General features: G+C 60.3%; 53 protein-coding genes and 1 pseudogene (2 of these 54 only partly in view). 23 read left to right on the top strand and 31 right to left on the bottom strand.

Annotation, left to right across the window (positions count from 1 at the left end; genetic code table 11):
- Positions 1-155, bottom strand: the start of a protein-coding gene (locus tag HJB82_RS31690; protein WP_246762705.1) for an ImuA family protein. It extends 790 nt beyond the left edge of the window; 155 of the gene's 945 nt are visible here — the first part of the coding sequence; it begins with the start codon at positions 153-155; its stop codon lies off the left edge, out of view.
- 161 nt (positions 156-316) lie between these two features.
- Here HJB82_RS31690 and HJB82_RS21895 point away from each other — a divergent pair, with 161 nt between their 5' ends.
- A complete protein-coding gene (locus tag HJB82_RS21895) occupies positions 317-754 on the top strand; it encodes a metallopeptidase family protein (RefSeq protein WP_164007305.1) in 438 nt (145 codons plus the stop codon).
- Between the two features lie 23 nt (positions 755-777).
- Here the strand turns inward: HJB82_RS21895 and HJB82_RS21890 are convergent, their stop codons facing one another.
- Entirely contained in the window at positions 778-984 is a 207-nt protein-coding gene (locus HJB82_RS21890; RefSeq protein ID WP_207582280.1) for a DUF1737 domain-containing protein, read from the bottom strand.
- Positions 984-1889: a CoA ester lyase gene (locus tag HJB82_RS21885; protein WP_221115401.1), complete on the bottom strand. Its 906-nt coding sequence runs from the start codon at positions 1887-1889 to the stop codon at positions 984-986. Before HJB82_RS21885 ends, HJB82_RS21890 begins: the two co-directional genes overlap by 1 nt.
- 140 nt (positions 1890-2029) lie before the next feature.
- Here HJB82_RS21885 and HJB82_RS21880 point away from each other — a divergent pair, with 140 nt between their 5' ends.
- From HJB82_RS21880 to leuD, 3 genes are all read left to right on the top strand, one after another.
- The gene (locus HJB82_RS21880) at positions 2030-2263 is read left to right on the top strand and encodes a hypothetical protein (protein WP_164007301.1); all 234 of its coding nucleotides are present in this window, start codon (positions 2030-2032) and stop codon (positions 2261-2263) included.
- Positions 2264-2372: 109 nt separating this feature from the next.
- The gene (locus HJB82_RS21875; RefSeq protein ID WP_207582282.1) at positions 2373-2795 is read left to right on the top strand and encodes a glyoxalase/bleomycin resistance/extradiol dioxygenase family protein; all 423 of its coding nucleotides are present in this window, start codon (positions 2373-2375) and stop codon (positions 2793-2795) included.
- A 236-nt stretch (positions 2796-3031) separates the two neighbouring features.
- Positions 3032-3640 carry a 3-isopropylmalate dehydratase small subunit gene (leuD, locus tag HJB82_RS21870; RefSeq protein ID WP_164007297.1) on the top strand — a complete coding sequence of 203 codons (609 nt, stop codon included), beginning with the start codon at positions 3032-3034 and terminating at the stop codon, positions 3638-3640.
- Between the two features lie 61 nt (positions 3641-3701).
- Here leuD and HJB82_RS21865 read toward each other — a convergent pair whose 3' ends face one another.
- Positions 3702-4634, bottom strand: coding sequence for a pyridoxal-phosphate dependent enzyme (locus tag HJB82_RS21865; RefSeq protein WP_207582283.1), 933 nt, complete (start codon positions 4632-4634; stop codon positions 3702-3704).
- Between the two features lie 168 nt (positions 4635-4802).
- On the opposite strand from HJB82_RS21865, the gene leuB reads away from it, so the two are divergent.
- On the top strand, positions 4803-5915 hold the full coding sequence (leuB, locus tag HJB82_RS21860; protein WP_207582284.1) for a 3-isopropylmalate dehydrogenase: 1113 nt from the start codon (positions 4803-4805) through the stop codon (positions 5913-5915).
- A gap of 278 nt (positions 5916-6193) precedes the next feature.
- Positions 6194-6946, top strand: coding sequence for a phosphatase PAP2 family protein (lpxE, locus tag HJB82_RS21855; protein WP_207582285.1), 753 nt, complete (start codon positions 6194-6196; stop codon positions 6944-6946).
- 34 nt (positions 6947-6980) lie between these two features.
- Here lpxE and HJB82_RS21850 read toward each other — a convergent pair whose 3' ends face one another.
- The 5 genes from HJB82_RS21850 to HJB82_RS21830 form a co-directional block, all read right to left on the bottom strand.
- On the bottom strand, positions 6981-8867 hold the full coding sequence (locus tag HJB82_RS21850; RefSeq protein WP_207582286.1) for an MFS transporter: 1887 nt from the start codon (positions 8865-8867) through the stop codon (positions 6981-6983).
- A gap of 187 nt (positions 8868-9054) precedes the next feature.
- A complete protein-coding gene (locus HJB82_RS21845; protein ID WP_221115398.1) occupies positions 9055-10323 on the bottom strand; it encodes an ABC transporter permease in 1269 nt (422 codons plus the stop codon).
- Complete coding sequence (locus tag HJB82_RS21840; protein ID WP_207582288.1) at positions 10320-11012, bottom strand: ABC transporter ATP-binding protein; 693 nt, start codon at positions 11010-11012, stop codon at positions 10320-10322. The genes HJB82_RS21845 and HJB82_RS21840 overlap by 4 nt, the downstream gene beginning before the upstream one ends.
- Positions 11013-11018: 6 nt before the next feature.
- Complete coding sequence (locus HJB82_RS21835; RefSeq protein ID WP_221131599.1) at positions 11019-11480, bottom strand: hypothetical protein; 462 nt, start codon at positions 11478-11480, stop codon at positions 11019-11021.
- 201 nt (positions 11481-11681) lie between these two features.
- A complete protein-coding gene (locus HJB82_RS21830; RefSeq protein WP_221141402.1) occupies positions 11682-13436 on the bottom strand; it encodes an alkaline phosphatase in 1755 nt (584 codons plus the stop codon).
- Between the two features lie 87 nt (positions 13437-13523).
- Here HJB82_RS21830 and HJB82_RS31930 point away from each other — a divergent pair, with 87 nt between their 5' ends.
- From HJB82_RS31930 to HJB82_RS21815, 3 genes are all read left to right on the top strand, one after another.
- On the top strand, positions 13524-13736 hold the full coding sequence (locus HJB82_RS31930; protein WP_207582291.1) for a hypothetical protein: 213 nt from the start codon (positions 13524-13526) through the stop codon (positions 13734-13736).
- A 109-nt stretch (positions 13737-13845) separates the two neighbouring features.
- Positions 13846-14880 (top strand): aspartate-semialdehyde dehydrogenase, encoded by a 1035-nt coding sequence (locus HJB82_RS21820; protein WP_207582292.1) that lies wholly within the window; start codon positions 13846-13848, stop codon positions 14878-14880.
- 271 nt (positions 14881-15151) lie between these two features.
- Positions 15152-15973 (top strand): lytic transglycosylase domain-containing protein, encoded by an 822-nt coding sequence (locus HJB82_RS21815; protein WP_207582293.1) that lies wholly within the window; start codon positions 15152-15154, stop codon positions 15971-15973.
- 51 nt (positions 15974-16024) lie between these two features.
- Here the strand turns inward: HJB82_RS21815 and HJB82_RS21810 are convergent, their stop codons facing one another.
- The 3 genes from HJB82_RS21810 to pdxY all read right to left on the bottom strand — a co-directional run bounded on the left by HJB82_RS21810 (position 16025) and on the right by pdxY (position 19342).
- Positions 16025-17644, bottom strand: coding sequence for a GGDEF domain-containing protein (locus tag HJB82_RS21810; RefSeq protein ID WP_221141400.1), 1620 nt, complete (start codon positions 17642-17644; stop codon positions 16025-16027).
- A 109-nt stretch (positions 17645-17753) separates the two neighbouring features.
- On the bottom strand, positions 17754-18395 hold the full coding sequence (locus tag HJB82_RS21805; protein ID WP_207582295.1) for a carbonic anhydrase: 642 nt from the start codon (positions 18393-18395) through the stop codon (positions 17754-17756).
- 71 nt (positions 18396-18466) lie between these two features.
- Entirely contained in the window at positions 18467-19342 is an 876-nt protein-coding gene (pdxY, locus tag HJB82_RS21800) for a pyridoxal kinase PdxY (protein ID WP_221141398.1), read from the bottom strand.
- Positions 19343-19617: 275 nt separating this feature from the next.
- On the opposite strand from pdxY, the gene HJB82_RS21795 reads away from it, so the two are divergent.
- Together HJB82_RS21795 and HJB82_RS21790 are read left to right on the top strand one after the other, a co-directional pair.
- The gene (locus HJB82_RS21795; protein ID WP_221141396.1) at positions 19618-24393 is read left to right on the top strand and encodes an NAD-glutamate dehydrogenase; all 4776 of its coding nucleotides are present in this window, start codon (positions 19618-19620) and stop codon (positions 24391-24393) included.
- A gap of 24 nt (positions 24394-24417) precedes the next feature.
- Positions 24418-25806: an MFS transporter gene (locus tag HJB82_RS21790; RefSeq protein WP_221131594.1), complete on the top strand. Its 1389-nt coding sequence runs from the start codon at positions 24418-24420 to the stop codon at positions 25804-25806.
- Positions 25807-25880: 74 nt separating this feature from the next.
- On the opposite strand, the gene purH is transcribed toward HJB82_RS21790, so the two are convergent.
- The 4 genes from purH to htpX all read right to left on the bottom strand — a co-directional run bounded on the left by purH (position 25881) and on the right by htpX (position 31833).
- Complete coding sequence (purH, locus tag HJB82_RS21785; RefSeq protein ID WP_221141393.1) at positions 25881-27494, bottom strand: bifunctional phosphoribosylaminoimidazolecarboxamide formyltransferase/IMP cyclohydrolase; 1614 nt, start codon at positions 27492-27494, stop codon at positions 25881-25883.
- A 151-nt stretch (positions 27495-27645) separates the two neighbouring features.
- Positions 27646-29319: a heparinase II/III family protein gene (locus HJB82_RS21780; RefSeq protein WP_221141391.1), complete on the bottom strand. Its 1674-nt coding sequence runs from the start codon at positions 29317-29319 to the stop codon at positions 27646-27648.
- Between the two features lie 172 nt (positions 29320-29491).
- Positions 29492-30880, bottom strand: coding sequence for an RsmB/NOP family class I SAM-dependent RNA methyltransferase (locus HJB82_RS21775; RefSeq protein ID WP_221141389.1), 1389 nt, complete (start codon positions 30878-30880; stop codon positions 29492-29494).
- Entirely contained in the window at positions 30871-31833 is a 963-nt protein-coding gene (gene htpX / locus HJB82_RS21770) for a zinc metalloprotease HtpX (RefSeq protein ID WP_221141387.1), read from the bottom strand. Before htpX ends, HJB82_RS21775 begins: the two co-directional genes overlap by 10 nt.
- Before the next feature lie 110 nt (positions 31834-31943).
- Here htpX and HJB82_RS21765 point away from each other — a divergent pair, with 110 nt between their 5' ends.
- A complete protein-coding gene (locus tag HJB82_RS21765; protein WP_207582303.1) occupies positions 31944-32168 on the top strand; it encodes a DUF1674 domain-containing protein in 225 nt (74 codons plus the stop codon).
- A gap of 188 nt (positions 32169-32356) precedes the next feature.
- Here the strand turns inward: HJB82_RS21765 and acs are convergent, their stop codons facing one another.
- Complete coding sequence (acs, locus tag HJB82_RS21760) at positions 32357-34312, bottom strand: acetate--CoA ligase (RefSeq protein ID WP_221141384.1); 1956 nt, start codon at positions 34310-34312, stop codon at positions 32357-32359.
- A 229-nt stretch (positions 34313-34541) separates the two neighbouring features.
- On the opposite strand from acs, the gene HJB82_RS21755 reads away from it, so the two are divergent.
- Positions 34542-35246 carry a DUF1013 domain-containing protein gene (locus HJB82_RS21755; protein ID WP_007632151.1) on the top strand — a complete coding sequence of 235 codons (705 nt, stop codon included), beginning with the start codon at positions 34542-34544 and terminating at the stop codon, positions 35244-35246.
- Between the two features lie 80 nt (positions 35247-35326).
- On the opposite strand, the pseudogene HJB82_RS21750 reads toward HJB82_RS21755, so the two are convergent.
- The 3 genes and pseudogenes from HJB82_RS21750 to HJB82_RS21740 all read right to left on the bottom strand — a co-directional run.
- A pseudogene (locus HJB82_RS21750) lies at positions 35327-35425 on the bottom strand (flagellin); the annotation flags it as partial.
- The gene (locus tag HJB82_RS21745) at positions 35418-37328 is read right to left on the bottom strand and encodes a propionyl-CoA synthetase (RefSeq protein ID WP_221141382.1); all 1911 of its coding nucleotides are present in this window, start codon (positions 37326-37328) and stop codon (positions 35418-35420) included. The gene HJB82_RS21745 and the pseudogene HJB82_RS21750, both read right to left, overlap by 8 nt.
- A 112-nt stretch (positions 37329-37440) precedes the next feature.
- The gene (locus HJB82_RS21740) at positions 37441-38100 is read right to left on the bottom strand and encodes a YggS family pyridoxal phosphate-dependent enzyme (protein WP_221141381.1); all 660 of its coding nucleotides are present in this window, start codon (positions 38098-38100) and stop codon (positions 37441-37443) included.
- Positions 38101-38301: 201 nt separating this feature from the next.
- Between HJB82_RS21740 and leuS the strand changes: the two genes are divergently transcribed.
- The 3 genes from leuS to holA are packed head-to-tail and all read left to right on the top strand — an operon-like array spanning position 38302 to position 42494.
- Positions 38302-40932, top strand: coding sequence for a leucine--tRNA ligase (gene leuS, locus HJB82_RS21735; protein WP_221141379.1), 2631 nt, complete (start codon positions 38302-38304; stop codon positions 40930-40932).
- Positions 40922-41443 carry an LPS assembly lipoprotein LptE gene (gene lptE / locus HJB82_RS21730; protein WP_207582307.1) on the top strand — a complete coding sequence of 174 codons (522 nt, stop codon included), beginning with the start codon at positions 40922-40924 and terminating at the stop codon, positions 41441-41443. Before leuS ends, lptE begins: the two co-directional genes overlap by 11 nt.
- 10 nt (positions 41444-41453) lie before the next feature.
- A complete protein-coding gene (gene holA, locus HJB82_RS21725; RefSeq protein ID WP_221141377.1) occupies positions 41454-42494 on the top strand; it encodes a DNA polymerase III subunit delta in 1041 nt (346 codons plus the stop codon).
- Positions 42495-42525: 31 nt separating this feature from the next.
- Here holA and HJB82_RS21720 read toward each other — a convergent pair whose 3' ends face one another.
- From HJB82_RS21720 to HJB82_RS21680, 9 genes are all read right to left on the bottom strand, one after another.
- Positions 42526-43407 carry a ParB/RepB/Spo0J family partition protein gene (locus HJB82_RS21720; RefSeq protein ID WP_207582309.1) on the bottom strand — a complete coding sequence of 294 codons (882 nt, stop codon included), beginning with the start codon at positions 43405-43407 and terminating at the stop codon, positions 42526-42528.
- Positions 43408-43433: 26 nt separating this feature from the next.
- Positions 43434-44228, bottom strand: a complete 795-nt coding sequence (locus HJB82_RS21715) for a ParA family protein (protein WP_207584403.1) — start codon at positions 44226-44228, stop codon at positions 43434-43436.
- Between the two features lie 19 nt (positions 44229-44247).
- Complete coding sequence (locus HJB82_RS21710) at positions 44248-44865, bottom strand: 16S rRNA (guanine(527)-N(7))-methyltransferase RsmG (protein ID WP_221141375.1); 618 nt, start codon at positions 44863-44865, stop codon at positions 44248-44250.
- Positions 44866-44888: 23 nt separating this feature from the next.
- Positions 44889-46766, bottom strand: coding sequence for a tRNA uridine-5-carboxymethylaminomethyl(34) synthesis enzyme MnmG (gene mnmG, locus HJB82_RS21705; RefSeq protein ID WP_221141373.1), 1878 nt, complete (start codon positions 46764-46766; stop codon positions 44889-44891).
- 69 nt (positions 46767-46835) lie between these two features.
- Positions 46836-48146: a tRNA uridine-5-carboxymethylaminomethyl(34) synthesis GTPase MnmE gene (mnmE, locus tag HJB82_RS21700; protein ID WP_207582312.1), complete on the bottom strand. Its 1311-nt coding sequence runs from the start codon at positions 48144-48146 to the stop codon at positions 46836-46838.
- Between the two features lie 188 nt (positions 48147-48334).
- Complete coding sequence (gene rho / locus HJB82_RS21695) at positions 48335-49600, bottom strand: transcription termination factor Rho (protein WP_207582313.1); 1266 nt, start codon at positions 49598-49600, stop codon at positions 48335-48337.
- Between the two features lie 197 nt (positions 49601-49797).
- Positions 49798-50334, bottom strand: coding sequence for a protoporphyrinogen oxidase HemJ (gene hemJ / locus HJB82_RS21690; RefSeq protein ID WP_207582314.1), 537 nt, complete (start codon positions 50332-50334; stop codon positions 49798-49800).
- A gap of 2 nt (positions 50335-50336) precedes the next feature.
- A complete protein-coding gene (gene hemE / locus HJB82_RS21685) occupies positions 50337-51383 on the bottom strand; it encodes a uroporphyrinogen decarboxylase (RefSeq protein ID WP_207582315.1) in 1047 nt (348 codons plus the stop codon).
- Positions 51384-51456: 73 nt separating this feature from the next.
- Complete coding sequence (locus HJB82_RS21680) at positions 51457-51816, bottom strand: hypothetical protein (RefSeq protein ID WP_259671328.1); 360 nt, start codon at positions 51814-51816, stop codon at positions 51457-51459.
- On the opposite strand from HJB82_RS21680, the gene HJB82_RS21675 reads away from it, so the two are divergent.
- The 5 genes from HJB82_RS21675 to dnaQ are packed head-to-tail and all read left to right on the top strand — an operon-like array spanning position 51784 to position 55414.
- Positions 51784-52605 (top strand): pyruvate, water dikinase regulatory protein, encoded by an 822-nt coding sequence (locus HJB82_RS21675; RefSeq protein ID WP_207582316.1) that lies wholly within the window; start codon positions 51784-51786, stop codon positions 52603-52605. The genes HJB82_RS21680 and HJB82_RS21675 overlap by 33 nt on opposite strands.
- A gap of 33 nt (positions 52606-52638) precedes the next feature.
- A complete protein-coding gene (locus HJB82_RS21670) occupies positions 52639-53238 on the top strand; it encodes a Maf-like protein (RefSeq protein ID WP_207582317.1) in 600 nt (199 codons plus the stop codon).
- Entirely contained in the window at positions 53231-54088 is an 858-nt protein-coding gene (locus HJB82_RS21665) for a shikimate dehydrogenase (protein WP_221141371.1), read from the top strand. Before HJB82_RS21670 ends, HJB82_RS21665 begins: the two co-directional genes overlap by 8 nt.
- Positions 54088-54699 (top strand): dephospho-CoA kinase, encoded by a 612-nt coding sequence (gene coaE / locus HJB82_RS21660; protein ID WP_207582319.1) that lies wholly within the window; start codon positions 54088-54090, stop codon positions 54697-54699. Before HJB82_RS21665 ends, coaE begins: the two co-directional genes overlap by 1 nt.
- Positions 54692-55414, top strand: a complete 723-nt coding sequence (gene dnaQ, locus HJB82_RS21655; protein ID WP_221131586.1) for a DNA polymerase III subunit epsilon — start codon at positions 54692-54694, stop codon at positions 55412-55414. Before coaE ends, dnaQ begins: the two co-directional genes overlap by 8 nt.
- Positions 55415-55510: 96 nt before the next feature.
- Here dnaQ and secB read toward each other — a convergent pair whose 3' ends face one another.
- A complete protein-coding gene (gene secB, locus HJB82_RS21650; RefSeq protein WP_054185477.1) occupies positions 55511-55993 on the bottom strand; it encodes a protein-export chaperone SecB in 483 nt (160 codons plus the stop codon).
- A 101-nt stretch (positions 55994-56094) separates the two neighbouring features.
- Positions 56095-56601 (bottom strand): FxsA family protein, encoded by a 507-nt coding sequence (locus HJB82_RS21645; RefSeq protein WP_311044114.1) that lies wholly within the window; start codon positions 56599-56601, stop codon positions 56095-56097.
- Between the two features lie 131 nt (positions 56602-56732).
- Between HJB82_RS21645 and HJB82_RS21640 the strand changes: the two genes are divergently transcribed.
- Together HJB82_RS21640 and HJB82_RS21635 are read left to right on the top strand one after the other, a co-directional pair.
- Complete coding sequence (locus HJB82_RS21640; protein ID WP_207582322.1) at positions 56733-57437, top strand: Tim44/TimA family putative adaptor protein; 705 nt, start codon at positions 56733-56735, stop codon at positions 57435-57437.
- On the top strand, positions 57430-57671 hold the 5' portion of the coding sequence (locus tag HJB82_RS21635) for a murein transglycosylase A (RefSeq protein ID WP_207582323.1). It continues 910 nt past the right edge of the window; only the first 242 of its 1152 coding nucleotides appear in the window; the start codon lies at positions 57430-57432; its stop codon lies off the right edge, out of view. The genes HJB82_RS21640 and HJB82_RS21635 overlap by 8 nt, the downstream gene beginning before the upstream one ends.

The following is a 57671-nucleotide window of genomic DNA, read 5'->3' as shown; positions in this document are numbered from 1 at the left end:
AGCGGCGGCAGAATGCATCTCCGGGGCGCCTTGCCGCCTTCCGCCAGGGTTTCCCGCTCGGCCGCCGCAAGCGCCGGCGCCGGCTTCCCCTCTAGTCTGGCGATGGTTTCGCGGAGCGCAAAAAGCCGCTCGCGCGCCAGGGCGTGCTGCGCCATGGCGTTTCTCCAATCCGTCTTGTTCCTGTTATGTTCTTATAGATTCCAGAGAGCTAATGAAGAGTCAACGGCCATTTTATATGAATTTATTCCTGCCTTTGATTCCGCACTCGAAAATCGGCGATAAAGGTTCTATATGGCCCGCAAAGGAAGGATTATTCATGGCCCGCATAGACCAGAGCGATGATTGGCGGGACCGCCATGCGCCGACGATAAGCGCCTTCGAGTCGCTGGCCATGGAGGCCTACAGCCATCTGCCGGAAGAATTCCGCCAGCTGACCACCAACCTGACGATCGAGATCGAAGATTTCCCCGATGACGACGTGTTCGAGGACATGGCGCTGGAAACCCCTTTCGATCTGCTTGGTCTTTTCGAGGGCAGGGGCATTTCCGAACGTTTCACAGTGGAAACCGGCGAGATGCCCAACCGCATCCGCCTCTATCGGCGGCCTATTCTCGATTACTGGGCTGAGAATGACGAGACGCTCGGCGACATCATCACCCACGTCCTGATCCACGAAATCGGCCACCATTTCGGGCTGAGCGACGATGATATGGAGCGGATCGAGGAAAGCGCCGAGGAAGCCGCCGATCGCTGAAGCCGGGTGTCCGGCAGAACGAGCTATTGCTCGGAGAGCTTCACCTCGGGATGGTAATCCTTGCCTTCGACAGTCTTGACGACGGCCTGGCCGCACTGCATCGCGCCGGTCGCGGCATTGAAGGCATATGTCGGCGAGCCCTCCAGTGACCAGCCCTTGTTGAGGGCGGCGGTGACCTTGTGGCAGAAGGAAGCATCGTCGGGACCGGTCAGGAAGCGGTAGAGTTTCATCAGGCGGGCTTTCTTGCAGAAATCAGGCGAGCTTTATGAACCAGAGCTTCGGCTTGGACAAGATGCAGCCGCTCGATCATCCGCCCACCTGAATTGATGACGTTCAAACCATCGGAAGCGGGGTCGGCAAAGGCTGATATGATCGCCTCTGCTTCCGCAATGGCCGCCGGATCCGGGCCGAAATGGCGGTTGGCAGGCTCGATCTGGGTGGGGTGGATCAGCATCTTGCCGGCAAAACCCATGGCCCGGCCCTGCAGGCATTCGGCATCGAAACCCTGTTCGTCCCTGAAATCGTTGAAGACGCTGTCGATTGCATCGAGCCCGTAAGCGCTGACCGCCAGGACGACCTGCATCAGCCATGGCACGAGATAGGTCCGCCCCGGCTGGGCCAGCACGCCCGTTTCCTTGCGCAGGTCGTTGAGCCCGACGACGAGGCAATCGAGCCGCGAGCCCGTCGTGCGTCCCGCTTCCGCGATTGCCGCTGCATTCAGGATGCCGCGCGGCGTCTCGATCATCGCCCAGATGCGCAGATCTTCCGCTGCATCCGCTTCGAAGAGAAAGTCGCTGATATCAGTGATATCCTGCGGCTCGTCGACCTTCGGCAGCAGCACAGCATCGGGACCAAGCGCCGTCACCAGCTCCATGTCCGCCGGCCCGAAATCCGATGACAGGCTGTTGATGCGGATAATCCGCTCCTTGTTTTCGAGCGGCCGATCCGAAAAGAAGCGCCTCAGGTTTTCCCGCGCTTGCCCCTTCTTTTCCGGCGCCACGGAATCTTCGAGATCGAAGATCACCGCATCGCAATCGACCGCATGGGTCTTTTCGAGGGCACGCAGATTGATGGCGGGCACACTCAGCACCGAACGGCGCAGGCGGACGGAGCGGGTCGCTGGGTTTCGGCTCATGGCTGAATTAGTGCCAAGCTTTGAAGGCCGAAGCAAGCAGCCCGCCCCGGAACGACGCGCAGAACAACAAAAAGCCATGCTTGCCTTGCAGAGAGGAAAAAGAAGGACCACATTCCTTTCCGAAGAAAGGTCTCAAACCCATGCAGAACATTCGCTCCATCTTCTTCATGCTTGCCGGCGCCACCGTTTTCGTGGCCATGCTGCTTTTCACCTTCTCGGTGACGCTTGCCGTCGGCGGCATCCTGACCGTGCTCATGGTCGGACGCGCGCTTTCGATGAAGATGAAGCCCGCTCCAGTCCGCGCCAAGGCAAACAACGGTAAGCCGGAGATGCGCATCTGGAACGACGGCCGCGGCACGATTATCGATCTCTGAGCAGCTCTCGCTAAAAAAGCCGACCGACATTGTCGCATCATGCTTCCATCATACGTCTTTGAAGCAGCCGGGCATTCTGCCGGCGCTTCACAACGAATGGAGGACGAGCATGGATGCGACGACGGAAAACAATCCGGTCAAGATGCCGCCGGTCAAGAATGGCCTACTTCCCTATCTGACGGTCGGTGGCGCGGTCAAAGCCGCGGAATTCTACAAAAAAGCCTTCGGCGCCGAAGAAGCCTATATCGTGCCGGTCGACGAGAGCGGCCGGACGATGCATGTGCATCTCTACATCAACGGCAGTTCCCTCATGCTGTCGGATGCCTATCCCGAATACGGCCATCCCTTCAAAGGCCATGAAGGCTTCGCCATCCAGCTGGTTATCGACGATATCGATTTCTGGTGGGAGCGCGCTGTCGCCGCCGGTGCCGAGGTCGTCATGCCGGTCGAACTGATGTTCTGGGGCGACCGCTACGGCCAGCTTCGCGACCCGTTCGGCGTCCTCTGGGGCCTGAACGCACCGACCAAGTAACGGCACGTACGCAGAGGGCAGGCCGCGCGAAACGTCGCGTGGCCGCCATCTAAAGCATGTCGCGCAAAAGTGTGCAGCGGTTTTTGCGATGACGACATGCGGGAAGCAAAGACCTAAAGCGTGACAAGCCATCTGAAAGATCGTGACACGCTTTAGAAAGATTCTCCTTCATTTCGGCGGAAAACTGGACTAGATGCAAAATCAGGAAGTAGATTTGCTGAAATGGAGCATGGGTCATGGATAAATTCGTGAAGCTCACGGGCGTTGCAGCGCCCCTGCCGGTCGTCAACGTCGACACCGACATGATCATTCCGAAGGATTATCTGAAGACGATCAAGCGCACCGGCCTCGGCACCGGCCTTTTCGCCGAAGCCCGCTACAACGAGGACGGCTCCGAAAACCCCGATTTCGTGCTGAACAAGCCGGCCTACCGTGATGCCAAGATCCTGGTTGCCGGCGACAATTTCGGCTGCGGCTCCTCGCGCGAGCACGCGCCCTGGGCGCTCCTCGATTTCGGCATCCGCTGCGTCATCTCGACCAGCTTCGCCGACATTTTCTACAACAATTGCTTCAAGAACGGCATCCTGCCGATCATGGTCAGCCAGGAAAATCTCGACAAGCTGATGGACGACGCCTCGCGCGGCTCCAATGCCATCCTGTCCATCGACCTTGAGAACCTGGAGATCACCGGCCCCGATGGTGGCTTGATCAAGTTCGATCTCGACGAATTCAAGCGCCACTGCCTGCTGAACGGCCTCGACGATATCGGCCTGACCCTGGAAAAGGGCAGGGCGATCGACAGCTTCGAAAAGAAGAACGCCGCTTCGCACCCTTGGGCGGCCTAAGTGCTCTCCAATAAATTATCGATCAAGCCGGGCTTCGCCCGGCTTTTTCTTTGATCTCAGATCAGAGAAACTTCTCTTTCCAGCCCTTAAGCTTTTCGAGCGACACGCCGATGCCGCCGCAGACTTCGATGAGCGGATTGTTAAAGCGCGCGAGCAGCCCGGCATGCACATCGGCAACGGCCAGTGCCGCACCGCAGGCCGGCTCGACCAGAATGCGCTGCGCATCGGCAAATTTCAGGCAGGCGGCAACGGCATCGGCGTCGCTGACGACAATGCTTTCGATCGGATGCTGCTTCGGCAGGTCAAAGACATGCTGCGCCACCTGCCGCGCGCCGAGCGAAGTGGCAATCGAGGTTATGGCGGCAAGAGTGATACGCTCATTCGCTTCGAGGCTGGCATTCAGCGAGGCCGCCCCTTCGGTTTCGACGGCGATCACCGGCACATCGGAAAGCCCGTTGCGCTTCAACCCCTCGACAATGCCGGCAAGCAGCCCACCACCGCCGACGCTGGTGACGACGCAATCGAATTTCGCACCCTTCGCCACCACCTCGTCGATCAGCGTCGCATGGCCATCCCACAGAAGCGGATGGTCGAAGGGGTGAACATAGGTCGCCTTGCGGCTGCGGGCGAGTTCGACCGCATGGGCATTGGCCTCGTCGAAAACCGAACCATGAACGAGCACTTTCGCGCCCGTTGCGGCAATCGTCTGTTGCACATCGGCGGCCGTCGTCTCCGGCACGACGATGGTGACCGGCACACCGAGCGCCCGGCCGGCATAGGCGGCGGCAATGCCGGCATTACCGCCGGACGCACAGAAGATCTCGCGCGCACCATTTTCCACCTCGTACTGGCAAAGCCGGCCGACGCCGCGCAGCTTGAAGCTGCCGGAAGGCTGCAGCGCATCGAGCTTCAGCCAGAGCGGTTTGCCGCTGGCGCTGTAGCCTGGTGCTGTCTGAACCAAGGGCGTATCGAGATGGAGGGGTGCTGAAGGCATGGGAACATCCGGGGACATAAAGGTGGCTGACCGGTTCTAATCCTTTTGCGGGCACAGGAGCAACCGTCGCAGCTCAAAGCGAAGCGTACCGATTCATCCCTTCTCTCGCTTGAAATGCCCATTTCCGGGGTCTAAGAAACCGCAACTTGTTTTTCCCAGGAGGGTTTCATGACTGTGCGCAATCTTTTCCTGCTGCCGGGTGACGGCATCGGTCCCGAGGCCATGGGCGAGGTCCGCAAGATCATCGCCTATATGAACGAGGCGATGGATGGCGGTTTCGTCACCGACGAAGGCCTTGTCGGCGGCTCTGCCTATGATGCCCACGGCGCGGCGATCTCGGAAGCCGACATGCAGAAAGCGCTTGCCGCCGATGCCGTTCTCTTCGGTGCCGTCGGCGGCCCGAAATGGGATAGCGTGCCTTACGAAGTGCGCCCGGAAGCCGGCCTGTTGCGGCTGCGCAAGGATCTGCAGCTGTTTGCGAACCTGCGCCCCGCCATCTGCTATCCGGCTCTTGCCTCGGCCTCGTCGCTGAAGCCGGAACTGGTCGAAGGCCTCGATATTCTGATCATCCGCGAGCTGACGGGCGGCGTCTATTTCGGCGAGCCGAAGGAGATCATCGATCTCGGCAACGGCCAGAAGCGCGGCATCGACACGCAGGTCTACGACACTTACGAGATCGAGCGCATCTCCGGCGTCGCCTTCGAAATGGCACGCACGCGGCAGAACCGCGTCTGCTCGATGGAAAAGCGCAACGTCATGAAGTCTGGCGTGCTCTGGAACCAGGTGGTGACCGAGACGCACAAGGCGAAATATTCCGACGTCCAGCTCGAACACATGCTGGCCGATGCCGGCGGCATGCAGCTGGTACGCCAGCCCAAGCAGTTCGACGTCATCGTCACCGACAATCTCTTCGGCGACATGCTCTCCGACGTCGCCGCCATGCTGACCGGCTCGCTCGGGATGCTGCCGTCGGCCTCGCTCGGTGCGCCTGATGGCAAGACCGGCAAGCGCAAGGCGCTCTACGAGCCGGTGCACGGCTCGGCCCCCGACATTGCCGGCAAGGGCATCGCCAATCCGATCGCGATGATCGCCTCCTTCGCCATGTGCCTGCGTTACTCTTTCAACCTGGTGAAGGAAGCCGACGACCTGGAAAAGGCGATCGCCAACGTGCTCGACAAGGGCATCCGCACCGGCGACATCATGGCCGATGGCGCAAGGCAGGTCGGCACCGTCGAGATGGGCGATGCGATTCTCGGCGAGTTCAAGACGCTTTCCGCCTGATATTTCACGTGAAACAGTTCCAGCCCTTCGCATCCCGGATGCGAAGGGCTTTTTAATCCACGGCCGAGGAGTCGCAAGCCGCTCGGTCGAATTCTCCGAAACGGACTATTCTCGGCCACAATCTCGTGTATTTTTGCGCCGGATTTCAGCGAGCGCTAACCCCAAATCGGAAGCGATTTTCGCAATGGATTATGCGCCAATTCAAAGTTCGACAGGGTCCTTTGCATGTCTGAAGAGACGGGCGGCGCTGTAGGGCAAAATTCGAACGGACGACGGCAATGCGGGCATTTTGGGCTTCCCTGGACAGGCGCTGGCGCCGGAGCGGCGTCGGCATGCCGCCTCTGCGTTGGCAGGCCTGCCTCTTTATCACGCTCAATGCCGTGATCCTCTCCATGCTGCTCTTCGATGCGCCGATCGGCGCCAGCGAAGTGCCCGCGCCAGTGAAGCATCTCGGCGAGTTGATGACCGGTTTCGGCGATTCCGCCTGGCTGATCTACACCAGCATCCTGCTGTTCTTTCAGGGCCGGGCGGGCTACAAGCTTGTGAAGACGGCGCGCTCCAAGGCACAGGCGCTATATGTCAGCTGGATCGGCGCCTACCTCTTTGCCACAGTCGTCTTCTCCGGGCTTCTCGCCAATCTGCTGAAGCGGGCAATCGGCAGGGCGCGTCCCGATCATTTTCACGACTACGGCATGTTTTCCTTCACGCCTTTTTCAGGCCACGCCGCTTTCGAAAGTTTCCCGTCCGGCCATTCCACCACGGTCGGTGCCTTCTTCGCCGCATTTGCCCTGCTGTTTCCGCGCTACCGCATTGTCTTCATCGCCGGCGCCATCTGGCTTGGCATGACGCGTGTCATGGTCGGCGCCCATTATCCGAGCGACGTCATCGCCGGCCTTGCCTTCGGCGCCTGGTTCTCGCTGCTGACGGCGATCGTCTTTGCTCGCTGCGGCCTGCTCTTCAAACTGGCGCCGGATGGATGGCCGCTGTCGAAGCAACTGTTCCCTGACATAGGAAAGCCCGGCGCCTTGTGAGGGCCGGGCCTTTTTCGTCAAGTTTGAACGCAGATCAATCCATTGCGTGGATATCTCTGTTCTTCGTTTCCGGCAGGAAGAGCAGGCCGATCACCAGCGTGATCGACGCAAAGACGATCGGGTACCAGAGACCGTAATAGATATCGCCCGCAGCTGCGCTCATCGCGAAGGCCGTCGCCGGCAGCAAGCCGCCGAACCAGCCGTTGCCGATGTGATAGGGCAGCGACATGCCGGTATAACGGATGCGGGTCGGGAAGAGCTCGACCAACAGAGCGGCGATCGGTCCGTAGACCATCGTCACATAGAGGACGAGCACGAACAATATGGCGATCGTACCGGTCCAATTGACCCGGGCAGGGTCGGCGGTCATGGCGAAGCTGCCGCCATTGGCGACGTTGTAGACCGCCATGTCGGTGACGCCATTGGCCTCATCCGCCGTCAGCAGCTTGGTCTCGACCAGCTTCGCCGCCGGTACAGTTTCCTTCTCGCCGGCGCGCACGGTATCGGCGTTGAGCGACAGTTCCGGATTGGCCGCGATGAAGGCATCGAGCTTGGCATCCGGCACCTTGACGGCGCCGCGCTTCAGCGGATAGCCGGCATCGTGGAGCGCGATGTTGACGCCCTTCTCGAAGGCGGCGGTCATGCCCTTGGCCTTGTCGCCGGCGGCGACGACGTCGAAGCTCGTAATCGTCCCGTTGCCGACCTTCACCGTTGCCGGCTGACCGGCGGGGCCGGGAACGACATCATAAGGCACCGAGTTTTTCGTCAGGAATGCCGTCGCCACGTCGCAGGAATTGGTGAACTTCGACGTGCCGGTCGGATTGAACTGGAATTTACAATCCGTCGGATCGGCCGTAACCGTTGCCCGGATCGAGGCCTGTGCTTCGGCAAGCGCCGGGTTCGCCGTCCAGGTCATCGCCTTGAACAGCGGATTATAGGTCACCGCCGCGATGAGAAGGCCCGCCATTATGATCGGCTTGCGGCCGATCTTGTCGGAGAGGCCACCGAAGATGACGAAGAATGGCGTCGCGAGGAAGAGCGCGATGGCGACCATGATATTGGCCGACTGCAGGTCTACCTTCAGGACGTTCTGCAGGAAGAACAGTGCATAGAACTGGCCGCCGTACCAGACGACCGCCTGGCCCATGGTGGCGCCGAGAAGCGCGATGATCGCGATCTTGGCATTTTTCCATGTCCCGAAGGCTTCGGTTAGCGGCGCCTTGGAGCCCTTGCCTTCCGCCTTCATCTTCTGAAACGCCGGCGATTCGTTCATCTTCAAGCGGATCCAGACCGAAACGCCGAGCAGAACGACCGATACCAGGAACGGAATGCGCCAGCCCCAGGCAGCGAATTGAACCGCGCCCATCAGATATTGCACCAGGACGATGATGATCAGCGACAGGAACAGGCCGAGCGTCGCCGTCGTCTGGATCCATGACGTGAAATAACCGCGGCGCCCGTTCGGCGCATGTTCGGCGACATAGGTGGCAGCACCGCCATATTCACCGCCAAGCGCCAGACCCTGGAGCAGGCGCAGCCCGATCAGGATGATCGGCGCCGCGATGCCGATGGTGGCGGCACCCGGCAGGATACCGACGAGGAAGGTCGACAGACCCATGATCAGGATCGTCACCAGGAAGGTATATTTGCGGCCGACCAGATCGCCGAGACGGCCGAACACCAGCGCGCCGAAGGGACGCACCAGGAAGCCGGCGGCAAAGGCGAGCAGCGTGAAGATGTTGCGCGTCGCCTCGGGATATTGGGTGAAATAGGTCGCGCCGATATAGGTGGCGAGGGAACCATAGAGATAGAAATCATACCATTCGAAAACGGTGCCGAGCGAAGAAGCGAAGATGACCTTCTTCTCCTCCCTCGTCATCGGACCGGCCTTCGCGCCGTCGATGCTTGCGACATTTGCCATTGTCTGTCCTCCACAGAGTGATGAAAACGCGCGCGACCTACTCTCCTCAAAGCAGACCCCTGGCCGCGACACGCCTGACGAGAGTGTGCCAGAAACGACAGATCAAAAAGAGAGAGGCTTTGGGATTATGACTTTAGTCTAACGGGGGCGAGCTTTGGCAGCCAGCGACGCGATCCTCCGGCCCAGGTTACGCCCTCAGCGCTTGCGCCGGCGATTGCCGGTAGGCGAGCACTGCCGGCAGCGCGGCAAGAATTGTGGCAAAGACGAGCAGCACCGCCGCAAGCCCGGCGTCGTCACGGACGAAGCCGACCGGCATGGCCATCCCGCTCGTCTGCGAGACCATGGCGGACAAGGTCAGCGCCGCGGCAAACCCAAGTGCAAATCCGAGCCCGATGCCGACTGCCACCACGAAGAAGAACTCCAACCAGACGATGCCGAAAATCGCGCCGCGCGGAGCGCCGAAGGCCCTCAGCGCGCCGATCTGGCGGCGGCGCTGGCCGATATGGATGACCGTGACCAGCACCAGCGAGGCTGCGACGAGAGCTTGGGCGCCGGCAGCGACCGCGACGAGGATCTGCTTGGCGTCGCCGAGCGTGGCGTAGAGATTGGTCAGCACCTCGCCGGGGAAGACGGCGACGGTATTGCCGCTGCGATAGTCCTGCCGCAGCTTGTAGGCATCGGCGATCGTCTTCGGTTTTACCATAATGGCGGGAAGGCCCGGAGCATCTGCAGCCCATTTCTCGTCAAGTACGGCATCCGGGTCGATCTCGCCGTGATGCTCATGCTGGTGGGGATCGGCGCCGGCATGCTCATGATCGTGTCCGGTCGCCCCGGCGCTTTCATGCTCGCTCGCCCCCAGACCATGGATATGCCAGACAGCCTGGATCGGAACCAGAATGGCCCGGTCCCAGGCGGTGCCTGTCGGCCGCAAGCGGCCGACGATATGATAAACGAGTTCGGTATGGGTCTCGCCGCCCTCTTCCACCGAACCGTGCATCGGCTTGATCTCAGCCCCGAGCGAAAGCTTGACGGCGGAGCCGATCACTGCCTCCCCCTCGCGCGCGAAAACCGTACCCTCGGCAAAGCCGCCGGACAGCTTGTCCGCCAGCGTCACCGTCGTGCCGACGATCGGATAGCCGGAGAAGGAATCACCGAAGCCGATCGGGACTGCCCAGTCGACACGGGGATCGGCGGCGAGCCTGACCAGCACGTCACCCGGCATCAGCGGCAAAGGCGAGGGCTGCAGGAAGACGGAGGACAGCACCAGCTGCGTCTCGCTGCCGCCTGCGCCGATGACGAGATCGAACTTGTCGGCGGCGCGCGCGCTGCCGAGACGAAGCGCCCGCTCCTGCAGCACGACGCAAACGCCGAGCGCCGTCGCCAGCGCCACCAGCAGCACGACCACCAGCGACCCCGCCCAGAGGCGGCGAAGATCGGCAAGGATGAAGCGGATCATACAGCCTCTCCCGCCGCTGCAGCGGAATCGTCGCTGATCCGGCCGGAGCCGAAGGTGATGCGCCGGTCGAGGCGGCTGGCCAGGCGCAGATCATGCGAAACGATGATCAGCGTGCTGCCTTCGGCCGCGGCAAGATCGAGGATGAGATCGCCGACCGTCTCGCCGCTTTCGGCATCAAGGCTCGCTGTCGGCTCGTCAGCGATGATGACGCCGGGCTTGCGCAGCAGCGCCCGGGCGATCGCCACGCGCTGCATCTCGCCGCGCGACATGGTTTCGATCTTCTGGCCTGGGCGGGAAAGATCGACCGAACTCAAAAGCGCATGCGCCCGCTCGATGACGGCGGGGGTGGCGGCCCAAGCAAGCCGCGCCGGCAAAAGCACGTTTTCCACCGCCGACAGGCCGGGGAAGAGATAGAACTCCTGCATGACCAGGCCGATATTGGCGGCGCGGAACCGATCGCGCCGGCTCTCGGAAAAACTGGCGATATCCTCGCCGTTCCAGCGGATGCGGCCCCGGCGTGTTCGCTCCAGCCCGGCAACGATATTGACGAAGGTGCTCTTGCCGGAGCCGGACGCACCTGTGATGGCGACCCTGCTGCCGGCATCGATCGAAAGACGACCGATTGCCAGCGCCGGCGAGGACAGGCCCGAGAAGGTGACGTCAAGGTTTTCGATATCAAGAGCGAGCATATCGGATCAGACAGAAAAATATTCGGCCTGGCGGATACGCAACAGGCTGACGAAGCCGGTGTCCGGATCCGTCCAGGAGCCGTATTCCAGCGTGCCGCGCACCTCGATCGTCTGGCGCGGCTGCACGAAGGTCTGTTTCTCCAAGAGATAGACGACGACGATATTATCCGGCCAGTCCGCATCCGAGGAGCAGAAGGGGCAGAGCGACATCGGCACTTCGGTCAACACGAAGAACTGCGCCTCGGCCTTCAGCGGCGGCGCCATGAAGCCCTTCATGCTGATTTCCTGCCCGGCGAGGCGCTTCACCTTGTCGGAGAATTCAAGGCCGAGTACCCCGAACTTGCCATAGAGCTCGTCGAAGGAGAGCGAGGGATCGGCAGCGCGAACGACGGAAGCGGTAAAAGGAAGCGCAACGGCGGCGCCGATCAGCCGGCGGCGGCTGAGATGCAGCGAAGAGAATATATCCATAGCGACCTCCAGGAAGCAAATCCCGGCCGTTAGCGCATCGGCCTGAAAATCGGAATCGATTTTCAGAAAGCACGATGCGTAGATTCAAAGTGTTACAGCGTCCTTTGCGCATCTGAAAAGACGCGCGGCGCTGTAGCCGGCCGGATAATAATCGACAAGAAAGGCAAGGCCGCCAAGCGGCCTTGCCGGATCGGCTTGCGATCAGTTCGTCTGCTTGGCGCCGAGAGCGAAGGTGTCGGCGAGCACGCGATAGACGTCGCTCTGTTCGAGGTAGCCATGGAACTCTTCCGAGCCCGGGCCGGCCGACTGCAGGACGACGTCGTCGACCGCATGGACGCCGCTCTCGCTGCTCTTCGGAAGATTGCCCTGAACGAAGACCGCGCCGGGAACATCCTTGTACTGTTCGTTGGCGACATATTCCTTCTTTTCGTTCTGGACGGCCGGAACGAAGGGACCGTCGAGCTTCGGACGGAAGGTTTCGTAGTGGTCAGGGCCGTTATTGGCACTTAGAAACAAGCGGCGGCTGACGTCGATCTTATCAGGGTATCCGTCGCCGTTTTCGTCCTTGTAGTTCGGGAAACCAGCCTCGGCATAGGTCCCGACCCTTTCGCGCATTTCGGTGCCGGGCTTCTCATCATCGACGGTGCCGATGATCGAGACACCATGCGTATGGTCACCGGTGACGACAATCAGCGTATCGGGATGAGCCTTCTGGAATTCGCGGGCGACGCCGATCGCCTGGTCGAATTCGATGGTTTCGACGACGGCGCGATCCCAATCGAGCGGATGCGACATCTTGTCGATCGAGGAACCTTCGACCATCAGGAAGAAACCATCGGGATTCTTGGAGAGGCGGTCGATCGCAACCTTGGTCATGGCGACGAGACCCGGCTGGTTCGGGAACTTGTCGACGGTGCCCTTCTTCAGGAACTCGCGGTCGAGCGTCACGTCCATATTGCCGGTGTGGAAGAGCCCGAGGAGATTGCCTTCGGCCGACGCATTGGCTGCGAGCTCGTTCTTGTCGGTCGCAAGCTTGTAACCGGCATCCTGAAACAGCTTGATGTAGTCCTGGTTGTCCTTGCGCTTGGAACCGGCGACCTCCTTGCCGAGGAAATAGGCCGAGCCGCCGCCGAGCAGGACTTCAGGCTTGACGTCGAGCAGCATGCCGACGACGTCGGCCTTGTCATTGCGGTTACGGGTATGGGAAACAACAGCAGCCGGCGTGGCGTCTTCGACTTCGGCGGTTGCGACGATGCCGATCGACTTCTTGGTCATGCGGCGAACGGCTTCCGCGAAGGTTTCGACACGCGGGTCGTCCAGCGAGGCCGGCGTACGGTCCGCGTAAACGCCGATCGCGTTGACGGCCGTCTTGTGGCCCGTCATGTAGGCCGACATGGTGTTGGCGGAGTCGGTGGCAACGGCATTCGTCGCCGAGGTGCCGACAAAGGCCATGCGATCAAGATCGTCCATGTTCAGACGGCCATTCGCCTTACCTTCGGTCATGCCCTTGGACATGATGCGGGCGGCGGTGCGATGCGCGACGGAAAGACCATCGCCGAGCAGGAAGATGATGTTCTTAGCCTTTGGCTGACCAGCGGTTTCGTAAACGTTCCAGGTGACGGATTTCGTTTCGTCGCCGGCAGCGACCTCGACCTTGTAGGCGCCTGGAGCGGAAATCTTCAGGCCGCGCAGCAGGAGAGCGGAGCCGAGAGCCTTGTCATCCTTGCCCTTTTCCAGCTCGACGAACCGTGCCTCGCCCCCGAGGACGGTTTTGTAGTCCTGACCGTTGACCGTGATCTTCACGTCTTCGGGCTTGACCTGCTTGTTGAGTTCGACCTTGAAATCGAATGGCGAACCGGCAAGAATCGTCGCGCGATCAAGCGGATAGACCGTCGTCGCCTGAGCGGCGCCCGCAAGGATGGTGGTGGCCGCAAAAGCGGCAGGAAGCGTACGCATGGAAAACCCCCGTTTTCGTTGCAGACAGTAACAACCGGGCCGGGATATCTCTCGAGGATGACAGCGGCATGACAAAATGTCGCAGCATTGTGGCCGCCGCTTTCGCCGTCCGGCTCTGACCGCAAAAACCTTGACTCCTGTGGAAAACCTTCTAAGAGCAACAACGGAAAAGGAATCTCCATGGTTCACGACGAACATGCCATTGCCGACCGCAATGACCGGGCACAGTTTGCCGGGGTGGACATTGCCGTTCCGGTTTCTGCCAAAACCAAGGCCAAAACGACGACGAAAACCGTCTGATGTCTCTGGCCTGCCGCTCTCTCCCCGGCTCGGCTGGGGACAGGAAGACGCGATCCGTCGCCTTTCCCCTCACCGGAAAAGAGGAGAGAAGAGAAAGAGAGCTTGAGAAATGGGTTTCAAAGTAGCAGTTGCGGGAGCGACCGGAAACGTCGGCCGGGAGATTCTCAACATCCTCTCCGAGCGGGGCTTCCCCGCCGATGAGGTCGTGGCGCTTGCCTCCTCGCGTTCGCAGGGTACCGAAGTTTCCTACGGTGACCGGACGCTGAAGGTATCCAATATGGAGAATTACGATTTCTCCGATACCGACATCTGCCTGATGTCGGCCGGCGGTGAGATCTCCAAGAAGTTCTCGCCGAAGATCGGCCAGCAGGGCTGCGTTGTCATCGACAATTCCTCGGCCTGGCGTTACGACGCCGACGTGCCGCTGATCGTGCCGGAAGTGAACCCGGATGCCATCAGCCTGTTCACCAAGCGCAACATCATCGCCAATCCGAATTGCTCGACTGCCCAGCTGGTGGTGGCGTTGAAGCCGCTGCATGACTTCGCCAAGATCAAGCGTGTCGTTATCTCGACCTACCAGTCGGTCTCCGGCGCCGGCAAGGACGGCATGGACGAGCTCTTCAATCAGACACGCGCCGTTTTTGTCGCCGATCCGATCGAAAATAAGAAGTTCACCAAGCGTATCGCCTTCAACGTCATTCCGCACATCGATAGCTTCATGGAAGACGGCTACACCAAGGAAGAGTGGAAGGTGCTGGCCGAGACGAAGAAGATGCTCGACCCGAAGATCAAGGTGACCTGCACGGCAGTGCGCGTGCCGGTTTTCATCGGCCATTCGGAATCGGTCAATATCGAGTTCGAAAACGAGATCACCGCCGACCAGGCCCGTGACATCCTGCGCGATGCGCCGGGCTGCCTCGTCATCGACAAGCGCGAGGACGGCGGCTACATCACGCCTTATGAATCCGCCGGCGAGGACGCGACCTACATCTCGCGCATCCGCGAAGATGCGACGGTCGAAAACGGCCTCAACATCTGGGTGGTCTCCGACAATCTGCGCAAGGGTGCGGCATTGAACGCCATCCAGATCGCTGAGCTGCTCGTCAATCGTGGCCTTGTCAAACCGCGCAAGCAGGCCGCCTGATACCATTTGTAAACCATAATATGCTAAAGCCCTGCTGATGAAGGCAGGGCTTTTTGCCGAACAGTAAGCGCCCTTATCCATAAGCGCTTACTGAAAGGTGATCGTGACAAGATCGCCGTCGGCTGGCATTCTGCCTGGCGTCAAGCCAAGCTATGCCGCCCGAAACCGATAGCGGTTTTGGGACAAAGGCATGAACAGAACAAAGATTTAAGGCGCGTCGCATGGTTCTGATGGCCGCGGCGCGCTTCAGCAGACCGGAGCGGGGTTTCTCATGCGCATGACAACATTCCTTCTGGCCGCATCTATGGCAGCCGGCGTCCTCCACGCGCTGCCGGCAGCGGCCCAGGGCGCCCAATGCGGCAACAATAGCAGCGGTTTCAGTGCATGGGTCGCCGACTTCAAGCAGGAAGCGGCGGCAAACGGCGTCAGCCGCTCGGTCCTCGACCGCGCCTTCGCCAACGTCAATTACAACAAACCGACGATCGCCGCCGACCGCGGCCAGAAGAGCTTCAAACTCTCCTTCGACGCGTTCATGCAGAAGCGCGGCGGTGCCACCGTCATTTCCCGCGGCCGCAGCATGAAGGCCGCCAACCAGGCACTTTTTGCCTCGATTGAACGCCGTTTCGGCGTTCCGTCCGGCCCGCTGATCGCGATCTGGGGCATGGAGACCGGTTTTGGCAGCTATATGGGCAACCAGCATACGCTGTCGGCTGTTTCGACCCTTGCCTATGACTGCCGTCGTTCGGACTATTTCACCGACCAGCTCTATGCCGCGCTCCAGCTCGTCTCCGAGGGCTATCTGAGCCCGCAGGCCAAGGGTGCTGCCCACGGTGAAATCGGCCAGACGCAGTTTCTGCCGCGCAATGTCGTACGCTTCGGCGCCGATGGCGACGGCGACGGCCGCGTCGACATGGTCGGTTCCCGCGCCGATGCCCTGGCCTCGACTGCGAATTTCCTCAAAGGCCATGGCTGGAGCGCCGGCGCCGGCTATCAGCCCGGAGAGCCGAATTTCGTCGCCATCCAGGGCTGGAACGCCGCCAGCGTCTACCAGCAGGCGATCGCCTATATCGGCCAGCAGATCGACGGCAAATAGGCCCTCATCGACAACGATACCCGAAAACGCCGCTGCGACATGCGGCGTTTTTCATGTTCGGGTATCAAAACCGCCGCCCGACGCCTTCTTGCGTCGCTCCTCCTTCGCCGGCGCCTGCACGATCGGTCCCGAAACGACGCAGTTGCGGCCGGAGGCCTTGGCGGCATAGAGCGCCAGATCAGCGCGTTTGACCAGATCCTCGAAGTTCCGGTTGGCGGCTTCATTTGCCCGGCCGGCGCATCCGAAACTCGCCGTCACCTTGAGAACATCGCCGCTCTCCAAAGATATTTCCGCCGCTTCGATCGCCAGCCGCACGCGCTCGGCAATGATTGCAGCATCGTCAGGCGTCGAATCCGGCAGAAGCGCCAAAAACTCCTCGCCGCCATGGCGCACCAGCAGATCGAAGGAGCGAAAATTTTGACGCGCGACGCCCGCGACCTGCCGGAGCACGGCATCGCCGGCATCATGCCCGTTGATATCGTTGACCTTCTTGAAATGATCGAGGTCGAAGAGGACGACGGAGATCCAGCGCGACCCGTGCTCGGCCTGCGTCAGAAGCGCCGATGCGGCGACCTCGAAGCCGCGCCTGTTGTACAAGCCAGTCAGAAGATCGGTCTGGGCGGCGTTGCGCAACTCGCTGACCAGTGTCTCGCGATCCCGCGTCAGCCGGTCGATCAGGCGCAGGCCCCTTGCCGCCAGCGTCATCACCAATGTGGCGAGAAGCAACAGGCCGGCACACAGCCCCAGGATCAGCGTCAGATGTATATGCGCGCGCGTCGACAAGTTTTCGCCGGTCTCATGAATATCTTTTGCGGCCTCGACCATCTTCTGCTGCAGGAAGATCATGCGTTCGCTCTGCGCAGTAGCCCAGACGTCGCGCACTACGCGCGTCGGCTGCGATCCGGCAAGGATCGCATCGGTGATCGCATTCGCCTTCACCTGGTCGCTACGGGCAAGATAGGCAACGATGTCGCGCACGATCGGCGCCGTGGAATGAAAGACCATGTGGTCCATGCCCTCACCGAGCATGACCTTGCCCTGTACGAACAGCTCCACCGGAAACCGCGCGGAAACACGGTGATCGAGGTAGCGGGTGCCGACGCCGGTAATCAGTCTTTCGCCGTAATAGGTCAGCAGAATACCCATCAGCTGGTTGGATTTCTCAAGCAGCACCGGATCGCTGATCAGTGGTGAAAGCGTGTCGACGACGGCAAGCTGCTTGAGAGCTGCATACCAGTAGATAGAACCGGGATCGCTGCCGGCGTAAAGGCCCTGGTCGACGGCGTTGCGGGCGGCAACGATGCGGCTATAGGCAAGGCTGAGAATCGATAATTCGCCGGCCAGCCCTGGGTCGAGCGCATCGCGGGAGGGCAGCGTGGCATAGAAGGCCAAGCGCTCGCGATCGAGCGTCACCCGGCTTCTCTGCATGTCGGCGGCAGTCGCGTTGTTGGGACGTGCGAGGTAGAGGCGGGTGGCGCCAATTTCACTCAGGATCTCCGTGGCGGCGATCGACCCGCCGCGGGCAAGCACGTCGGCGAACTGCCTGTCCTTTTCGAGATTCCTGTATTGTCTGAGCGAAGACCTTATGACGACGACGCCTTCAATGAGCATGAAGACGAAGGGCAGCATGATGGCGGCCAGGATAACCCTTTTGATGGTTTCGAACTTCATCGCCAATCGCCACGGTGATCAAAACGTCGGTCGTGCGCGACCAATTGACGGCATCTTAGCAGCAATTCTTAATAAACTGATAAAGCGGCGGATCCCTAGATTTCTGGCCCTAGATTTCTGGACGAATGAAGTCACGAGTCTCAGCATCCATCACCCAGAGTTCGCCTGTGGAGATATCGAACCATGCGCCATGGAGGTGCATTTTTCCTGCTTCCTCGAGCGCCTTGATGTCGGGAAAGCTTCTGAGATTGTCGATCGAATTGCGGATCGAGACACGCTCCAGCGCCGTCTGCCGCTCGGCCGCCGTCATCACATCGTTGCTCTGGATCTGCTCGGCGGCGGGCTTGACCAGCGACATCCAGCGGCCGATGAAATCGCCGGGCGACAGCGGCTCGGCGTTCGGATCGAGCGCTGCACGGATTCCGCCGCAGCGGCCATGGCCCATCACGACGATATCCGAGACCTTCAGCGCCTGCACGGCAAATTCGAGCGCGGCCGACGTCGAATGGAAGTGACCGTCCGGCTCGTAAGGCGGCACCATGTTGGCAACGTTGCGAATGACGAAGAGCTCGCCCGGGCCGGCATCGAAGATCAGCTCCGGTGCCGCACGTGAATCCGAACAGGCAATGACCAGCGTATGGGGACTCTGACCGTTTTCGGCAAGCTGCCGATACCTGTCGCGGGCGTCGGCATAACGTCCGCTCATAAAGTTGCGATAGCCGTCCAGAAGAGGATTTGGAAAACGCTGCATGCTTCTGGATTAGCGCGCGCGGAAGACAAGATCAACTGCTGCACTGCAAAATGAACGCATTGGCCGATGTGTCATTTTTTCCGCCGCTGCGCCGGATGCACGAGCCGGCGCATCTGCACCATGGCCATCGGCGTCGAAAGGCTGGAAGCATCGCTTGCCAACATCAATTCGTTGCTGCCGCGCTTGACGGCGCGCGCAAGCACCTCGAAGACGCTGGCGGTGGCAAGCTGAAGCGCTTTTTCGTCCTTGAGGCCGGAAAGCAGGCGCGACAGGAAGACGGCAGCAAGCAGGTCGCCGAGCCCATTCGGCGGATTTTCGACGACGCGGTGCTCGGCAAGAAGCGCGTGACGGCCGGAAAGATAGAGATTGCCGGTACCGCCCGCCATCATCGGCACGGCCGAGGTGACGAGCATGCGCGATGGTCCGAGCGCCAGCGCCGCCTCCATGATCGCGCTGTTGTCTTCAAGCGCTGCCCCCGAAAGCCATGCGAGTTCGTAGCGGTTCGGCGTCGCCAGCGAGGCGAGCGGGATGAGATGATCGCGAATAGCCTCTGCGGTCGCTTCCGGCACGTAGAGGCCGCCGAGATCGCCCATGACGGGATCGCAGACATAAAGCAGTTCCTGATTATCTTGCCGGAGCGCAGCGATCAGCCGGGCGACGGAACGCGCCTGGGCGGCATTGCCGAAATAGCCCGAAAGCACCGCCCTGACTTCGCCGATCCAGGGCGCGCGGATTAGATCGTCGATCGCCGCGTCGAAATCCGCTTCCGCAAATGTCAGCCGCGTCGAGCGGCCGTGGCCGGGATGCCAGGGAAGCACGATGGTCGGCAGCGCCCAGACAGGATGACCGAGCGTCTCCAGTGCAAAGACCGCCGCCCGGTTGCCGACCGAGCCGCGCACCACATGACTGGAGATGACAATGACTGCGCCCGCTGCATTTTCCGACATGATACCGAGGTCCGAATGATGATCGCGTTTTGATGATCTTTTTGACGGCGCGCTGTCAACCATTCTTCACGTGGGCATGGAAATGTAGGCGAAACGAAAACTAAAAAGAGGCTTCCCCGTTCGTTTTGGCCAGGAAAGCGAAAAAATCCCTCTTCATTTCCTATTTTGAGGGTCAAAAAAGCATCAAGACAATCGTTCGGGCCTCCATTTTAGAGATTTTTTCGAAGAATCTTCTGTTAGCTTGCAGAAAATCAGTCCATTGCGGGAGGCGATCCATGGCTGCCAGAAACAATCCGAAACGGGAAAAGCAGATCGAAAGCGCACGCAAGATCGCCAAGGCGACGGGCGAGGCGCATCTCGATCCGGAAATACTCTTCGGCCGGGCCAGCAATGACGATCTCGAACTCTATACGCCTGAGATGCTGGCGCTCTCCGCCGTGCATTCGGCAAAGGAACTTGCCGCCTGGAATGGCAAGGCGCCTCGTGTCGGCATCGACACCATTGCCGATGTGACGCCAGATGGCATTGCCGTTTCGGTGCTATCGGTCACCGACCGGAACATGCCTTTTCTGTTTGAATCGGTCATGGGTGAAGTGACGAGCACCTATCGCGACCTGTTCATGGCCGTGCATCCCATCCTGATCATGGAAAAGGGTAAGGCGCCGGCGATTTATTCCGCCGATCATCCGAGCGACCCGGCCAACCGCGTCAGCCATATCCAGCTCCACATTGCGCCGCTCAACTTCGCCCAGGCCGCAGATCTCGTCAAACGTGTCGAAACCGTGCTCGAGCAGGTCCGCCTGTCGGTGTCCGACTGGAAGCCGATGCTTTCCAAGATCGACGGGGTGATCGCCGAGCTCTCAGCCAACGGCACCACCCGGAAGAAGGCTGATCGCGATGAGGCAATCGCCTTCCTGACATGGCTGCGCGATGAGAATTTCACTTTCCTCGGGATGCGTGAATATATCTATTCCGGCAAAGGTTCCGATGCCAGGGTCGAACGCGACAAGGGTGCTGGCCTCGGCATGCTCTCCAACCCGGATGTGCTGGTGTTGCGCACCGGCAAGGACGCCGTGACGACGACGCCTGAGATCCTGGCCTTCCTCGACGGCCCCGATTTCCTCATCGTCACCAAGGCAAATGTGAAATCGATCGTCCATCGCCGGGCCTATATGGATTATGTCGGCGTCAAACGTTTCGACGCTGCGGGCAACGTCACCGGCGAACTGCGCATCGTCGGGCTCTTCACTTCGACGGCCTATACGTCGCTCGCCTCTGAAATCCCGCTGCTGCGTTCCAAGATCGAAAAGGTGAAGGAGCATTTCGGCTTCGACCCGATGAGCCATTCCGGCCGCATGCTCGACAACACGCTGGAATCTTATCCGCGCGACGACCTTTTCCAGATCGACACCACGTTGCTTGCAAATTTTGCCGAACAGATCAATGACTTGGCCGACCGTCCGCGCGTGCGCGTCCTGCCGCGCATCGACCATTTCGACCGCTTCGTCTCGGTGATCATCTACGTGCCGCGCGAGGAATACGACTCGATCGTCCGCGAGCGGATCGGCACCTATCTGAAGACTGTCTATGACGGTCGTGTCTCCGCCTATTATCCGGCTTTCCCGGAAGGCGGCGTGGCGCGCGTGCATTTCATCATCGGCCGCTCCGGCGGCAAGACGCCGCGTATTCCGCAGGCAAAGCTCGAGCAGGTGATCCGCGAAATCACCGCTCGTTGGGACGACCGTTTCGAGGCGCTGGCCGGGGCCAAGGCGCCGAAGATATCGGTCGACCAGGCCTTCCAGGATTCCTTCACTCCGGAGGAAACCGTTGCCGACCTCGCCGATATCGGCGCCTGCGCCGCTGGCGAGCCGCTTCGCATCCAGTTCTACCATCGTCCGGAAGAACGGGGCCGCATCCTCTCGCTGAAAATCTTCCACGCCGGCGGCCAGCTGGCGCTGTCGCGCCGCGTACCGCTTCTGGAAAATCTCGGCTTCAATGTCGTCAGCGAACGCACCTTCGACATTGGGGTGCCGGCCGCCGATGGAGAAACGAAACTCGTCGTGCTGCACGATATGGAGCTCGAGGCCCGCAATGGCGGCGACATAGACCTGCAGCGCTACGGCGCTGCCCTCGAAGAAGCCTTCGTCGCCGCCTTCGCCGGCACGATCGACAATGACAGCTTCAATCGGCTGATCCTTTCGGCCGGGCTTTCAGCGCGCGAGACGAACGTGCTGCGCGCCTATGCACGTTATCTCCGCCAGGCCGGCATTGCCTATTCGCAGGATTACATCGCAACCACGCTCGACAAATATCCTGCTGTCGCCGCCGCCATCTTCCGGCTGTTCCACGACACGCTCGATACCACGCTTTCCGAGAAGGCCCGCCTCAAGAAGCTTGCCGACCTGCACCAGGCGATCGAGGCCGAGCTTACCGACGTGCCGAGTCTTGACGACGACCGTATCCTGCGCCGTTACGTCAATATCGTCGATGCGACGCTTCGCACCAATTATTTCCAGAAGAATCCAGACGGCTCCCCAAAGTCGATGCTGGCCTTCAAGCTTGATCCGCACCTGGTCGACGGCCTGCCGCAGCCGAAACCCTTCCGCGAAATGTTCGTCTATGGCGTCGAAGTCGAAGGCGTGCACCTGCGCTTTGGCAAGGTGGCGCGCGGTGGCCTGCGCTGGTCGGATCGTGCCGAGGATTATCGCACCGAGGTGCTCGGCCTCGTCAAGGCCCAGCAGGTGAAGAACGCGGTCATCGTGCCGGTCGGCGCCAAGGGCGGCTTCTATCCGAAGAAGCTCCCCATCGGCGGCAGCCGCGACGAGATCTTCAATGCCGGCCGCGAGGCTTACAAGACCTATATCCGCACGCTGCTGTCGATCACCGATAATATATCGAGCGCCGAGATTGTGCCGCCGAAGGACACCGTTCGGCTCGATGGTGACGATCCCTATTTCGTCGTCGCCGCCGACAAGGGCACCGCAACCTTCTCCGATACCGCCAATGCGCTGGCCCAAGAAGCCGGCTTCTGGCTGGACGATGCCTTCGCCTCCGGCGGCTCGGCCGGTTACGACCACAAGAAGATGGGCATCACTGCCCGCGGCGCCTGGGAAACCGTCAAGCGCCATTTCCGCGAAATGGACATCGACATCCAGACGACGCCCTTCACCGTTGCCGGCGTCGGCGACATGTCCGGCGACGTCTTCGGCAATGGCATGCTGCTCTCTCCGAAGATCCGCCTCATATCCGCCTTCGACCACCGCGACATCATCATCGATCCCGATCCCGATATGGAAAAGACGCTGGCCGAGCGCCAGCGTCTCTTCGACCTGCCGCGGTCAAGCTGGCAGGATTTCGACAAAACCGTGCTCTCCAAAGGTGCGATGATCATCTCCCGCGCGGCGAAATCGGTCACTCTGACCCCGGAAGCGGTTGCCGCGATCGGCCTCGACAAGGCCGTGGCGACGCCCTTCGAAATCATCACGGCGATCTTGAAGAGCCCGGTCGACCTGCTCTGGTTCGGCGGCATCGGCACCTATGTGAAAGCGGCGCCCGAAACCGACGCCGAAGTTGGCGACCGCGCCAACGACCCGATCCGCGTCACGGCGGCCGAAGTGCGCGCCAAGGTGATCGGCGAGGGCGCAAACCTCGGTGTCACCCAGAAGGGCCGCATCGCCTATGGTCTCAAGGGCGGGCGCTGCAATTCCGACGCCATCGACAACTCGGCCGGCGTCAACACCTCGGACGTCGAGGTCAACATCAAGATCGCGCTGGCAGCCGCCATGCATAACGGGCGCATGACGCGGGCAAAACGCGACCAGCTTCTGTCCTCGATGACCAGCGAAGTGGCGATCCTGGTGCTACGCAACAACTACCTGCAGTCGCTGGCGATCTCGCTGACGGAACGCAAGGGCACGGCAAACGGTCTCGAACTCGGCCGTTTCATGAGCGTGCTCGAGGCCGCCGGCCAGCTGAACCGCAAGGTCGAGACTTTGCCGGACGAGCAGAGCCTTGCTGAACGCTATGCCGCCGGCAAGCCGCTGACGCGGCCGGAAATCGGCGTGTTGGTATCCTACGCCAAGATCGTGCTCTTCGATGCGCTGGCCGCCAGCGATCTGCCGGACGATCCCTATTTTACCGCGACGCTTTTGAATTATTTCCCGGTCAAGATGCAGAAGTCGAATGCCGGCGATATTGCCGGCCACCGGCTGAAGCGCGAAATTGTCGCGACCGTGCTTGCCAACGAGGCGATCAACCGCGGCGGGCCGAGCTTCACCGTCGCCATGATGGACGCGACGGCGGCCTCGGCACCGGAGGTGGTGCGCGCGGCGATCGTTGCCCGCGACGGTTTCGACCTGAACAGGCTCTGGGCCGAAACGGATGCGCTCGACGGCCGGATATCGGGCGAGATGCAGAACCGCATCTACGAGGAAATAAGCCATAGCTTTACCGTCTTGACACGCCTGCTCTTGAAGACCGGCATGACCAAGGCCGATATGGCGGAGGTGATTAGCCGGCTCCAGGCTGCCTTGAAGAAGCTGAGGCCTGCCTTTGCCGAACAATCGGCCGGCGATGCCGCCGCCCGGCAGGCGGAGTATAGTCAGGCAGGCGTGCCCGAAAAACTCGCAGCCGAGATCGCCAATCTCCAAAGTTTTGCGCTGGTGCCGGAGATCATGCAGATTGCCGAGCGCACCGGCGAGACCTTGGTGCGGGCCGCCGAAAACTACTTCGCAGTGTCGCAGACTTTCCGCATTGCCCGGCTGCTGGCAGCGGGCGGGCGGATCCTCACTTCCGACCATTACGAGAACCTGGCGCTTGCCCGCAGCATCGACCAGATCGCCAGCGCAAGACGCGACATCGTCATCTCGGCCCTGTCCGATCACGGCAAGGAGAAGCTTCCGGTTCAGGCTTGGCATGCGCAGGATCGTATCCGCATCAACCGCATCGTCGAAGAGCTTTCGAGCCTCAGCGACAGCGGCGATCCTAACCTTGCGCGTATTACCGTTGCTGCAGGTATCCTGACCGATCTTGCGCGCGACCGGGTGAGGTGAGACAGTCCGCTGAAAAAGGAGCGGATGTTGAATCGCATTGACTGGACAGGAACGCAGCCCCCGAAGGCCACGGAGAAGGGCATCTGGGGGTGGATGTTCTTCGATTGGGCAGCCCAGCCCTTCTTTACCGTGGTCACTACCTTCATCTTCGGACCCTATTTCGTTTCCCGCCTGACCGATGACCCCGTTTCCGCGCAGACGACGTGGAGCAACATGGCGACGATCTCATCGGTGATCATCGCCCTGCTCTCGCCCATTCTCGGCTCGATCGCCGACCAGTCAGGCGCACGCAAACCCTGGATCGGCTTCTTTGCGATCATCAAGATCGCCAGCCTTTTCTGCCTGTGGTTCGCAGCCCCCGGCTCGGCTGTTATTTATCCCGCGATTTTCATGATCCTCGCCTCGATCTCGGCCGAGTTTTCGATCGTCTTCAACGATTCGATGATGCCGCGCCTGGTCGCCAAGCACGAGGTCGGCAAGCTCTCCAACACCGCCTGGGGGCTTGGTTATCTCGGCGGCATCATCGTGCTCATCGCCGTCGTCACGTTGCTGGCGGCAAGCCCCGAGACCGGCAAGACCATCCTAGGCCTCGATCCGCTATTTGGTCTCGATCCTCGGACCGGAGAGGATGCACGCATCACCGGGCCGATCTCGGCCGTCTGGTATCTGATCTTCATCCTGCCGATGTTCTTCTTCACGCCGGATGTCGGCAGGGGTCTTCCCTTCGGCACCGCCGTCCGTTCGGGCCTGCGAGAGCTGAGAAACACGCTTGGTGAACTGAAGGAGCGCCGCGGCATCCTCAAATTCCTCATCGCCCGGATGATCTACCAGGACGGCGTCAACGGGCTGCTGATCCTCGGCGGCATCTTCGCGGCCGGCATGTTCGGCTGGGCAACGATCGAGATCGGCATCTACGGCATCATCCTCAACGTCGTCGCGATTTTCGGCTGCCTGATTGCCGGGCGTATCGACAAGAGTGTCGGGTCGAAGGTGACCGTCGTCATCAGCCTCACCATGCTGCTCCTCGCCACCATCGGCATCATCTCGACAGGGCCGGGTTATACCCTGTTCGGACTGATGCCGCTGCCGACGGCGGATTCCGGCGGCCTCTTCGGCACTGCGGCGGAAAAGGCCTATATCCTCTATGGTCTGTTGATCGGGTTTGCCTTCGGGCCGGTGCAGGCCTCCTCGCGCTCCTATCTCGCCCGTAGCGTCAGCCCGGAGGAAGCCGGTCGCTATTTCGGCATCTACGCGCTTTCGGGGCGCGCCACGAGTTTCATGGCGACGCTGCTCTTCTCGCTGGTCACCTATATGAGTGGATCACCGCGGCTTGGAATGGCAACGCTGATCCTGTTTCTCGCCGGCGGCCTGGTGCTGCTCGTCCGCACGCCCTATCCGGCCGATCGGGCCTAGCAATACCTGGGACGGGATGATTTTACATCCGGAATTGGGTAAAAACAAAGAGATAGAGCATTTCCGCCACGCATTCAGTGCCGGAAATGGCGCATGCCGGTAAAGACCATCGCAATGCCATGTTCGTCGGCGGCATCGATGACCTCCTGGTCGCGCATCGAGCCGCCCGGCTGGATAACCGCCGTCGCGCCTGCAGCGATCATCGACAGAAGACCATCGGCAAACGGCAGGAAGGCTTCGGAGGCGACGGCCGAACCATGCGTCATCGGCACGGCAAGGCCGAGCGCCTTGGCCGCCTCTTCGGCTTTGAGCGCGGCGATGCGGGCGGAATCGACACGGCTCATCTGGCCGGCGCCGATACCGGCCGTCTGGCCGTCCTTGGCATAGACCACGGCGTTCGATTTCACATGTTTGCCGATCTTGAAGGCGAACTTCATATCATCAAGCTCCTGCGCCGTCGGCGCCCGCCTGGTGACGACCTTGAGCTCCAGATCCTCGACCATGCCGTTGTCGCGGCTCTGGACCAGCAGGCCGCCGGAAACGGTCTTTGCTGTCAGGCCCGCGGCGCGCGGATCGGGCAGGCCGCCGGCAGACAGCAGCCGCAGGTTCGGCTTGCGGGCGACGATCGCCTTCGCTTCCGCCGTGACATCAGGCGCGATGATCACTTCGGTGAAGAGCTTGACTATCTCCTCGGCCGTTTCGGCATCCAGCGTCCGATTGAGCGCGATGATGCCGCCGAAGGCGGAAACGCTATCGCAGGCGAGTGCCCGCCGATAGGCCTCGACCAGGCTTGATCCGGTGGCGACGCCGCAGGGATTGGCATGCTTGATGATGGCGCAAGCCGCCTTCTGAGGCAGGAATTCGGCGACCAGCTCATAGGCGGCATCGGTATCGTTGATATTGTTGTAGGAGAGCTGCTTGCCCTGAAGGAGGGCAGCCGTCGAAACACCCGGGCGCTTCTCGCCGGTGACGTAGAAGGCCGCCTTCTGGTGCGGATTTTCGCCGTAACGCATCTCTTCCTTCAGCGCGCCGCCGATAACGCGGTGGCGAGGCGTGTCGATCGACAGCACTTCTGCGAACCAGTTGGAAATCATAGCGTCATAGGCCGCAGTGCGGGCATAGGCCTTGGCGGCCATGCGCTGGCGGAAGGCATAGGCGGTCTTGCCCTCATCTGCGGAAAGCTGCTCTGTGAACTCGGCATAATCCGCCGGATCGGTCAGGATCGTCACATAGGCATGATTCTTGGCCGATGCCCGGATCATCGCCGGCCCGCCAATATCGATATTCTCGACGGTTGTCGGATAATCACCGCCGGCGGCGCGCACTTCTTCGAAGGGATAGAGGTTGATGACGGCGAGGTCGATGGCCTCGATGCCATGCTGTTTCATCGCCTCCTGGTGTTCGCTATCGTCGCGGATCGCCAGCAGGCCGCCATGCACCGTCGGATGCAGCGTCTTGACCCGCCCGTCCATGATCTCGGGAAAACCGGTGATTTCGGAGACATCGATGACCGCAAGGCCGGCAGCAGCGATCGCTTTGAAGGTGCCGCCGGTCGAGAGCAGTCGCACGCCTCTGGCAGACAGTGCTCGGGCCAGTTCGACGATCCCGATCTTGTCGAAGACGGAGAGGAGGGCGGTCTTGATTTCGATCTTGTCGGGGGCGGGGATTTTCTTGGAAATGACGGCCATGAAACCTTCTCCATTCGGGCTTCGGGAGACATCCGCTTAATTTAGAGCAGGATTCGGATTTCAGGCCGACGTGGGCCCAAGACCATCCTGCTCCAGGACGCTCGCATTCTGAGGCCGCGTTAGCACAGCTTCGTCGCCGCGCAAACAGGTGCTATCCCTTACGGGACAAAAACCAACGGATTTCCGTCTTCTCGGCAAGATCGAAGTCGATTTCGATCTGGTCCGAACCGCAAATGCCGGAGCTGTCGGCAAAGAAGATGTCCTCGGCGATCAGCACTTCACTGCCGGGTGCGGAAAACAGCCAGCTTTCACCGTCTGGCGCCGTCAGCAGCACGGACTCGCCGTCACCCTGATGTAGGACGATCGACGGATGGATATGAAAACGGGCGACAGCCTTCAGCGGCTCGTCATGCTCATATCCTTCCCGGACGACGAGCCGGTCGCGGCCGGTGACGATCGAGCCTGCGGCATTGAGTGTCAGCTCACGCTCATGCAACAACCCGAACGCTCTGAGATAACCGTCGTGGCTAAGCTTGATGCCGTCGCGCCCATCCTCCGTTTCGGAACGCTCGACGGTGACTGTTCTCACCGGTTCGGTGATCGCGTGATTGAGGAAAGGCGAGGGCGAAAAACGGCTGGACGAGGTGTCGTTGAGGATAACCGTCGAATGCGCCGCCGTCGTGCGCGCCATCTGGACATAACGGTGCCCGTTAAATTTCGGCGAACCGGAATTGACGATGAAACGGTGACGGCCGGACGACATTTCGAAGGAGAGGCTACCGGCATGTACGGTCCGAAGTGCGCCTCCCGAAGGCGGCGTGCCGGCATCGGCAATGATTACTGTCTTTCCCCCGGAAAGCCGCTGATAGCGGGAATGCGGCAAGGCCTTGAACGGCTGGCCGGCGGTCTCGTCATAGCGCAGTACGGAGATCAGCTCGTTTGCCAACGTTGAGGTCGCCCCGTTGAACAGCGCCAGATCCCCGTCCTGATGGCGAAAGAACCGCAATGCCGGGTATATGCGGTCGATGCCGGATATCAGCTTCTGCGGCAGGTCGTGGCCGAGATTGACATAGGTTTGCCTTAGCGGCAGCAGATCGAGCAGCAATTCCAGGCCGACGCGCGGATTGCGCGAGATATGGCCGCCATCCGGCAGAATCTGGCTATCGAATTCGCGGTCGAGCGCCTGCGCCGCCTTTCTGAGCGTGGATGCGCGGGCAGGCATGGCAACCGAGGCCATGGCGAGCGCGATACGCAGCCGAAACAGCTCCAGACCGCCAAGCGTATACGGCGCCATGCGGTGCAGGAACCTCACCTGGAACGCCAGCGACTTCATGAAGCGGCGATAAAAGCCGCGGTCGGCATTCTGCAACACCACCGGCGAATGCGACAGCCAGGCGATGACGCGCTGGGCGGTGACGTCGGTCTCCCATGCAATCCCCTCCATGCGGCCGGCATGGATGGAGAGCCAGCTGTCGACGATCGCACGGGCTGCAGCCGAGCTGCGCTCCGTCTTGTTCGCCCGCATGTGCCGGAGCCAGCCGAAGCTGTGAAGGCGGATGGCGAAGGGGCGCGAGGGCAGGGTGAAGTTGAAGGGTGACTTTCCACTCGTTTCCAACATCCGCCCGGCCAGGAGAAACCGTCCGTTGAGGATTTCGTCGGCCACATGCGAATCGATGCTGCGGAGATCGGTCGGCGCGACGATGAGACGCTCGGGCGCGTTGATCGAATGGCGGAGGAGCTTCAGGCGCAGCAACGCGACGCGGCGCAAGGCGCGCCGCCAAGCCTCCCGAACATACATGCTCGCAAAACGCCGACCGGACTGCATATTCTATTGTCTATTGACCCTCGTGGTTAAGAATAGGTGAAAAGTGGCCGATTTCATCGTCCGCAATGAATTAATTCGTGACAAGGTTAGAATATACGCAAATTCATGCTTAGCTGGGATCGCTGCGGTTTTTGGACGGGACCTGCCTGACACCGGGCACCCAAGCCCGCAATCAGGCCACGCGCCGCAGCACGGCGGCATAGAAGCCGTCAAGGCCGGAGGCGATGCCATCGGGCATTTTCAGCATGGTCGGAAGCGTGCGGAATTCACCGAGCGGCGTGATCGCCGCTTCAAGGCCCGGCCAGCGACCGGGATCGATCGGAACACGCTGGACCGCACCGGTGTCGGCAAGAACACGGGCAACGACGTCCTCACCCTCGACAGGATCGAGCGAACAATTCGAAAAAATCAGCGTGCCGCCCGGCTTCAGCAGGGTCAGCGCATGACGCAGCAGCCGTTCCTGCAGCGCCGCCAGCCTGGCGATATCCTCAGCTCCCTTGGTCCAAAGCACGTCGGGGTGCCGGCGTGTCGTGCCGGTGGACGAGCAGGGGGCATCGAGCAGGATCGCATCGAAACGCTCCGCCGGCTCGAACGTCGTCAGATCTGCTGCAATCGTCTCCGCCTTCAAACCGAGTCTGTCGAGGTTCGACCGCAGCCGTCTCAGCCGGCTTTCCGACTGGTCGAGTGCGGTGACTGCGCCGCCGGCAAGAATGAGCTGCGCCGTCTTGCCCCCCGGCGCGGCACAGAGATCGGCGGTCCGTTTGTCCGAGAGATCGCCGAAAAGCTGAGCCGGGATGCTTGCAGCCGCATCCTGCACCCACCACGCGCCCTCGTCGAAGCCTTGGAGCGAAGGAATGCCGCCATCGAAGGCGGCAAGCCGCACGCTGCCGGTCGGCAGGACAGCGCCGTGCAGCCGCTTTGCCCAGCCTTCGGGGTCGGACTTGACGGTCAGGTCGATCGCTGCCGGCTGAAGCTGAGATTCCGAAATCGCCAGCGCCGCGTCCCGGCCATAGGCTTTTTCCAGCCTGGCGATGAACCAGGCCGGCATCGGCGCGACCTGGCCGATCTTGTCGAGCACCTGCTCCTTCTCGCGGCCGAGCCGGCGGAGAATGGCATTGACCAGCTTGGCAAAACGCCGATTACGCGGATCCTGATTGGCCTGCTCGACGGCAAGATCGACGGCCGAATGATCCGGCACGTCGAGATAGAGAATCTGCGCCGCCCCGATTGCAAGCACATGGTGCAGCGCCCGCGCCCCTTCCGGCAGTGGCGATTCCAGCAGCGCTGCAATCGCGGCATCGATGCGCGGCAGATGGCGCAGCGTCGTGTTCAGGATGGCACGGACAAGCGCCCGGTCGTTTTCGCCGAGCGCCCGGTAGGCCGGATTGCCATGTTCATGGTCGAGAGCGCCGTCGAGCGGTAGTTTGCGATCGACGACGGCAGCAAGAATTTTTGCCGCCGCAGCCCGCGCCTGCATTCCGGGTTTGGCCGGCGCAGATCGCTCGGTGGAGGGCTTATGCTTGCGGAATGGTTTCTTCGTGCCGTCTGAATTCAAGACCATGGACCTTTTGGCGGTTGCGAACCACCGCGACCAAGACCCGTATCCGGAACAGAGCGCGATTTGCGCGACGGATTAGCAGCCCGAACCGGCGGCGTCGAGACGTTCATGCCGCCCTGCGCCATGTCCTGCAGCGCAGCGATGCGGTTTTCCGTGTTTGGGTGGGTGGAAAACAGATTGTCCATCCGCTCGCCGGAGAGCGGATTGATGATGAACATATGCGCCGTCGCCGGGTTGCGCTCGGCATCCGCGTTCGGCACATGGGCAGCGCCGCGGGCAATCTTGCCGAGCGCCGAAGCCAGCCAGAGCGGATTGCCGCAGATTTCGGCGCCACGGCGGTCGGCCGAATATTCACGCGTCCGGCTGATCGCCATCTGCACCAGCATCGCGGCAAGCGGCGCCACGATCATAGCAAGGAGAACTCCGACGAAACCAAGGGGATTGTTGTTGTTTTCACGGTTGCCGCCGAAGAAGAAGGCAAAATTGCCAAGCATCGAGATCGCCCCGGCAAGCGTTGCCGTGATCGTCATCGTCAGCGTGTCGCGGTTCTGGATGTGGGCCAGCTCATGCGCCATCACGGCCGCGACCTCTTCCGGAGACAAAGCGCTGAGCAGGCCCGTCGAAGCGGCGACGGCTGCGTTGTCGGGATTGCGGCCGGTGGCGAAGGCATTCGGCTGCGGGCTGTCGTAGAGATAGACCTTCGGCATCGGCAGGCCCGCATTGCGGGCGAGATCCCGCACGATCGCAAAGAATTCCGGCGCGTTGCGTTCATCGACTTCCTGGGCGCGATAGGCCGAAAGCACCATGCGGTCGGAATTCCAATAGGAGAAGAAATTCATCCCGGCGGCGATGACGAATGCGATCATCATGCCGGCCCGACCGCCGATTAGGAAGCCGACAAACATGAAAAGCGCCGTCATGAAGGCAAGCAACATGGCAGTGCGAACGAGGTTCATTGCGGATCTCCATCTCCGATTTCGCCGTCACAAGCTTTCAATCCCGCCGCCGGCGCATTATGATTTGGTTATTCGCCAGCCATTTTCAATATTTTCCGGCAGGAGATGCCATGCAGGACGCCGATAACGACAATAGCGAAACGCCGACGGCCGAGGGATCGGAGCCGCCGCGCAGGATGCTGTCCCCGGCTGCCGAACGTGCGCTTGCCGAAGCCGAGGAGCGGCGAAAGAACCAGAAGCCACCGGAGCTGCCGCCGGAGACCGGCGGTCGCGGCGGAGCCGAGCCGGCCCGCTTCGGCGATTATGAGATCAATGGCCGGGCAATCGATTTCTAAGTAAAATTTTCTCGCCCCGGTCGGAACCTGGATGCGCATGCGCTCGGCGGAATGCTGGTTCATTTGTCAAGAACCCGGCTAACGTAATCTTGTCGGCGACTTTCTCTTGAGCGGCTGGCCAGCCACACATCCAATTGTGGAAGTAAGGTGAGCCGTCCCAGCAACCTGGGCCTGAACGGCTCGATATCTCAGGCGGTCGCCTTGTTTTGCCGGTTGGCGATCAGATCGTCGACGACGGCTGGATCGGCGAGCGTCGAGGTATCGCCGAGAGCACCGAAATCGTCTTCGGCGATCTTGCGCAGGATACGGCGCATGATCTTGCCGGAGCGGGTCTTCGGCAGGCCGGGCGCGAACTGGATCTTGTCCGGCTGCGCGATCGGGCCGATTTCGGCGCGCACGTGTTTCACCAGATCCTGGCGCAGCGCATCCGTACCCTCATGGCCGGCCATCAGCGTCACATAGCAATAGATCCCCTGGCCCTTGATCGCATGCGGATAACCGACGACCGCGGCTTCCGAAACCAGATTGTGCGAGACAAGTGCCGATTCCACCTCGGCGGTGCCGAGCCGGTGGCCGGAGACGTTGAGCACATCGTCGACACGACCGGTGATCCAGTAATAGCCATCGGCATCGCGCCGGCAGCCGTCACCGGTGAAATACTTGCCCTTGTAGGCGGAGAAATAGGTCTGGATGAAGCGATCATGATCGCCATAGACCGTGCGCATCTGGCCGGGCCAGCTATCGGTGATGCAGAGATTGCCGTCGGCAGCGCCTTCCAGCACCTTGCCCTCATTGTCGACCAGCTGCGGTTTGACGCCGAAGAACGGCACCGTCGCCGAGCCGGGTTTCAGATCGGTGGCGCCAGGCAGCGGCGTGATCATGTGGCCGCCGGTTTCCGTCTGCCACCAGGTATCGATGACCGGGCAGCGCTTGTCGCCGACGACATTGTAATACCATTCCCAGGCTTCCGGGTTGATCGGCTCGCCGACGGTGCCAAGCAGGCGCAGCGACGCTCGCGAGGAACGGGTGACGAACTCGTCGCCGGCGCCCATCAACGAACGGATCGCCGTCGGCGCCGTATAGAAGATATTGACCTTGTGCTTGTCGATGACTTCCCAGAAACGGCCTTGGTCCGGAAAATTCGGCACGCCCTCGAACATCAGCGTCGTCGCGCAATTGGCGAGCGGCCCATAGACGATATAGGAGTGGCCAGTGACCCAGCCGACATCGGCCGTGCACCAGTAGACATCGCCGTCATGGTAATCGAAGACGTATTCATGCGTCATCGCCGCATAGACGAGGTAACCGCCCGTCGTGTGCAGCACGCCCTTCGGCTTGCCGGTCGAGCCTGAGGTATAGAGAATGAACAGCGGATCTTCCGCCTTCATCTTCACCGGCGGGCATTCCGCCTTCACCGTCGCGATCTCCTGATGATGCCAGAGATCGCGGCCGGGCGCCCAGCCGGTCTTGCCGCCGGTGCGGCGCACCACCAACACCTTGCTGACATGCACATGCTGGCGGGCCGCGATATGGATCGCCGTATCGGTATTGTCCTTCAGCGGCACCGGCTTGCCGCCGCGCAGACCTTCGTCGCAGGTAATGACGAAGGTGGATTCGCAGTCGACGATGCGTCCGGCCAGCGCCTCGGGCGAGAAGCCGCCGAAGACCACCGAATGCACCGCGCCGATGCGGGCGCAGGCAAGCATCGCATAGGCCGATTCCGGGATCATCGGCATGTAGATTGTGACGCGATCGCCCTTCTTGACACCGTGCTTCTTCAACACGTTCGCCATCCGGCAGACGTGCTCGTAGAGTTCGTTATAGGTGACCTTCTTGTCGATATAAGGATTGTCGCCTTCCCAGATGATCGCCACCTGATCGCCATTGGTCTTCAAATGGCGGTCGATGCAATTGTAGGAGACGTTGGTCTGACCGTCCTCGAACCACTTGATCGAGACCTTGCCGGTAAAGGACGTGTTCTTGACCTTGGTATAGGGCTTGAACCAGTCGATCCGTTTGCCGTGTTTGCCCCAGAATTTGTCGGGGTTCTCGACGCTTTCCTCGTACCATTTCAGGTACTTTTCCTTATCGATCAGGGCGCGCGCCTTCACCGGCTTCGTGACCGGATAGATCTTCTCCGACATGCAACTCCTCCTCATGGGACATGCGACGGGCCAGGTGAGTTTTAGGGCCCGGATTCAAATCACGGCAATTCATAGCAGCTCGGATCGCCACGGCAATTAGACAAAGGTCATTTGATTTCGGAAGAATTGCAATTCTGCGACAGTGCGGTTATATAGCGGCATATTTCCCGGACATTGTGGTGACAATCCACGGACCGCGACCGGCGCGGACGATAGAAGGACTATATCCATGGCTCAAACACTGCTCATGCCGAAGGCGACAGCCATCTGGCTCGTCGACAATACGGCACTGTCTTTCGATCAGATCGCGCAGTTCTGCAAACTGCATCCGCTCGAAGTCAAGGCAATCGCCGATGGCGAAGCGGCGCAGGGTATCAAGGGCCTCGACCCGATCTCGACCGGACAGCTGTCCCGCGACGAGATCGCCCGCGCCGAAGCCAATCCGAACCACAAGCTGAAGCTTTCCGAACCGAAGGTGCGGGTGCCGGAATCCAAGCGCCGCGGCCCGCGTTATACGCCGGTGTCCAAGCGTCAGGACCGCCCGAACGCTATTCTCTGGCTCGTTCGCAACCATCCGGAGCTTAAGGACGCGCAGATTTCCCGCCTCGTCGGCACCACGAAATCGACCATCGAGCAGATCCGCGAGCGCACCCACTGGAACTCCGCCAATCTGGCGCCGATGGATCCGGTAACGCTCGGCCTCTGCAGCCAGATCGATCTCGACATGGAAGTGGAAAAGGCTTCCAAGGGCCGTCCGTTGCCGACCGCCGCCGAGCTCGGCGCGACGCTGCAATCGGCTCAGGAAACCGAGCGCCTGACCCCGAGCTACGAGCGCGAGGAGGAAAAGGAAAAGGAAATCGACGCCGATGCCGTCTTCCGCAAGCTGAGTTCGCTGCGCTCGGCGCCGAAGGACGAAGACGACGATCAGTACTGAGGCATCGACGATCTCATGAAAAACCCCGCCGGTATGAGCTGACCGGCGGGGGTTTTTTGTTGCGGATTGCCTGTTTCGAATTAGCTGCGGAACAGGGTGAAGATGTTCTGCGCCGAGCTGTTGGCGATCGAGAGTGACTGGATGGCAAGCTGCTGCTGCGTCTGCAACGATTCACATCGGCAGGGAACCTAGACCGCGCTGGCGCAGCGCCTCGGAAATTTCCTCTAAAACCATTGGATCATCGATGGTTGCAGGCATTTTCCAGGGTATGCCATCAGCGATCTTCTGCATCGTGCCGCGCAGGATTTTGCCGGAGCGGGTCTTCGGCAAACGGTTGACGATGATGGCCATCTTGAAGGCGGCGACAGGTCCGATCGAATCGCGAATCATCCCCACGACCTCTGATTCGATTGCCGTCGTGTCGCGGGAAACATTCCGTTTCAGCACCAGGAAACCGCACGGCACCTGACCCTTCAACGTATCGATCACACCGATCACCGCGCATTCGGCGACATCGGGATGGCGGGCGCAGACTTCCTCCATCGCCCCGGTCGAGAGCCGATGACCGGCGCAATTGATGATGTCGTCGGTGCGCGACATGATGAAGAGATAGCCATCCTCGTCGATATAACCGGCGTCGGCCGTCTTGTAGTAACCCGGAAACTCGTCGAGATAGGCCGATCGGAAACGCTCGTCGGCATTCCAGAGGGTCGGCAGGCAGCCGGGCGGCAAGGGCAGCTTCACGACGATATTGCCGAGCGTCCGCGCCTCGATCGAATGGCCGGCATCGTCGAGCACCGCAATGTCATAGCCGGGCATCGGCAGCGCTGGCGAACCGTGCTTGACGGGAAGGGCGCCGAGGCCGAGCGGATTGGCTGCGATCGGCCAGCCGGTCTCCGTCTGCCACCAGTGATCGATGACGGGTATGGCGAGCATGCGCTCCGCCCATTTCAGCGTCTCCGGGTCCGCCCTCTCGCCGGCAAGAAACAGCGCCCGTAAATCCGGCATCGCATATCGGCGCATCAGTTCACCGTCACCGTCTTCCCGCCGGATGGCGCGGAATGCCGTTGGCGCGGTGAAGAGAACACGCACCTTGTGCTCCGAAACGATGCGCCAGAATGCCCCGGCATCCGGCGTGCCGACCGGTTTTCCCTCGTAGATCACCGTGGTTACGCCCGATATCAGCGGGGCATAGACAATATAGGAATGTCCGACGACCCAGCCGATATCCGAAGCCGTCCAGAAGACCTCGCCCGGCTTCAAGCCGTAGATATTTCGCATCGACCAATTGAGCGCGACCAGATGGCCGCCATTGTCGCGCACGACGCCCTTCGGCTGCCCGGTGGTACCCGAGGTATAGAGGATGTAGAGCGGGTCGGTCGCCGTGACCGGAACACAGTCGATCTCGGCGCCGCGATGCCGCGCCACCGCCGCCTCGAAATCCTGGTCGCGACCTCCGGCGAGATCTGCCCGAAGCTCCGGCCGCTGCAGCACCAGACAGCGCTCCGGCTTCGAATGCGCGATCGCGATCGCCTGGTCGACCAGAGGCTTGTAGGCAACGATGCGGCCAGGCTCGAGCCCACAACTCGCGGTGATCACCAGCTTCGCACCGCAATCATCGATACGGGCCGCAAGCTCGCTGGCGGCAAAGCCACCGAAGACGACCGAGTGAACGGCACCGATGCGGGCGCATGCAAGCATCGAAAACACGGCCTGTGGGACCATCGGCATATAGAGGATGACACGATCGCCTTTACCGATGCCGAGGTCGATCAGTGTCGCGGCGATGGCTTTCACCTCGTCAAGGACTTCGTCGTAGCTGAAACGGCGCTTCTCGCCGGTCATCGCACTGTCGAAGATCACCGCCGTCTCGCCGCCGCGCCCGGCCGCCACATGCCGGTCTAGGCAATTGTGGCAGGTATTGGTTTCGGCCCCTGAGAACCAACGGCCATAGACGCCTTCGTCGGATGAAAATACCTGTTCAGGCGGTTTGAACCAGTCGATATCGTCGGCTGCTTCGCGCCAGAAGGCTTCGGGATCGCGTTTCCAAGCCGCATAGGCCTGATCATAGCCGTTCTGCATCTGCTCCTCCCCAGGACATGCAAGCCTCAATCTAAGCGGGGGAGGGCGGGACGGGAAGCCCGACCAAAGCAGCGTATCGGAACAGGATGAGTTTAGGGCGGGCCGGCCTGCTTTAGCGCACGCCGAAAATCGCCGATCCGACGCGCACGCTGGTGGCGCCGAAGGCGATCGCCGTCTCATAGTCGCCCGACATGCCCATGGACAGTTTTTCGACCCCGCATTTGAGCGCGAGCTTTGCCAGCAAGGCGAAATGCGGCCCGGGATTTTCCTCGACCGGCGGAATGCACATCAAACCCTCGATGGAAAGACCGAGCTCTTCGCGGCAGAGGGTGACGAAAGCTGGCGTGTCGTCAGGAGCGATACCGACCTTCTGCGGTTCGAGCCCGGTATTGACCTGGACGTAGAGCCGCGTCGTCTTGCCCTGCCGCTTCATTTCCTCGGCAAGCGCGCGGGCGATCTTTGCCCGGTCCACCGTCTCGATGACATCGAAGAGCGCCACCGCATCCGCCGCCTTGTTCGACTGCAGAGGTCCGATCAGGTGCAGCACGATATCCGGCCGCTCGGCCTTCAGCGCCGGCCATTTGCCCTGGCTTTCCTGCACCCGGTTCTCGCCGAAGACACGCTGTCCGGCTTCGATGGCCGGGCCGATCGCCTCCGCCTCGAAGGTCTTCGACACCGCGACGAGCTGGACGGAACCAGCCGGACGACCCGCCTGGCGTTCCCCAGTCGCAATCCGCGACCGCACGTCGTTCAAGCGCTCTTGAAGTTCCATCGTTCTGCCTCGACATACCAGCATGAAAGGATTGGCAATGAACTAACCGGCCAATCTGTGCTTGCCAAGACCCGCTCCCGCGAAATCCCCCAGCCGGGATGAAGATCGGCCGCTTGCAGCGCCTGCAAAACTTGACGCTACGGTGGTTTCATGGTGAAGGTCTCGACCAACCTCCCCTGATTTTCCGGAATTTCGAATACCATGGCCACCGAACGTTATAATCCGCGCGACGCCGAGCCCCGCTGGCAGCAGAAATGGAATGAAGACAAGGTCTTCGAGACCGACAATTCCGATCCGCGCGAAAAATATTACGTCCTCGAAATGTTCCCCTATCCGTCGGGGCGCATCCATATGGGCCATGTCCGCAATTACGCCATGGGCGACGTCGTTGCCCGCTATAAACGCGCCCGCGGCTACAACGTATTGCATCCGATGGGCTGGGACGCCTTCGGCATGCCGGCGGAAAATGCCGCCATGGAGCGCGGCGTGCATCCGGCCTCCTGGACCTACCAGAATATCGGCTCGATGAAGGCGCAGCTGAAGGCCATGGGGCTGTCGCTGGATTGGAGCCGCGAATTCGCCACCTGCGATGTCGAATATTACCAGCATCAGCAGCATCTCTTCCTGGATTTCCTGGAGAAGGGCCTGGTCTACCGCAAGCAGTCGAAGGTCAACTGGGACCCCGTCGACAATACCGTGCTCGCCAACGAGCAGGTGATCGATGGCCGCGGCTGGCGCTCCGGCGCACTGGTCGAACAGCGCGAATTGACGCAATGGTTCTTCAAGATCACCGATTTCAGCCAGGACCTGCTGGACGCGCTGGATACGCTCGACCAATGGCCGGAAAAAGTGCGCCTGATGCAGAAGAACTGGATTGGCCGCTCGGAAGGCTTGGCGATCCGCTGGGAGATCGTGCCGGAAACGGCACCTACCGGCGAAAGCGAAGTCACCGTCTATACGACCCGGCCGGACACGCTCTTCGGCGCCTCCTTCCTGGCAATTGCCGCCGATCATCCATTGGCAAAGGATGCCGCCGCTAAGAACGCGGAGATCGAAGCCTTCTGCGAGGAGTGCCGCCGCGCCGGCACGTCGCTCGCCGCCCTCGAGACCGCCGAGAAGAAGGGCATGGATACCGGTATCCGCGTCCGGCATCCGCTTGATCCCTCCTGGGAGGTGCCAATCTACATCGCCAATTTCGTCCTGATGGATTATGGCACGGGCGCGATCTTCGGCTGCCCCGCGGGCGACCAGCGCGACCTTGATTTTGCTCGGAAATATGGCCTGCCGGTCGTGCCTGTCGTCATGCCGAGGGATGGCGATGCGGCAAGCTTTTCCGTCGGCGACACCGCCTATGACGGCGAGGGTGTGATGATCAATTCGCGCTTCCTCGACGGCAAGACGACTGAGGAAGCCTTCAATATTGTTGCCGACCGGCTGTCGGCCGCTTCGCTGGGCAATACGCCGCAGGGCGAGCGCAAGGTCAATTTCCGTCTGCGCGACTGGGGCATTTCCCGGCAGCGTTATTGGGGCTGCCCGATCCCGGTCATCCACTGCGATGATTGCGGCGTCGTACCGGTACCGAAGAAGGACCTGCCGGTCAAGCTGCCCGACGACGTCACCTTCGACCAGCCGGGCAATCCTCTCGACCGTCATCCAACCTGGCGGCACGTCTCCTGCCCGACCTGCGGCAAGGACGCCCGCCGCGAGACGGATACGATGGATACGTTCGTCGATTCGAGCTGGTATTTCACCCGTTTTACCGCGCCTTGGGAGGGAAAACCGACCGATCCTGAGGCGGCTAACCGCTGGCTGCCGGTCGACCAGTATATCGGCGGCATCGAGCACGCGATTCTGCACCTGCTCTATTCCCGCTTCTTCACCCGCGCCATGCGCGAGACCGGCCATGTTGCCGCCACCGAACCCTTCAAGGGTCTCTTCACCCAGGGCATGGTGGTCCACGAAACCTATAGCCGTGACGCCGGCGCCGGCCGCGAGTGGGTGGCACCGGCCGATATCCGCGTCGACGAGCTTGACGGTAAACGCCGGGCTTTCCTGCTGACGAGCAACGAAGAAGTCGCGATCGGCTCGATCGAGAAGATGTCGAAATCGAAGAAGAACGTCGTCGACCCCGACGATATCATCGCCTCCTATGGCGCCGATACCGCCCGTTTCTTCGTTCTGTCCGACTCCCCGCCGGAGCGTGATGTGATCTGGTCCGAGGCCGGCGTCGAAGGCGCCCACCGTTTCACCCAACGTCTGTGGCGGTTGATTTCTGAAGCCGCGGAGGCACTCTCGACCGTTGCGCCTGCGCCGGCAACCGAGGGGGAAGCGCTGTCGATTTCGCAGGCCGCTCACAAGACGCTGAAGGCTGTCGAAAACGATTATGACAAGCTCTGGTTCAACAAGGCGGTCGCCCGAATTTATGAACTGGTGAACGCGCTGGCCGCGCCGATGACCAAGGTTGCGACGGGCGAGGGTGATGTCACCTATCGCGCAGCAGTGCGTGATGCCGCCGAGATCCTGATCCAGCTGGTCGCGCCGATGACGCCGCATCTGGCTGAGGAATGCTGGACGGCACTCGGCAATGAAGGGCTGCTTGCCCGAACCGACTGGCCGCGATACGACGAGACGCTCGTCATCGAAAATGATGTCGTCCTGCCCGTACAGATCAACGGCAAGAAACGCGCTGAATTGACAATTTCTCGCGACGCAGATCAGAATGCCGTCACCGACGCCGTGCTGGAGCTGGATGCGGTGAAAAACGCGCTCAACGGACAGGCACCGAAGAAGATCATCGTGGTTCCCCAAAGGATTGTAAACATTGTCGTCTGATATCGCTTACAAGCTGGTCCGCAATGCCGGCATCGCCATGATCCTTGCCTCCACGGCTTTTCTCTCTGCCTGCCAGGTTCGGCCGCTCTACTCGGAAAATTCCGGTCTCACCGAAAAGCTTTCCTCGGTCGGCTTTTCCCCGGCAGGCAGCCGGGTCGAGCAGCAAGTCCGCAATCGCTTGATTTTTATAGCCTCGCGTGGGGCCGGCGAACCTGAAAAGCCGGAATTTCAGGTCGAGATGCATACAACTTCGTCTGTCGCCGATACTCTGCTTCGGGATTCGGCCGATACCTCGCGAGCCGGTCGTGTGACCGTCAGCGTCACCTATACGCTGCGCGCAGCGACCGATAATCACGTCATCAAGGCTGGCAGCCGTGCAACCACGGCGCTGGTGGATTTCCCTGACCAGGAGTTTGCCAAGCAGCGGGCAATCCGTGATGCCCAGAACCGCGCGGCGGATCAGGTGGCGGAATTCGTGGGAGCCGATATCGCCGCTGCGCTCAGCCGCTGAGGGCGGTGATGTGGCAGAGTTAAAATCCCACGAATTCGAGACCTTCCTGCAGAAATCGGTGCGGAACTATCGGATATTCGTCATCTATGGCCCCGACCGCGGCCTCGTCTCTGAGCGTGCTGCTCTGCTTGCCGGCAAGACCGGTGTCGCCCTCGATGATCCCTTCTCGCTGACCAAGCTCGATATCGGCGACCTGCAGAAGGATCCGGGACGGTTGCTCGACGAAGCTCAGTCTATCGGGCTGTTCGGCGGTGAGAAGCTGATCTGGATCCGCGGCGCCGCCAATGAAAAATATCTTGTCGATCCCTTAGCGTTGCTGGCTGAAAAGCCACTTGAAGCCGCCCATCTGATTGTCGAGGCTGGTGACTTGAAGAAGGGCTCCTTGCTGCGCAAGACGGCCGAGGCCGCGCGATCGATCATGACGATCCCGTCTTACGCCGATGACAGCCGTGCCCTGAATGCCCTGATCGACGTTGAACTCGGCGCGGAGAAGCTCGGCATCACCCCGGCTGCGCGCCAGGCGCTGATCGCATTGATCGGCGGTGACCGCATCGCGTCACGCAACGAGGTGCGCAAGCTTGCCCTTTATTGTCGCGGGTTCGATACGGTCGAGGAACATCACGTTACCGAAATAATCGGTGATGCCAGTGCGATCTCCGTTGACGATGCGGTCGACGCTATCCTGAGTGGCGATCTCAACGGTTTTATGCACGCCATGCAGAAGATCAGCAACTCGAAAACCGCGATCTTTCTCGTGCTCCAGGCATGCCTGAAACAGTTTCAGCTTCTCGATACAATGCGCGCCGAAATGGAAGAAAAGCGCCTGCAGGCGCCCCAGATCATGCAGACCATGGGTCGTCACCTGCATTTCCGCCGCAAGCCGATCATCGAACAGGCGCTACGCCAATGGACAGCGGAAAGCATCGCTCGTGAATCCAATCGTCTGCAGGCCGCGATCTTGCAGAGCCGACGGCGACAGGTTCTGGAGAATAGCGTTGCGATGCAAACGCTTCTCTCCACCACCCTTCAATCCGGGCGTAAATCTGCCTAACGCGCTATCCCGGAATTTCGGGCGGCGTGCATTAGCGTCTCTCAAGCAAACGGCAGACTTCTTCGAGTTGCTCTAGCGACTTATAGGAAATTTTGATCTGGCCGCCGCTGGTCTTGTGATTAATCGCAACATCGAGGCCGAGTGCATCGGAAAGGGTCCGCTCCAAGGCCAGCGTGTCAGAATCCTTCTGATCTCGCCGAGAGACGGCCAGTTGCGGCTCCGATTGCGCCTTGATATTATTCTGCGCCAACTTTTCCGCGTCGCGCACCGACATGCCCTTGGCAACGATCGTACGGGCTAGACCTGTCGGGTCAGGCGTCGAAACCAGGGCCCGTGCATGCCCAGCCGACAAGCTGCCGGCTGCAAGAAGGTCGCGAACCGGATCGGGCAGCTTCAACAGGCGCAACGAATTTGCCACGTGGCTGCGGCTCTTGCCGATAATCTCGCCAAGGTCGTTCTGCGTATAGCCATACTCAGCAATAAGTTGCTCATAGCCCAACGCCTCTTCGAGAGCATTGAGATCCGCGCGCTGTACGTTTTCGACAATGGCGATCTCTAGCGCCGTCTTGTCATCCACGTCGCGGACAATGACGGGAATGTCAATCAGCCCGGCAAGCTGGGCAGCACGCCAGCGTCGCTCGCCAGCGATGATTTCATAGCGATCGCGGTCCATCGTCCGTACGACAATTGGCTGAACGATGCCGTGTTGACGAATGGAACTGGCAAGATCGTGCAGTTCAGTATCATCGAAGAAACGACGAGGATTGCGGGGGTTACGACTGACGAATTCGATCGGGATCATCCTGTCGGCACTGATCGTCCGGTCAGCTTCAACCGGGACAGGCTGATCCATTTCGCCAATCAGAGCCGCAAGGCCGCGGCCCAATCGCCTTTTCGATACATCGTCATTCATGACCTAAATTACCTCTGAAATGATAATCACGCCGCCAGTCTCTGGCGCTCGCGCTGGATGACCTCCGAGGCAAGTTGCAAATAGGCCTGGCTGCCCGCGCATTTCAGATCATAGAGAATAGCCGGCTTGCCGTAAGAGGGCGCCTCGGAAACCCGCACGTTGCGCGGAATTAACGTGTGGTAAACCTTTTCCCCGAGATGAGTGCGTACATCATTGACCACTTGCTGGGCAAGATTGTTGCGCGCATCGAACATCGTCAAGACGATTCCCTGAATATCCAGGCGTGGGTTAACCGTCCGCCGAACCTGGCTGACAGTCTCAAGCAACTGGCTTAATCCCTCCAAAGCAAAGAATTCGCATTGCAGCGGCACCAACACCGAATGCGCGGCCGCCATGGCATTCATCGTCAGCAGATTGAACGAGGGCGGGCAATCGAGAAGAATATACGAAAACGCCTGTGCCTCGGGCGAAGACAGGGCCTTGCGCAACTTGAACACCCGATCGCTCTGCTGGGAGATCTCCATCTCGACACCGAGAAGATCCATCGTCGAAGGAACGATAGACAGATTGGGAACGGCTGTCTCGAGCGTCACCTCAGTGATTCCGCGCTCGCCGATCATCAGATCATAAGAGGAAAGCTTGCGATCGCGGCGGTCGATCCCGAGGCCGGTGCTGGCATTACCCTGCGGATCGAGATCGATGATCAGGACGCGCTCGCCAATAGCAGCAAGCGCTGTTGCGAGATTGATTGCGGTGGTCGTTTTGCCAACCCCACCCTTCTGATTTGCGATGGTGATAATCCGGTGTCGTTCGCCAGCCATTGCCGCAATATCCGATCTGTTAAACCAAGCGCCGGAGATTCGATATTTCCAATACAACAGATTCATGCTCGACGGCGCTTCTATGTTCTAACAGATCGAATTCCCACCGACCACGTGCTTTGTCGATTTCCCTCAGGTAATCCCGGCCTTTATGAAAAAAACCGCGGCAGTCTTCCTTATCCAACATCCACGGGGCGGAATATCCCATGAGACCGTCGAGGTCGGCAAGCGCCCGAGCTGAAATAGCCCCGCATCCGCCGATCTCAGCATGCGCATCTTCGATTCGAATGCTGTGCACGCTCCCGCGCGCATGTGTCTCGCGCAACGCAGTTCTGAGGAAGGCCGCCTTTTTATGATTGCTCTCGACCAGATGCACCCAACCATCCCGAAGTTCGGCCAGAAAGATCGCCGTGATGACGCCTGGAAAGCCACCTCCGCTCCCGAGGTCGACCCAGGTCGTCGGCTTGGGATGGATCTGAAACACCTGGCTGCTGTCCGCAATGTGCCTGTCCCAGAGGTCGCCGAGCGTCGACGGCGCCACCAGATTGATGCTCTTTGCCCACTTTTGAAAGAGCGCCGCAAAATGTTGCAGCCGTTCCTGTGTTTCACGTGAAACACGCAAACCGTTTAATTCCATTCTAAGACTCTCAAATCTTGTCGTCAGGCGCTATGACGCGAGAAAGGCTGGCGTCGACGTAAGTGCACGAGCAGCAATGCGATTGCCGCGGGGGTCATGCCTTCAACAATTGCAGCCTGGGCAATGTTAAACGGGCGGGCAGCACCAAGCTTCGACTTAAGCTCGTTCGAGAGGCCAGAGAGCGAGGCATAGTCGAAATCGGCCGGTATGTGCCGTTCTTCATCGCGCTGCTGATCGGCAATCGCCGCGGCCTGACGATCCAAATAAACGGAATAGCCCGCTTCGATTTCCAATGCTTCCGCCACCTTAGGCACAATCGTACCGAACTTCTCGGGCCAAACATTTCGAAGGGCATCGAAATCATAATTCGGATAAGAGAGCAGGTCATAGGCGCTTCGCCGCTGACCGTCGAGATTGATGTTCAAACCTGCGTGTCGCGCCTCGGTCGGTGTAACCGTCAGCGACTGTAACAGCGCCCGACCTGTATCGATGTCGGTTTGATAACGGGTGAATCGCTGCCTTCGTTCGCTGCTCACGCATCCAAGCTGCATCGCCAGAGGTGTCAAGCGCACATCGGCATTGTCAGCCCGCAAAGTCAGCCGATATTCGGCGCGCGATGTGAACATTCGGTACGGTTCCGTAATGCCACGAGAGGTGAGGTCATCGATCATCACCCCGATATAGGAATTTGTGCGGCTAAAATGAAACGGATCCGAATCGCTGCTTCGCAGTGCAGCATTTAACCCGGCGGCCAAACCTTGTGCGGCCGCCTCTTCATAGCCGGTAGTGCCATTGATTTGACCGGCGAGAAATAGGCCTCTCAGCCGCTTGACCTCGAGCGACGGCGTCAACTCCCTTGGATCGACATGATCGTATTCGATCGCATAACCGGGTTGAATGATTCTCGCTGTTTCCAAGCCGGGGATTGTCTTGATGAATGCAGCCTGTACTTCAGCTGGCAGGGATGTCGAGATGCCATTTGGATAGACGGTATCGTCGTCCAAACCTTCGGGCTCAAGGAAGACCTGGTGTCCATCCCGCTCTCCGAATTTGACCAACTTGTCCTCGATGGAAGGACAATAGCGAGGCCCGACGCCTTCGATCTGGCCGGAATACATTGCCGATCGCATGATGTTATCGACAATGATCCGGTGTGTCGCTTCAGTGGTTCTGGTCACCCCGCATTCGACCTGCTCGGTGGTGATCGCGTCGGTCATCAAGGAGAAGGGAACCAGCTCCTCGTCAGCACCTTGTCGACCGACAGCTTGCCAGTCGATGGTCTTTCCGTCCAGCCGCGCCGGTGTGCCCGTCTTCAACCGTCCCAACCGCAATCCAAGCCTGGCCAATGTCGCCGATAGCCCGATCGACGGCGCTTCCCCGACACGACCAGCCGGCGTCTTCTCCAAACCAATATGAATAAGACCGCGAAGAAAAGTGCCGGTTGTCAGAACGACCGCCGGTGACCTCAAGGTCCGACCGTCCTTCATGATGACGCCGGTAACCCGCCCATCGGCCACATCCAGATCGAACGCGTCGCCCTCGACGATCTCCAGACCGGGTGTCGCTTCGATCGCCGCCAGCATGGCCAGACGATAGAGTTTTCGATCGGCTTGCGTCCGCGGTCCCCGGACAGCTGCGCCCTTTCTCTTGTTCAGTATCCGGAACTGAATGCCGGCGGCATCGGCGACACGCCCCATCAGGCCATCCATGGCGTCGATCTCGCGAACCAGATGGCCCTTGCCCAGCCCACCGATCGCCGGATTACATGACATGATACCGATCGTGTCGCGTTTATGCGTCACCAAGGCGGTTCTTGCGCCGAGGCGCGCAGCCGCATTGGCAGCCTCTGACCCCGCGTGGCCGCCGCCGATGACAATCACGTCGTAGACATTGTCAGTCATATATCAACTCCATACCCGGCAGGCGCTTCACGTGAAACCGCGCATATATGCCTCAGCGTTTCACGTGAATCATTTGCCGATACAAAACTCCGAGAAGATCACCCCGAGCAACTGTTCGACATCCACTCTGCCGGTAATTCTGCCAAGAAACTCGGCGGCAATTCGAAGCTGCTCGGTACGTAGCTCAAGACTCACGTTTGTTTCCGAAATCGCTGCCTCTACCGCCGACAAACATTTCGCCAGCGAATCCTTATGCCGTTGGCGGCTGGGGATCGCCATGGACAGACCGCCAAAACGCTCGGCAACAATGTTGCCAATCAACCGCCGCAATTCCGGCAAGCCATCGCCTGTCGCCGTCGAGATCTGCAGATCGTAATGATCCGAGGTATCAATAAGATCCTTCTTCGTGCCGACCGTAACATGCGAAGACGCCGGGTCCAAGTCATCAGGGACGACGGGGTTGACCATGTCGACGAGCAACAGAACGAGGTCAGCGTCGCGCAGTGCAAGGCGGGCGCGGCGCACGCCTTCTATTTCAACCCTGTCATCCGCCTCTCGCAGGCCCGCAGTGTCGTAGAGCTTTATCAGGTAGCCGCCAATGTCGAGATCGACCTGCAAGACATCGCGCGTAGTTCCGGCCATCTCCGTCACGATCGCCACGTCGCGGCGCGCCAGAGCGTTCAGCAGGCTGGATTTTCCCGCATTCGGGGCGCCGGCAATGACGACCTTGAAGCCATCCCTGATAACCTCGCCGGCCGAAGCCGCTGCCAGGTGATGTTCAATATCGCGCCGAAGCGTCTCCATATCGGTCCAGACCATATCGGACACCGAACCGGGAACGTCGTCCTCGTCGGGAAAATCAAGTTCCGCTTCGACCAACGCCCTGGCACGGGTTAATCGTTCCGCCCACGAATCGTAAATAGCCGAAAGCCCGCCGGCGCTCTGTTCGATCGCAAGGCGTCGCTGCATCTCGGTTTCGGCGCCGATCAGATCGGCAAGCCCTTCGACCTCGACCAGATCAAGTTTGCCATTTTCAAAAGCCCGGCGCGAGAATTCACCTTCGACCGCCATGCGAACACCTGGAACATCGGCAAGGGCGTGAAATAGCGCCGCCAGCACGGCCTTGCTGCCATGGATCTGCAACTCGGCAACGTCCTCGCCGGTGAACGAGTGCGGGCCAGGAAAAAACAGCACCAGGCCATTGTCGATCGGCTGTTTGTTACGAATCCGAATCGTTCGGTAGGTCGCATATCGGCCTGCCGGAACCGATCCGACAAGCTCGGTCAACAGATCCCTAGTCGACGGGCCGCTGATGCGAACGATCGAAACGCCCGACGGTGGGGCACCGCTCGAGAGCGCATATATCGTATCGTTCGCCATGGCCTTGTCGCTGTTCCGTCGGTTGGAATCTGAATCGATCCTCTCAAATAGAAAAAGCTGGCGACATCATGACAATGCCTCCAGCTCTCATGAACGCATGTCATCCGGAAGCGTGTGCCGGTTCCAGGATAACGCCATGCATCTAAGGCGCATCAATCGGACGCGCTCTAGATGAATCCGGCTAAGGACTACGTATTCATCGAGTCGAAGAAGTCGGAATTGGTCTTCGTCTGCTTGAGTTTGTCGATCAGGAATTCGATTGCATCTGTCGTGCCCATCGGCGCGAGAATGCGGCGGAGCACGAAGATCTTCTGCAGATCCTGACGTGGAACAAGCAGGTCTTCCTTACGCGTGCCGGACTTCAGGATGTCCATCGCCGGGAAGATGCGCTTGTCGGCGACCTTGCGATCGAGGACGATTTCGGAGTTGCCGGTACCCTTGAATTCTTCGAAGATCACTTCGTCCATGCGGCTGCCGGTATCGATCAGCGCCGTTGCGATAATCGTCAGCGAACCGCCTTCCTCGATGTTACGCGCCGCGCCGAAGAAGCGCTTCGGCCGCTGGAGTGCGTTGGCGTCCACACCGCCGGTCAGCACCTTGCCTGAGGAGGGAACGACGGTGTTGTAGGCACGGCCCAGACGGGTGATCGAGTCGAGCAGGATGACAACGTCGCGTCCATGTTCGACAAGGCGCTTGGCTTTCTCGATGACCATCTCGGCCACCTGAACGTGACGCACAGCCGGTTCGTCGAAGGTCGAGGAGATGACCTCGCCGCGGACGGAGCGCTGCATGTCGGTCACTTCTTCGGGGCGTTCATCGATCAGCAGAACGATGAGATAGCATTCCGGATGGTTTGCGGTAATCGAATGGGCGATGTTCTGCAGCAGCACGGTCTTACCGGTGCGCGGCGGTGCGACGATCAATCCGCGCTGACCCTTGCCGAGCGGCGCCACCAGGTCGATCACACGCGGCGACAGATCTTTCGTGGTGGGGATATCGAGTTCCATCTTGAAGCGCTCGTTCGGATAGAGCGGCGTCAGATTGTCGAAATGAACCTTGTGACGGATTTTTTCGGGATCATCGAAATTGATGGTGTTGACCTTGAGCAGCGCGAAATAGCGCTCGCCTTCCTTCGGCCCGCGGATCGGGCCTTCGACCGTATCGCCCGTTTTCAGCGAGAAACGGCGGATCTGCGACGGAGAGATATAAATATCGTCCGGACCCGGCAGGTAGTTTGCATTAGGGGAACGCAGGAAGCCGAAACCATCCTGCAGCACTTCGACGACGCCTTCACCAATGATTTCGACATCCTGGCTGGCAAGCATTTTGAGGATGGCAAACATCAATTCCTGTTTGCGCATCGTGCTGGCATTCTCGACCTCGAGCGATTCGGCGAAAGCCAGAAGATCCGTCGGGGATTTGCTCTTGAGTTCCTGAAGCTTCATTTCAGCCATGAAGTGACCAATACTCTTTTCAATTTCGAAGGGGGAAGGCGATGTTGGGTCGTATTCGGTACTGCGAAGGGCTCGCAAACGACTGAACTCTACACACATGCCACGTAGATGAGATGCGCGGAAAATAGCGACTCGCAATCGCCGCCGCAAGAGGGCTGCTTAAAATGAAGCAAATTTAACCGGGAGGCGAGTTTGCCTCAGAACGGCTTCACCACGACGAGAATCACAATTGCGATCATCAGCAGTGTCGGTGCCTCGTTCATGAACCGCCAATAGCGTGCGGAGCGGCGGTTCTCGTCCCGTTCGAAGGCTCTGACGGCGCGGCTGAAGAACATATGAACACCGGTCAGCAGCACGACGAGACCGATCTTGGCATGCAGCCAGCCGCCCTGGAATCCATAGACAGACCAGGCGAGATAGAGGCCGAAAATCCAGGTCAACATCATCGCCGGCGTCATGATGATTCGAAGCAGCCGGCGTTCCATCACCTTGAAGGTTTCCGATTGCACCGAACCCGGTTCGGCATCGGTGTGATAGATGAACAGCCGCGGCATGTAGAACAACCCGGCCATCCAGGAAATCACCGCGATGATATGCAGCGCCTTGATCCAGAGATAGAGATTATCCGGGTTCCAGGCAAAAAGTCCGACCGCCATCAGCGCGAAGAAGGCCAGCGCAAAATGCGCACGCCGGCGGGCGTAGCTGCCGGCCCTGCGATCGGTCTGCTTTTCCATCATCACTTCCCGCCTCGCATCCAGCCGCCCCGAACGCGATCGACCAGCCGGCGCACATGCTCGGGGTCGGCCTGCGGTGTGATGCCATGACCGAGATTGAAGATCAGCGGCCCGTGGCCGAGGTGTTGCAGAATATCGTCGATACCGTCTTCCAGAGCCCGGCCGCCGGCAACGACGCGCATTGGATCGAGGTTGCCCTGAACCGGTCCGTCCTTTTGAAGTTCGGCGGCAAAGGCCAACGGCACCGACCAGTCGAGACCGATCGCATCCGCGCCCGTTTTCTGCCGATATGTCTTCAGCTGGTAGCCGGCACCTTTGGCAAAGGCGATGATGCGGGCGTGCGGTCGCTGGGATTTGACCGAAGCGATCATTCGCGCAACCGGCCTGATCGCGAAGGCCTCGAACTCTCTCTCGCCGAGAACGCCAGCCCAGGAATCGAAGATCTGCACAGCGTCGGCGCCGGCATCGATCTGAGCGACGAGATAATCGGCCGAGACGTCGGCAAGCAGCATCAGCAGATGTTCGAAGGCGCGGGGATGCCTGTAGGCGAAGAGACGGGCAGGGGCCTGATCCGGCGTGCCGTGTCCAGCAATCATATAGGTCGCAACCGTCCAGGGCGCGCCACAGAAGCCGAGCAGGGTGGTTTCGGCTGGCAACCCCTCTCGCAGCCGTCGCACCGTCTCCAGAACCGGGCTGAGATAATCGACAACCGCTTCCCCATTCAACCTGCCGATACCGTCTTCATCGATCGGATCCATCTCCGGGCCACGGCCCTCCGTGAACCGCACATTCCGCTTCATTGCATCGGGGATGACGAGGATATCGGAAAACAGGATGGCCGCATCAAAGCCATAGCGGCGTATCGGCTGTAATGTCACTTCGACGGCGTAATCGGGCGTATAGCAAAGATCGAGAAAACTTCCTGCCTTTGCCCGCGTCTCCCGATATTCCGGGAGATAACGTCCCGCCTGCCTCATCAGCCAGAGGGGAGGAGGGGAGAGGCTTTCGCCCTCGAGAACCCTCATGATCTTTCGGCGCGTGTCGTTCAAGCGCTTCTTCCCTATAAAAAATCAAAGATATTTTAAAAGGTTTCTATTTCTTAGAGTCGGTGTCTATCAAGGATTAAAATCCATCCACCGCCGATGCCATTTGTCGCGCGCGGGCAAAAAACATCGGAAGGATTTTGTCATTTGGCCAAAAGTCCGGGGAGAAGCTGAATCTGAAAATGATTTCAGATCCTTGCGGACGGACGATTTTCCCGATGCTTGTGGATAAACTGTGGACCTGTTCTCGACAAATCCAGCTGTTCCCCGTTTTCCACAAAGCCGGCAGAAACCGATCCGCAAAATTCGAAATGTGGATAAGCAGCCATGTTTTCCCTTGCCCGACACTGCCTCGCCGCCTTAGCTCTGTTTCATCCAGTCTTTTCAACAGGCAGCGGAAAATAACGTGGAGAACAGAACGAACTTCTTTCATCTGCATCTGATTTCTGACTCAACGGGAGAGACTCTGATCTCCGCCGGCCGCGCCGCATCGGCACAGTTCCGATCCGCCCAGCCGATCGAACATGTCTATCCGCTGATCCGTAATCGCAAGCAGCTGCTGCCGGTTCTGCAGGCGATCGACGATGCACCGGGCATCGTGCTCTATACGATCGTCGACCGGGAGCTTGCGAGCCTGATCGATGAGCGCTGCGTCGAGATGGGCGTTGCCTCGGTGAATGTGCTGGAGCCGGTCATGAATGCGTTCCAGATCTATCTCGGTGCCCCATCAAGCCGTCGGGTCGGAGCCCAGCATGTGATGAATGCCGGCTACTTCGCGCGTATCGAAGCGTTGAATTTCACCATGGATCATGATGACGGTCAGATGCCGGATGATTATAACGATGCCGATGTCGTCATCATCGGCATCAGCCGCACCTCGAAAACACCGACCAGTATTTACCTCGCCAACCGCGGCATCAAGACGGCGAACATTCCGATCGTCTATGGTGTGCCGTTGCCAGAGAGCCTGTTCATCGCCACCAAACCGCTGATCGTCTGCCTGATCGCCACCACCGACCGTATTTCCCAGGTGCGGGAAAATCGCATACTCGGCGCCACGCATGGCTTCGATCGCGAACACTATACCGATCGCGCTTCGATTTCCGAGGAGCTGAAATATGCCCGCTCGCTCTGCGCTCGCCATAACTGGCCGTTGATCGACGTCACTCGCCGCTCAATCGAGGAAACCGCCGCGGCCATCGTTGCCCTGCGCCCAAAGCTGCGCTAAGCGCTGACCGGCAGCCGGCACTCCGAGGAACCCATGACGCAGAAACTCATCCTTGCATCGTCAAGCCCCTTTCGGCGGATGCTGATGGAAAATGCCGGTCTATCCTTCGAGGCGCATGCCGCAAGCATCGATGAACGGGCAGTCGAAGCGCCGTTGGAAGAAGCCGGCGCCAAGCCGGATGCGGTGGCCCTCGTCCTGGCCAAGGCCAAGGCCGAGGATGTCAGCAGCCGTTTTCCGGATAGACTGATCATCGGCTCGGATCAGACAATGTCGCTCGGCGACCGCGTCTTCCACAAGCCGCTTGATATGGTCGACGCCGCCAACCACCTTCAGGCCCTGTCCGGCCTAACCCACCGGTTGAACAGTGCTGTCGCGATCGTCAGCAACGGCGCGGTCCTATGGCAACATCTCGCCCATGCGGAGCTGACGATGCGGCCCTTGGCGGCGGATTTCATCGCCAGACATCTGGCGCGGGTCGGCGAACGGGCGCTTTCCAGCGTCGGCGCCTATCAGTTGGAGGGGGAGGGCATTCAGCTGTTCGAGAAGATCGAGGGGGATTATTTCACCATTCTCGGCCTGCCGATGCTGCCGCTTCTGGAAAAATTGCGAGACCTCGGAGCGATCGATGGGTGATTCACGTGAAACATTCGGGCCGAAAGCGTTTGTCACGGGCTTTCCCATCAAGCATTCGCGCTCGCCGTTGATCCACGGATATTGGCTAAAGACGCTCGGCCTGCCAGGCAGCTACTGCGCGCATGAAGTAGCCCCCGAGGCCTTTGCCGATTTCATCCGTTCGCTGAAGGATGGCAGTTCCGGCTTTGCCGGAGGCAATGTCACCATTCCCCACAAGGAACTGGCATTCCGGCTTGCCGATAAACCCGACGCGCTGTCGCGTGAGCTCGGCGCCGCAAACACGCTCTGGCTGGAGGATGGCGCCCTGCACGCGACGAACACCGATGGTCGCGGCTTTATCGCCAATCTCGACGAACGCCATCCGGGCTGGGACCGGCATGAGACGGCGGTCGTCTTTGGCGCCGGCGGCGCCAGCCGGGCGATCATCCAGGCGGTCCGTGACCGCGGTTTCAGAGAGATCCACGTCGTCAACCGCACCGTCGAACGGGCGCGTGAACTGGCAGATCGTTTTGGCCCGAAGGTTTATGCCCACCCGGCCGCAGCACTTGCCGAAGTCATGAAGGGTGCCGGCCTCTTCATCAACACCACCTCGCTCGGCATGGACGGCGAGCCGGCGCCACAACTCGACTTCACGCCGCTTTCAGCCGATGCCGTCGTGACCGACATCGTCTATGTCCCTTTGAAAACACCGATCCTGGCACAGGCGGAAGAGCAGGGATTTTCCATCGTCGATGGTCTCGGCATGCTGCTGCATCAGGCCGTGCCCGGCTTCGAGAAATGGTTCGGCCGGCGTCCCGTCGTCGACGCGGCACTGCGTGCACTCATCATCGCCGATATGGAAGCTCACTGATGCTGACGATTGGTCTTACCGGCTCCATCGCCATGGGAAAATCGACGGCGGCAAAGCTCTTCGCCGAGGCGGGAATCCCGTTGAACGATTCTGATGCGGTGGTCCACGATCTCTATACCGGCGAGGCCGCACCGCTGGTGGATGCTGCTTTTCCTGGAACGATGAAGGATGGAGCGGTCGACCGACATGAACTCGGCCGCCAGCTTGCTCTCGATCCGGATGGCTTCAAGCGCTTGGAAGCGATCGTCCATCCGCTGGTTCGCAAGCGTGAGGCGGAATTTCTGGCGCGGCAGCGCGCTGCCGGCGCGGAGATGGTATTGCTCGATATTCCTTTGCTCTTCGAAACCGGCGCTGAGCAAAGAGTGGATGTCATCGTCGTCGTCAGCGCCGATCCACAGATTCAACGCGAGAGGGTGCTTGCGCGGGAAGGCATGACCGAGGAAAAATTCGAGATGATTCTCTCACGCCAGACGCCGGACACGGAAAAACGCCACCGGGCGGATTATCTGATCGACAGCAGCCAGAGGATCGCGGTCACGAAAAAACGGGTGCTCGATATCGTCGCCGACCTGAAAACGCGGATTGCCAAGGGAGATTTCCGGAATGCGTGAGATCATCTTCGATACGGAAACCACCGGTCTCGACAACCGCGCCGACCGTATCATCGAAATCGGTGGCATCGAGCTCTTCAACCATTTTCCGACCGGCAACGTGATCCATATCTTCATCAATCCCGGCGATCAGAAGGTTCACCCGGATGCGCTCGCCGTGCACGGCATCACCGATGAATTCCTGAAGGACAAGAAGCCTTTCGCTGAGGTCGCCGAAGAAATCCTTACCTTCTTCGGCGATGCGAAGTGGATTGCCCACAACGCCACCTTCGATATGGGTTTCATCAATGCCGAATTGGCGCGGATCGGTTTGCCGCCGATCCTGCCGGAGCGGGTCGTCGATACGCTGTCGATGGCCCGGCGCAAGAATCCGATGGGGCCGAATTCGCTGGACGCGCTCTGCCGGCGCTACGGCATCGATAATTCGCACCGCACCAAACACGGCGCGCTGCTCGACTCCGAACTGCTCGCCGAAGTCTATATCGAGATGATCGGCGGCAGGCAGGCAGCTTTCGGCCTGAGCATGAGCGCTACATCTGGTCAGAACGGCCGCGGCGATGGGGCGGAGGAAGACGGTGTGGTGATTGCCGGAGTGCTTGAGCGGCCCCGCCCGCTTGGCCCCCGCCTGAGCCCATCCGAGGCGCAGGCGCATGAGGCGCTTGTCGCCAAGCTTGGTGAAAAAGGCATCTGGGCGAAATACGCCAGCCTCAATTAAACCGGCCTCAATTAAACCGGCCTCAATTGAACCAGCCTCAATTGAAAATGCCCGGGACCAGCCCGGGCATCGACATTTCCAAGATGAAAGATCCGCTCAGTTCGGAACGGCTTCTACCTTGGCGCGGGCCTGTTCTTCGGCAACGCGCTGGGCAAACATCTGCGTGAAGTCGATCGGGTCGATCATCAGCGGCGGGAAACCACCGTTGCGGGTGACGTCGGCGATGATCTGGCGGGCAAACGGGAAGAGCATGCGCGGGCACTCGATGAAGAGAACCGGCAGCATGTGTTCCTGCGGGAAGCCGGCAACGCGGAAGACGCCGCCATAGGCGAGTTCGGTATGGAAAACCGTCTTGTCGCCGTCCTTGGCTTCGGCATTCAGCGACAGCACGACATCGAAATCCGTATCCGAAAGCGGGTTGGCGTTGACGTTCACATTGATGTTGATCGTCGGGGCCTTGTCGCGGGCCTGCAGCGAACGCGGCGCACCCGGATTTTCGAAGGAGAGATCCTTGGTATATTGCGCAAGGATCGAAAGGGTGGGGCTGGCCGCACCGTTGCTGTTGTTATCGTCTGCCATTGGCTTTTCCTCGAGGGGCATGGGAATGGTGCCGCCATCTAACATTTCAGGGAGGGGCTTACAACCCTGGGCGCTTGCCGCGGTTGATCGGTCGAAGCGCCTCAATCGCCGAGATGTTTGCCGGACCACGGCGAGTTGCGGTCCGGCTCCCTATGATAGTCCTCGTCATCGAGATCGACCACCTTCGAGTTCGGCTTGCGTTCGCGGAAATCGGGTTGCGGGCCGGCAGAAAAGCCGCCCTTGGCATTGACGACGACGAAGCGTTTGGCGATTGCCTGCCAGAGGAACTCGCGCACCGGCGGGATGAGAATGAGGATCGCGATGATATCGGTGAGAAAGCCGGGAATGATCAAGAGCAGCGAGGCAACGACGTTCATCGCCGGCCGCAACAGGTCGCGCCCCGGCATCACCCCGTTTCGTCCTTCGCTCGACATGCGGCGCAAAATACCGATGCCCTGCCGGCGCAGCAGAACCATCCCGAGAACGACGCCCAGCATCACGAGCGCGAGCGTCAGCCACAATCCGATTGCCCGGCCGACGACAACGAAACCGGCAATTTCGGCGAGTGGCAGCAGCAGAATGAAAGCTGGCAGGATCGAAAAACGCATGGTCGTCATGTCCCGGGCTTGCCGGTCTCCTCTTGGCGCTGGCGAAGATGCCAGCCATCATTTGAATCATCTGTATAGGCAGACTATATGGGAGTACAAATCAGAGATGTTAACGGTGGCTGCGATACGATATGAGTTCGAACGACTTCATCACATTATTCTTCCTGGTGGCGGCGGTGCTGATTTTCTTTCAGCTCCGCGCCGTGCTCGGGCGCCGCACAGGAAATGAGAAGCCGCCGCGCGATCTCTATACGCCGCGGGATGCGGCTCCGGCAGAAGCCGCCGATGCCGGCAAGGTCGTGACGCTGCCGCGCCGCGACACGACGACGGAGGATGAGGATCGCTTCGCCGCCATCGATGCCTTCGCCGCACCCGGAACGCCACTCAACGAATCGCTGCGCGCGCTGAACAAGGCCGATTCCGCCTTCAGCCCGAAGGAGTTTCTCAACGGCGCCCGCATGGCTTACGAGATGATCGTCATGGCCTATGCGGATGGCGACCGGAAAACGCTGAAGAATTTATTGTCCCGCGAAGTCTATGACGGGTTCGATGCTGCGATCGGCGAGCGTGAAGCGCGGGGCGAGAAGGTCAAGTCCACCTTCGTCGGCATAGACAAGGCCGAAATCACCCATGCGGAGACGAAGGGCAGCGAAGCACAGATCACCGTTCGTATCATCAGCCAGCTGATATCGGCCACCTACGACAAGGCGGATGTGCTGATCGAAGGCGACGCCGAAAACGTCGCCGAGGTCAACGACCTCTGGACCTTCGCCCGCGACACCCGCTCGCGCGATCCGAACTGGAAACTCGTGGCGACCGAATCGGAACATGAGTGACCACGCATCGGACTTCGTCCTGCAGGCCATAAGCTTCGACACTTTGGAAGGCTGGAAGGATGATGATCCCTCCGGCCTTTTTGAAGGCATGCGAAGCTGCCGTCGGCAGATCACCGATGTCAAACCCTACCGCACCGGTTCTCTTGGCCTGAGCTCGGAAGACCTGCTTCCGCTGCTGGTGGCCGCCGAAGATTTCACGCCGTCGTCGCCATCGTCGGCGCGCGCCTTTTTCGA

This window comes from Rhizobium sp. NZLR10 (genome assembly GCF_019685125.1).
In the GTDB taxonomy this organism is placed as follows: domain Bacteria; phylum Pseudomonadota; class Alphaproteobacteria; order Rhizobiales; family Rhizobiaceae; genus Rhizobium.
The sequence above is the reverse complement of the archived record's forward strand: the minus strand, read 5'-3'. Positions and strand labels throughout refer to the sequence as shown.

Bases quoted from the DNA above. Each gene is read 5' to 3' on its own strand.
- HJB82_RS21895 (WP_164007305.1), top strand. From the start codon at position 317: ATGGCCCGCATAGACCAGAGCGATGATTGGCGGGACCGCCATGCGCCG.
- HJB82_RS21890 (WP_207582280.1), bottom strand. From the start codon at position 984: ATGAAACTCTACCGCTTCCTGACCGGTCCCGACGATGCTTCCTTCTGC.
- HJB82_RS21885 (WP_221115401.1), bottom strand. From the start codon at position 1,889: ATGAGCCGAAACCCAGCGACCCGCTCCGTCCGCCTGCGCCGTTCGGTG.
- HJB82_RS21880 (WP_164007301.1), top strand. From the start codon at position 2,030: ATGCAGAACATTCGCTCCATCTTCTTCATGCTTGCCGGCGCCACCGTT.
- HJB82_RS21875 (WP_207582282.1), top strand. From the start codon at position 2,373: ATGGATGCGACGACGGAAAACAATCCGGTCAAGATGCCGCCGGTCAAG.
- leuD (WP_164007297.1), top strand. From the start codon at position 3,032: ATGGATAAATTCGTGAAGCTCACGGGCGTTGCAGCGCCCCTGCCGGTC.
- HJB82_RS21865 (WP_207582283.1), bottom strand. From the start codon at position 4,634: ATGCCTTCAGCACCCCTCCATCTCGATACGCCCTTGGTTCAGACAGCA.
- leuB (WP_207582284.1), top strand. From the start codon at position 4,803: ATGACTGTGCGCAATCTTTTCCTGCTGCCGGGTGACGGCATCGGTCCC.
- lpxE (WP_207582285.1), top strand. From the start codon at position 6,194: ATGCGGGCATTTTGGGCTTCCCTGGACAGGCGCTGGCGCCGGAGCGGC.
- HJB82_RS21850 (WP_207582286.1), bottom strand. From the start codon at position 8,867: ATGGCAAATGTCGCAAGCATCGACGGCGCGAAGGCCGGTCCGATGACG.
- HJB82_RS21845 (WP_221115398.1), bottom strand. From the start codon at position 10,323: ATGATCCGCTTCATCCTTGCCGATCTTCGCCGCCTCTGGGCGGGGTCG.
- HJB82_RS21840 (WP_207582288.1), bottom strand. From the start codon at position 11,012: ATGCTCGCTCTTGATATCGAAAACCTTGACGTCACCTTCTCGGGCCTG.
- HJB82_RS21835 (WP_221131599.1), bottom strand. From the start codon at position 11,480: ATGGATATATTCTCTTCGCTGCATCTCAGCCGCCGCCGGCTGATCGGC.
- HJB82_RS21830 (WP_221141402.1), bottom strand. From the start codon at position 13,436: ATGCGTACGCTTCCTGCCGCTTTTGCGGCCACCACCATCCTTGCGGGC.
- HJB82_RS21820 (WP_207582292.1), top strand. From the start codon at position 13,846: ATGGGTTTCAAAGTAGCAGTTGCGGGAGCGACCGGAAACGTCGGCCGG.
- HJB82_RS21815 (WP_207582293.1), top strand. From the start codon at position 15,152: ATGCGCATGACAACATTCCTTCTGGCCGCATCTATGGCAGCCGGCGTC.
- HJB82_RS21810 (WP_221141400.1), bottom strand. From the start codon at position 17,644: ATGAAGTTCGAAACCATCAAAAGGGTTATCCTGGCCGCCATCATGCTG.
- HJB82_RS21805 (WP_207582295.1), bottom strand. From the start codon at position 18,395: ATGCAGCGTTTTCCAAATCCTCTTCTGGACGGCTATCGCAACTTTATG.
- pdxY (WP_221141398.1), bottom strand. From the start codon at position 19,342: ATGTCGGAAAATGCAGCGGGCGCAGTCATTGTCATCTCCAGTCATGTG.
- HJB82_RS21795 (WP_221141396.1), top strand. From the start codon at position 19,618: ATGGCTGCCAGAAACAATCCGAAACGGGAAAAGCAGATCGAAAGCGCA.
- HJB82_RS21790 (WP_221131594.1), top strand. From the start codon at position 24,418: ATGTTGAATCGCATTGACTGGACAGGAACGCAGCCCCCGAAGGCCACG.
- purH (WP_221141393.1), bottom strand. From the start codon at position 27,494: ATGGCCGTCATTTCCAAGAAAATCCCCGCCCCCGACAAGATCGAAATC.
- HJB82_RS21780 (WP_221141391.1), bottom strand. From the start codon at position 29,319: ATGCAGTCCGGTCGGCGTTTTGCGAGCATGTATGTTCGGGAGGCTTGG.
- HJB82_RS21775 (WP_221141389.1), bottom strand. From the start codon at position 30,880: ATGGTCTTGAATTCAGACGGCACGAAGAAACCATTCCGCAAGCATAAG.
- htpX (WP_221141387.1), bottom strand. From the start codon at position 31,833: ATGAACCTCGTTCGCACTGCCATGTTGCTTGCCTTCATGACGGCGCTT.
- HJB82_RS21765 (WP_207582303.1), top strand. From the start codon at position 31,944: ATGCAGGACGCCGATAACGACAATAGCGAAACGCCGACGGCCGAGGGA.
- acs (WP_221141384.1), bottom strand. From the start codon at position 34,312: ATGTCGGAGAAGATCTATCCGGTCACGAAGCCGGTGAAGGCGCGCGCC.
- HJB82_RS21755 (WP_007632151.1), top strand. From the start codon at position 34,542: ATGGCTCAAACACTGCTCATGCCGAAGGCGACAGCCATCTGGCTCGTC.
- HJB82_RS21745 (WP_221141382.1), bottom strand. From the start codon at position 37,328: ATGCAGAACGGCTATGATCAGGCCTATGCGGCTTGGAAACGCGATCCC.
- HJB82_RS21740 (WP_221141381.1), bottom strand. From the start codon at position 38,100: ATGGAACTTCAAGAGCGCTTGAACGACGTGCGGTCGCGGATTGCGACT.
- leuS (WP_221141379.1), top strand. From the start codon at position 38,302: ATGGCCACCGAACGTTATAATCCGCGCGACGCCGAGCCCCGCTGGCAG.
- HJB82_RS21720 (WP_207582309.1), bottom strand. From the start codon at position 43,407: ATGAATGACGATGTATCGAAAAGGCGATTGGGCCGCGGCCTTGCGGCT.
- HJB82_RS21715 (WP_207584403.1), bottom strand. From the start codon at position 44,228: ATGGCTGGCGAACGACACCGGATTATCACCATCGCAAATCAGAAGGGT.
- HJB82_RS21710 (WP_221141375.1), bottom strand. From the start codon at position 44,865: ATGGAATTAAACGGTTTGCGTGTTTCACGTGAAACACAGGAACGGCTG.
- mnmG (WP_221141373.1), bottom strand. From the start codon at position 46,766: ATGACTGACAATGTCTACGACGTGATTGTCATCGGCGGCGGCCACGCG.
- mnmE (WP_207582312.1), bottom strand. From the start codon at position 48,146: ATGGCGAACGATACGATATATGCGCTCTCGAGCGGTGCCCCACCGTCG.
- rho (WP_207582313.1), bottom strand. From the start codon at position 49,600: ATGGCTGAAATGAAGCTTCAGGAACTCAAGAGCAAATCCCCGACGGAT.
- hemJ (WP_207582314.1), bottom strand. From the start codon at position 50,334: ATGGAAAAGCAGACCGATCGCAGGGCCGGCAGCTACGCCCGCCGGCGT.
- HJB82_RS21680 (WP_259671328.1), bottom strand. From the start codon at position 51,816: ATGCAGATGAAAGAAGTTCGTTCTGTTCTCCACGTTATTTTCCGCTGC.
- HJB82_RS21670 (WP_207582317.1), top strand. From the start codon at position 52,639: ATGACGCAGAAACTCATCCTTGCATCGTCAAGCCCCTTTCGGCGGATG.
- HJB82_RS21665 (WP_221141371.1), top strand. From the start codon at position 53,231: ATGGGTGATTCACGTGAAACATTCGGGCCGAAAGCGTTTGTCACGGGC.
- coaE (WP_207582319.1), top strand. From the start codon at position 54,088: ATGCTGACGATTGGTCTTACCGGCTCCATCGCCATGGGAAAATCGACG.
- dnaQ (WP_221131586.1), top strand. From the start codon at position 54,692: ATGCGTGAGATCATCTTCGATACGGAAACCACCGGTCTCGACAACCGC.
- secB (WP_054185477.1), bottom strand. From the start codon at position 55,993: ATGGCAGACGATAACAACAGCAACGGTGCGGCCAGCCCCACCCTTTCG.
- HJB82_RS21645 (WP_311044114.1), bottom strand. From the start codon at position 56,601: ATGCGTTTTTCGATCCTGCCAGCTTTCATTCTGCTGCTGCCACTCGCC.
- HJB82_RS21640 (WP_207582322.1), top strand. From the start codon at position 56,733: ATGAGTTCGAACGACTTCATCACATTATTCTTCCTGGTGGCGGCGGTG.